Origin of the sequence: Methylobacillus draconifructus, from assembly GCF_045984355.1 — a bacterium.
In the GTDB taxonomy this organism is placed as follows: domain Bacteria; phylum Pseudomonadota; class Gammaproteobacteria; order Burkholderiales; family Methylophilaceae; genus Methylobacillus; species Methylobacillus flagellatus_A.
Genome location: NZ_JBJQII010000004.1, coordinates 113,571 through 169,559, shown reverse-complemented (window position 1 = coordinate 169,559; position 55,989 = coordinate 113,571). Strand labels below are relative to the sequence as shown.

At 59.9% G+C, this 55,989-nt stretch carries 58 protein-coding genes and 1 riboswitch (2 of these 59 running past the window's edge); of the genes, 22 read left to right on the top strand and 36 right to left on the bottom strand.

What is annotated here, in order from left to right; translation table 11 throughout:
• From ACJSDX_RS09685 to purM, 5 genes are all read right to left on the bottom strand, one after another.
• Positions 1–261, bottom strand: the start of a protein-coding gene (locus ACJSDX_RS09685) for a dicarboxylate/amino acid:cation symporter (protein ID WP_407994529.1). The gene continues 999 nt to the left of window position 1, outside the view; only the first 261 of its 1,260 coding nucleotides appear in the window; the start codon lies at positions 259–261; the stop codon falls past the left edge of the window.
• A gap of 9 nt (positions 262–270) precedes the next feature.
• Positions 271–1,521: an RsmB/NOP family class I SAM-dependent RNA methyltransferase gene (locus ACJSDX_RS09680; RefSeq protein ID WP_407994528.1), complete on the bottom strand. Its 1,251-nt coding sequence runs from the start codon at positions 1,519–1,521 to the stop codon at positions 271–273.
• Positions 1,522–1,525: 4 nt separating this feature from the next.
• The gene (locus tag ACJSDX_RS09675) at positions 1,526–2,641 is read right to left on the bottom strand and encodes a DUF3108 domain-containing protein (RefSeq protein WP_407994527.1); all 1,116 of its coding nucleotides are present in this window, start codon (positions 2,639–2,641) and stop codon (positions 1,526–1,528) included.
• Positions 2,631–3,326 (bottom strand): DUF3108 domain-containing protein, encoded by a 696-nt coding sequence (locus tag ACJSDX_RS09670; protein ID WP_407994526.1) that lies wholly within the window; start codon positions 3,324–3,326, stop codon positions 2,631–2,633. Before ACJSDX_RS09670 ends, ACJSDX_RS09675 begins: the two co-directional genes overlap by 11 nt.
• A gap of 119 nt (positions 3,327–3,445) precedes the next feature.
• Entirely contained in the window at positions 3,446–4,486 is a 1,041-nt protein-coding gene (gene purM, locus ACJSDX_RS09665) for a phosphoribosylformylglycinamidine cyclo-ligase (protein WP_309564125.1), read from the bottom strand.
• Positions 4,487–4,633: 147 nt separating this feature from the next.
• Between purM and ACJSDX_RS09660 the strand changes: the two genes are divergently transcribed.
• From ACJSDX_RS09660 to ACJSDX_RS09650, 3 genes are read left to right on the top strand one after another with little or no spacing between them, the layout of a single operon-like run.
• On the top strand, positions 4,634–5,257 hold the full coding sequence (locus ACJSDX_RS09660) for a DnaA regulatory inactivator Hda (RefSeq protein ID WP_407994525.1): 624 nt from the start codon (positions 4,634–4,636) through the stop codon (positions 5,255–5,257).
• 11 nt (positions 5,258–5,268) lie between these two features.
• A complete protein-coding gene (locus ACJSDX_RS09655) occupies positions 5,269–6,246 on the top strand; it encodes a PDDEXK family nuclease (RefSeq protein WP_407994524.1) in 978 nt (325 codons plus the stop codon).
• A 57-nt stretch (positions 6,247–6,303) separates the two neighbouring features.
• Positions 6,304–7,377, top strand: coding sequence for an NAD(P)-dependent alcohol dehydrogenase (locus ACJSDX_RS09650; protein ID WP_309564122.1), 1,074 nt, complete (start codon positions 6,304–6,306; stop codon positions 7,375–7,377).
• A gap of 78 nt (positions 7,378–7,455) precedes the next feature.
• Here ACJSDX_RS09650 and soxZ read toward each other — a convergent pair whose 3' ends face one another.
• The 3 genes from soxZ to ACJSDX_RS09635 are packed head-to-tail and all read right to left on the bottom strand — an operon-like array spanning position 7,456 to position 9,651.
• The gene (soxZ, locus tag ACJSDX_RS09645) at positions 7,456–7,776 is read right to left on the bottom strand and encodes a thiosulfate oxidation carrier complex protein SoxZ (RefSeq protein WP_407994523.1); all 321 of its coding nucleotides are present in this window, start codon (positions 7,774–7,776) and stop codon (positions 7,456–7,458) included.
• The gene (locus ACJSDX_RS09640) at positions 7,760–8,224 is read right to left on the bottom strand and encodes a thiosulfate oxidation carrier protein SoxY (protein WP_407994522.1); all 465 of its coding nucleotides are present in this window, start codon (positions 8,222–8,224) and stop codon (positions 7,760–7,762) included. The genes soxZ and ACJSDX_RS09640 overlap by 17 nt, the downstream gene beginning before the upstream one ends.
• Entirely contained in the window at positions 8,224–9,651 is a 1,428-nt protein-coding gene (locus ACJSDX_RS09635; RefSeq protein WP_407994521.1) for a M48 family metallopeptidase, read from the bottom strand. The genes ACJSDX_RS09640 and ACJSDX_RS09635 overlap by 1 nt, the downstream gene beginning before the upstream one ends.
• A 77-nt stretch (positions 9,652–9,728) precedes the next feature.
• Between ACJSDX_RS09635 and moaC the strand changes: the two genes are divergently transcribed.
• Positions 9,729–10,223, top strand: coding sequence for a cyclic pyranopterin monophosphate synthase MoaC (moaC, locus tag ACJSDX_RS09630; RefSeq protein WP_407994520.1), 495 nt, complete (start codon positions 9,729–9,731; stop codon positions 10,221–10,223).
• Here moaC and xerC read toward each other — a convergent pair.
• From xerC to ACJSDX_RS09610, 4 genes are all read right to left on the bottom strand, one after another.
• Complete coding sequence (xerC, locus tag ACJSDX_RS09625; protein ID WP_407994749.1) at positions 10,220–11,098, bottom strand: tyrosine recombinase XerC; 879 nt, start codon at positions 11,096–11,098, stop codon at positions 10,220–10,222. The two genes, moaC and xerC, sit on opposite strands and share 4 nt — an antisense overlap.
• Positions 11,099–11,114: 16 nt before the next feature.
• Positions 11,115–11,804, bottom strand: a complete 690-nt coding sequence (locus ACJSDX_RS09620) for a DUF484 family protein (protein WP_407994519.1) — start codon at positions 11,802–11,804, stop codon at positions 11,115–11,117.
• Positions 11,805–11,942: 138 nt separating this feature from the next.
• Positions 11,943–12,773 (bottom strand): diaminopimelate epimerase, encoded by an 831-nt coding sequence (gene dapF, locus ACJSDX_RS09615; RefSeq protein ID WP_407994518.1) that lies wholly within the window; start codon positions 12,771–12,773, stop codon positions 11,943–11,945.
• 78 nt (positions 12,774–12,851) lie between these two features.
• The gene (locus ACJSDX_RS09610) at positions 12,852–13,700 is read right to left on the bottom strand and encodes a lysophospholipid acyltransferase family protein (protein ID WP_407994517.1); all 849 of its coding nucleotides are present in this window, start codon (positions 13,698–13,700) and stop codon (positions 12,852–12,854) included.
• 71 nt (positions 13,701–13,771) lie between these two features.
• Between ACJSDX_RS09610 and metK the strand changes: the two genes are divergently transcribed.
• The 5 genes from metK (at position 13,772) to metF (ending at position 18,334) form a co-directional block, all read left to right on the top strand.
• On the top strand, positions 13,772–14,935 hold the full coding sequence (gene metK / locus ACJSDX_RS09605) for a methionine adenosyltransferase (protein WP_407994516.1): 1,164 nt from the start codon (positions 13,772–13,774) through the stop codon (positions 14,933–14,935).
• Between the two features lie 40 nt (positions 14,936–14,975).
• Positions 14,976–15,098, top strand: a complete 123-nt coding sequence (locus ACJSDX_RS09600) for a DUF3391 domain-containing protein (RefSeq protein WP_407994748.1) — start codon at positions 14,976–14,978, stop codon at positions 15,096–15,098.
• A 118-nt stretch (positions 15,099–15,216) separates the two neighbouring features.
• Positions 15,217–15,296, top strand: a riboswitch (S-adenosyl-L-homocysteine riboswitch).
• 113 nt (positions 15,297–15,409) lie between these two features.
• The gene (ahcY, locus tag ACJSDX_RS09595; protein ID WP_407994515.1) at positions 15,410–16,819 is read left to right on the top strand and encodes an adenosylhomocysteinase; all 1,410 of its coding nucleotides are present in this window, start codon (positions 15,410–15,412) and stop codon (positions 16,817–16,819) included.
• A gap of 182 nt (positions 16,820–17,001) precedes the next feature.
• Positions 17,002–17,349: a phage holin family protein gene (locus tag ACJSDX_RS09590; RefSeq protein WP_407994514.1), complete on the top strand. Its 348-nt coding sequence runs from the start codon at positions 17,002–17,004 to the stop codon at positions 17,347–17,349.
• A gap of 142 nt (positions 17,350–17,491) precedes the next feature.
• Positions 17,492–18,334, top strand: a complete 843-nt coding sequence (gene metF / locus ACJSDX_RS09585; protein WP_407994513.1) for a methylenetetrahydrofolate reductase [NAD(P)H] — start codon at positions 17,492–17,494, stop codon at positions 18,332–18,334.
• 55 nt (positions 18,335–18,389) lie between these two features.
• Here metF and ACJSDX_RS09580 read toward each other — a convergent pair whose 3' ends face one another.
• The 3 genes from ACJSDX_RS09580 to ACJSDX_RS09570 all read right to left on the bottom strand — a co-directional run bounded on the left by ACJSDX_RS09580 (position 18,390) and on the right by ACJSDX_RS09570 (position 21,093).
• Positions 18,390–18,842, bottom strand: coding sequence for a Smg family protein (locus ACJSDX_RS09580; RefSeq protein WP_407994512.1), 453 nt, complete (start codon positions 18,840–18,842; stop codon positions 18,390–18,392).
• A gap of 101 nt (positions 18,843–18,943) precedes the next feature.
• A complete protein-coding gene (gene dprA, locus ACJSDX_RS09575) occupies positions 18,944–19,987 on the bottom strand; it encodes a DNA-processing protein DprA (protein WP_407994511.1) in 1,044 nt (347 codons plus the stop codon).
• Positions 19,988–20,034: 47 nt separating this feature from the next.
• Positions 20,035–21,093, bottom strand: coding sequence for a LysM peptidoglycan-binding domain-containing protein (locus tag ACJSDX_RS09570; protein WP_407994510.1), 1,059 nt, complete (start codon positions 21,091–21,093; stop codon positions 20,035–20,037).
• A gap of 94 nt (positions 21,094–21,187) precedes the next feature.
• Here ACJSDX_RS09570 and def point away from each other — a divergent pair, with 94 nt between their 5' ends.
• The 7 genes from def (at position 21,188) to ACJSDX_RS09535 (ending at position 28,843) form a co-directional block, all read left to right on the top strand.
• Entirely contained in the window at positions 21,188–21,691 is a 504-nt protein-coding gene (gene def, locus ACJSDX_RS09565; RefSeq protein WP_407994509.1) for a peptide deformylase, read from the top strand.
• Positions 21,692–21,701: 10 nt separating this feature from the next.
• Positions 21,702–22,628 carry a methionyl-tRNA formyltransferase gene (gene fmt, locus ACJSDX_RS09560; protein ID WP_407994508.1) on the top strand — a complete coding sequence of 309 codons (927 nt, stop codon included), beginning with the start codon at positions 21,702–21,704 and terminating at the stop codon, positions 22,626–22,628.
• A 149-nt stretch (positions 22,629–22,777) separates the two neighbouring features.
• Positions 22,778–23,617 (top strand): zinc metalloprotease HtpX, encoded by an 840-nt coding sequence (gene htpX, locus ACJSDX_RS09555; protein ID WP_407994507.1) that lies wholly within the window; start codon positions 22,778–22,780, stop codon positions 23,615–23,617.
• A gap of 3 nt (positions 23,618–23,620) precedes the next feature.
• Positions 23,621–24,898 (top strand): 16S rRNA (cytosine(967)-C(5))-methyltransferase RsmB, encoded by a 1,278-nt coding sequence (gene rsmB, locus ACJSDX_RS09550; protein WP_407994506.1) that lies wholly within the window; start codon positions 23,621–23,623, stop codon positions 24,896–24,898.
• Positions 24,861–25,442 (top strand): DUF4390 domain-containing protein, encoded by a 582-nt coding sequence (locus ACJSDX_RS09545; RefSeq protein ID WP_309564103.1) that lies wholly within the window; start codon positions 24,861–24,863, stop codon positions 25,440–25,442. The genes rsmB and ACJSDX_RS09545 overlap by 38 nt, the downstream gene beginning before the upstream one ends.
• Positions 25,443–25,448: 6 nt before the next feature.
• Complete coding sequence (locus ACJSDX_RS09540) at positions 25,449–27,575, top strand: sensor histidine kinase (RefSeq protein ID WP_407994505.1); 2,127 nt, start codon at positions 25,449–25,451, stop codon at positions 27,573–27,575.
• Positions 27,572–28,843 carry a sigma-54-dependent transcriptional regulator gene (locus ACJSDX_RS09535; RefSeq protein ID WP_407994504.1) on the top strand — a complete coding sequence of 424 codons (1,272 nt, stop codon included), beginning with the start codon at positions 27,572–27,574 and terminating at the stop codon, positions 28,841–28,843. The genes ACJSDX_RS09540 and ACJSDX_RS09535 overlap by 4 nt, the downstream gene beginning before the upstream one ends.
• A gap of 1 nt (position 28,844) precedes the next feature.
• Here the strand turns inward: ACJSDX_RS09535 and ACJSDX_RS09530 are convergent, their stop codons facing one another.
• From ACJSDX_RS09530 to ACJSDX_RS09500, 7 genes are all read right to left on the bottom strand, one after another.
• A complete protein-coding gene (locus ACJSDX_RS09530; RefSeq protein WP_309564099.1) occupies positions 28,845–29,528 on the bottom strand; it encodes a YoaK family protein in 684 nt (227 codons plus the stop codon).
• Positions 29,529–29,613: 85 nt separating this feature from the next.
• Complete coding sequence (aqpZ, locus tag ACJSDX_RS09525; protein ID WP_407994503.1) at positions 29,614–30,303, bottom strand: aquaporin Z; 690 nt, start codon at positions 30,301–30,303, stop codon at positions 29,614–29,616.
• 136 nt (positions 30,304–30,439) lie between these two features.
• Positions 30,440–30,748, bottom strand: a complete 309-nt coding sequence (locus ACJSDX_RS09520) for an MliC family protein (protein WP_407994502.1) — start codon at positions 30,746–30,748, stop codon at positions 30,440–30,442.
• 130 nt (positions 30,749–30,878) lie between these two features.
• Positions 30,879–32,222, bottom strand: coding sequence for an anti-phage deoxyguanosine triphosphatase (locus ACJSDX_RS09515; RefSeq protein WP_407994501.1), 1,344 nt, complete (start codon positions 32,220–32,222; stop codon positions 30,879–30,881).
• A gap of 155 nt (positions 32,223–32,377) precedes the next feature.
• Positions 32,378–33,994 (bottom strand): AAA family ATPase, encoded by a 1,617-nt coding sequence (locus ACJSDX_RS09510; RefSeq protein ID WP_407994500.1) that lies wholly within the window; start codon positions 33,992–33,994, stop codon positions 32,378–32,380.
• 179 nt (positions 33,995–34,173) lie between these two features.
• On the bottom strand, positions 34,174–34,863 hold the full coding sequence (locus ACJSDX_RS09505; protein ID WP_407994499.1) for an MgtC/SapB family protein: 690 nt from the start codon (positions 34,861–34,863) through the stop codon (positions 34,174–34,176).
• A gap of 137 nt (positions 34,864–35,000) precedes the next feature.
• Positions 35,001–35,411, bottom strand: a complete 411-nt coding sequence (locus tag ACJSDX_RS09500) for a hypothetical protein (RefSeq protein ID WP_407994498.1) — start codon at positions 35,409–35,411, stop codon at positions 35,001–35,003.
• 178 nt (positions 35,412–35,589) lie between these two features.
• On the opposite strand from ACJSDX_RS09500, the gene ACJSDX_RS09495 reads away from it, so the two are divergent.
• Entirely contained in the window at positions 35,590–36,477 is an 888-nt protein-coding gene (locus ACJSDX_RS09495; RefSeq protein WP_407994497.1) for an SDR family oxidoreductase, read from the top strand.
• A 19-nt stretch (positions 36,478–36,496) separates the two neighbouring features.
• Here ACJSDX_RS09495 and ACJSDX_RS09490 read toward each other — a convergent pair whose 3' ends face one another.
• The 5 genes from ACJSDX_RS09490 to ACJSDX_RS09470 form a co-directional block, all read right to left on the bottom strand.
• The gene (locus tag ACJSDX_RS09490; RefSeq protein WP_407994496.1) at positions 36,497–37,072 is read right to left on the bottom strand and encodes a nitroreductase family protein; all 576 of its coding nucleotides are present in this window, start codon (positions 37,070–37,072) and stop codon (positions 36,497–36,499) included.
• A 189-nt stretch (positions 37,073–37,261) separates the two neighbouring features.
• Positions 37,262–38,029, bottom strand: coding sequence for an exodeoxyribonuclease III (gene xth, locus ACJSDX_RS09485; RefSeq protein WP_407994495.1), 768 nt, complete (start codon positions 38,027–38,029; stop codon positions 37,262–37,264).
• Positions 38,030–38,190: 161 nt separating this feature from the next.
• Positions 38,191–40,287: an esterase/lipase family protein gene (locus ACJSDX_RS09480; RefSeq protein ID WP_407994494.1), complete on the bottom strand. Its 2,097-nt coding sequence runs from the start codon at positions 40,285–40,287 to the stop codon at positions 38,191–38,193.
• A gap of 10 nt (positions 40,288–40,297) precedes the next feature.
• Positions 40,298–41,293 carry an Lnb N-terminal periplasmic domain-containing protein gene (locus tag ACJSDX_RS09475; protein WP_407994493.1) on the bottom strand — a complete coding sequence of 332 codons (996 nt, stop codon included), beginning with the start codon at positions 41,291–41,293 and terminating at the stop codon, positions 40,298–40,300.
• A 9-nt stretch (positions 41,294–41,302) separates the two neighbouring features.
• Complete coding sequence (locus ACJSDX_RS09470) at positions 41,303–41,965, bottom strand: TetR/AcrR family transcriptional regulator (RefSeq protein ID WP_407994492.1); 663 nt, start codon at positions 41,963–41,965, stop codon at positions 41,303–41,305.
• A 168-nt stretch (positions 41,966–42,133) separates the two neighbouring features.
• Between ACJSDX_RS09470 and ACJSDX_RS09465 the strand changes: the two genes are divergently transcribed.
• Genes ACJSDX_RS09465 through ACJSDX_RS09450 form a run of 4 tightly spaced genes read left to right on the top strand, consistent with a single transcriptional unit; the run spans position 42,134 to position 48,620 of the window.
• Positions 42,134–43,618: an efflux transporter outer membrane subunit gene (locus ACJSDX_RS09465; protein ID WP_407994491.1), complete on the top strand. Its 1,485-nt coding sequence runs from the start codon at positions 42,134–42,136 to the stop codon at positions 43,616–43,618.
• Between the two features lie 14 nt (positions 43,619–43,632).
• Positions 43,633–44,703 carry an HlyD family secretion protein gene (locus ACJSDX_RS09460; RefSeq protein WP_407994490.1) on the top strand — a complete coding sequence of 357 codons (1,071 nt, stop codon included), beginning with the start codon at positions 43,633–43,635 and terminating at the stop codon, positions 44,701–44,703.
• The gene (gene rbbA / locus ACJSDX_RS09455) at positions 44,700–47,456 is read left to right on the top strand and encodes a ribosome-associated ATPase/putative transporter RbbA (RefSeq protein WP_407994489.1); all 2,757 of its coding nucleotides are present in this window, start codon (positions 44,700–44,702) and stop codon (positions 47,454–47,456) included. Before ACJSDX_RS09460 ends, rbbA begins: the two co-directional genes overlap by 4 nt.
• Positions 47,457–47,495: 39 nt before the next feature.
• The gene (locus ACJSDX_RS09450; protein ID WP_407994488.1) at positions 47,496–48,620 is read left to right on the top strand and encodes an ABC transporter permease; all 1,125 of its coding nucleotides are present in this window, start codon (positions 47,496–47,498) and stop codon (positions 48,618–48,620) included.
• 133 nt (positions 48,621–48,753) lie between these two features.
• On the opposite strand, the gene rlmF is transcribed toward ACJSDX_RS09450, so the two are convergent.
• From rlmF to ACJSDX_RS09420, 6 genes are read right to left on the bottom strand one after another with little or no spacing between them, the layout of a single operon-like run.
• Positions 48,754–49,767, bottom strand: a complete 1,014-nt coding sequence (rlmF, locus tag ACJSDX_RS09445; protein ID WP_407994487.1) for a 23S rRNA (adenine(1618)-N(6))-methyltransferase RlmF — start codon at positions 49,765–49,767, stop codon at positions 48,754–48,756.
• A gap of 18 nt (positions 49,768–49,785) precedes the next feature.
• The gene (locus ACJSDX_RS09440) at positions 49,786–50,094 is read right to left on the bottom strand and encodes a putative quinol monooxygenase (RefSeq protein ID WP_407994486.1); all 309 of its coding nucleotides are present in this window, start codon (positions 50,092–50,094) and stop codon (positions 49,786–49,788) included.
• Positions 50,095–50,688, bottom strand: coding sequence for an SAM-dependent methyltransferase (locus ACJSDX_RS09435; protein ID WP_407994485.1), 594 nt, complete (start codon positions 50,686–50,688; stop codon positions 50,095–50,097).
• Positions 50,689–50,729: 41 nt separating this feature from the next.
• A complete protein-coding gene (locus ACJSDX_RS09430) occupies positions 50,730–51,668 on the bottom strand; it encodes an alpha/beta hydrolase (RefSeq protein WP_407994484.1) in 939 nt (312 codons plus the stop codon).
• Positions 51,665–51,970, bottom strand: a complete 306-nt coding sequence (locus tag ACJSDX_RS09425) for a type II toxin-antitoxin system RelE/ParE family toxin (protein ID WP_407994483.1) — start codon at positions 51,968–51,970, stop codon at positions 51,665–51,667. Before ACJSDX_RS09425 ends, ACJSDX_RS09430 begins: the two co-directional genes overlap by 4 nt.
• Positions 51,958–52,215 (bottom strand): type II toxin-antitoxin system Phd/YefM family antitoxin, encoded by a 258-nt coding sequence (locus ACJSDX_RS09420; RefSeq protein WP_407994482.1) that lies wholly within the window; start codon positions 52,213–52,215, stop codon positions 51,958–51,960. The genes ACJSDX_RS09425 and ACJSDX_RS09420 overlap by 13 nt, the downstream gene beginning before the upstream one ends.
• Positions 52,216–52,341: 126 nt before the next feature.
• Here ACJSDX_RS09420 and ACJSDX_RS09415 point away from each other — a divergent pair, with 126 nt between their 5' ends.
• A complete protein-coding gene (locus tag ACJSDX_RS09415) occupies positions 52,342–52,836 on the top strand; it encodes an aminoacyl-tRNA deacylase (protein ID WP_407994481.1) in 495 nt (164 codons plus the stop codon).
• A 61-nt stretch (positions 52,837–52,897) separates the two neighbouring features.
• On the opposite strand, the gene ACJSDX_RS09410 is transcribed toward ACJSDX_RS09415, so the two are convergent.
• The 3 genes from ACJSDX_RS09410 to ACJSDX_RS09400 all read right to left on the bottom strand — a co-directional run.
• On the bottom strand, positions 52,898–53,434 hold the full coding sequence (locus ACJSDX_RS09410; RefSeq protein WP_407994480.1) for a YaeQ family protein: 537 nt from the start codon (positions 53,432–53,434) through the stop codon (positions 52,898–52,900).
• An 84-nt stretch (positions 53,435–53,518) separates the two neighbouring features.
• Complete coding sequence (locus ACJSDX_RS09405; protein ID WP_407994479.1) at positions 53,519–54,589, bottom strand: response regulator transcription factor; 1,071 nt, start codon at positions 54,587–54,589, stop codon at positions 53,519–53,521.
• A gap of 366 nt (positions 54,590–54,955) precedes the next feature.
• Positions 54,956–55,989, bottom strand: the end of a protein-coding gene (locus tag ACJSDX_RS09400) for a N,N-dimethylformamidase beta subunit family domain-containing protein (protein WP_407994478.1). The gene runs 1,300 nt beyond the window's last position; the window shows 1,034 of its 2,334 coding nt (coding positions 1,301–2,334); the start codon falls outside the window, past its right edge — the gene reads right to left on this strand; its stop codon occupies positions 54,956–54,958.

The following is a 55,989-nucleotide window of genomic DNA, read 5'->3' as shown; positions in this document are numbered from 1 at the left end:
GAACACGAGGGTGGAAATCCACACGCGGTGCATCTGCTGATGCGCCTGCAGGCTGGCGACGCCCACGACAATCGAGGTGAACAGCAAGGGCACCAGCACCATCTTGAGCAGCCCGATGAAAACGCCGCCGGCCATGGTGCTGGCATACAACCCGGCTTCCTGTGCCGTCGAGCCCGGGTCCAGGCTGCCCAGCAATAATCCCAACCCTACGCCCAATACTGCGCCTAGCAATATCTGCGTGTTGAGGCTGGGTAACTTCATGCTGGCTCCTTAAGCAGTGAGTTCGAACACCGCAGCAAAGAAACCGTCGGTCTCATGTTGGTGCGGCAGCAATTTCAGATAGGCCCCAGTATCCAGTTCAACCTGTTGCTGCGCAAGGATTTCTGCCGCATTGACCAATGTAAACTGCGGATGCGCGGCCAGGAACGCTTCCGCTACCTGCTCGTTTTCTTCCGCCAGCAGGCTGCAGGTGGCATAAATCAGCCTGCCTCCCGCCTTCACGAGCTTGGCCGCTCTGGCCAGGATCGCCGTTTGCTTCGCGGTCAGTTCCGTGACGTCGTTGGGGGTCTGCTTCCATTTGAGGTCGGGGTTGCGGCGCAAGGTGCCCAGCCCGCTGCACGGCGCATCCACCAGCACGCGGTTAAACTTGCCGTTGAGGCGCTTGAGCTTGGGGTCGCTCTCGCTGCTGATGAGCTGGCTGTGCAGGTTGGACAGGCCGGAGCGCTTGAGGCGCTGGCCAAGGTTGTGCAAGCGCTTTTCCGATACGTCGAAAGCGTACAGCCTGCCGGTATTGCGCATCAATGCGCCCAGCGCCAGGGACTTGCCGCCGGCGCCGGCACAGAAGTCCGCGATCATCTCGCCGCGGCGCGGCGCCACCAGCAAAGCCAGGAGCTGGCTGCCTTCGTCCTGCACCTCGATCTTGCCGTCGGTGAAGAACGGATGGCGGTTGATGGACATACGCTGCGGCAGGCGGATGCCGGTCGGGGAAAATGGCGTAGGTTCCGCACCGGCCTTTTCGCTGTTGAATCGTGCCAGTACTTCATCACGATTGCTCTTGACCAGGTTGACGCGCAAATCGAGGCTGGCGGACTTGTGCATGCTGCGCGCGATCGCCAATGCCTCTTCCGCGCCATATTGCGACTCCAGCCGCTGCCACAGCCATTCGGGCAAATCGGCCTGGATCGCAGGGCTCAGGCCCTCCGTCGACTTGGCCTTGATCTCGTGCGCCCATTCCTTCTGCTGCTGGTTCAGCAGCTCGTCCAGTTCGCGCAGGCTGTTGCCCTGCACGCGCACCAGCCACGCCACCAGCAGGCGGCGCGGGTCTTCATTGCCGGCCAGATAGGCCAGAAACGACCTGCGGCGCAGGACGCCGTAGACCGCCTCGGCAATCCAGGCGCGCTCCTTGTTGCCAAGCTCGCGGTGATCGCGGAAAAACTTGCCCAGCTTGGCGTCCGCCGGGCCGGGGTTGCCCAATACATCCGCCAGGGCGATGGCGGCAAGCCTCAATATGTTCTGGTTCATACACTCACTTCAATAAATCTGTCGATATCCGGGTGGCAAGCTGTTCGATCACGCTGCCATCCTCTTCCGTCTTGCGCATTTTAACCGGCAAGTAGTGATAATCCACCGCCAACCACAATTCGGTCTTTTCGCTGCCATCCTCTCCGGTCCTGGCAATATGCCAGGCACGCACCGCGCCAAACTCGGTTTCCAGGGTTTCCTCGCCCTCGAAACCGTAACTGTACTCGCTGAGCTTCTTGCCGTTGCTGATATGCAGCGTCATCTGCTCCAGCGGCGGCAGGAAAATGAACTGGTACATAAAGCTGAGCAGGTCCTGCGACCCTTCCGGCAGATCAACGGTTTTTACGCCTTTGACCGTTTCCAGGGTGACTTTGCGTTGCTCCCAATCAAACCGCGACTGCTGTTTCTTGTTGTCCCCCTTGCCATACTGGTAAGAGAAATAGTCCGGTTGCAGGCCGTCCGCAGTGACCCGGCCCTCGCTCCGCTGCAGCAGTTTGCCCGACACCACCAAGGCTGCCAGGCCCTTGGCTTCGGTCGTGCTGGTCAGCTCATAGCGCCCGTCCTCGTGCATGCGGTAGCTGACCTTGGTCGCGCCGATCTTGTTGCCATTCTCGCCGCGCAACACGACGAACTCGGTATCCACATAGGTGAACGCTGGCAATTCGTGCGCCTCCGCCTCCACTGCATCGGCCATGCCGGCCTCTTCAACCGGCGGCTCCAATGCCTCAGGCCCGGCCGCATCTATCGCAGCGCCATCCTCCCGAGCGCCTTCCTCTGCCATGCCGACCGCTGGCAGCTCAGCCGGCGGCTCCTGCGACGATACCGGCTCTTCAGCGCTCGCTGCCGGTGCCGCCGGTTCAGGTTGAGCCTTTTTTCTCTCACGCCTTGCCTGGGGCTTGGGCGTTGGCGGCAACTCGGCAACCGGGGCGGCTTGCAGGTGCACCTGCTGTACCTGGTTGGTTGATTCGGCGTTATCCGGCTTGGCAAAATCCAGGCTGGGAAGCTGCCAGTATTCGCTTCTCAGGATCATTAAGTGGAAAAGCAGTGAAAGCAGCAATGCCAGCGCCAACCCGGCAGGCAGGCGCTTGATGAAAGTGTTGCTGAAAACGCTACTCCACATCAATGCCCGTAAGCACCTGCTCTATTTTGCTGCCTTTATCGTCCACCATCATGAGCTTCACGGGCAAGTAATGCTGCTCAACCGCGAGCCACAACTCCTTGCCGTCTTCGTCAGATACCGCTTCGCTCAAGTGCATGACCTTGAATTTGCCCGCGCCGACCTCCAGCGATTCATCCTTGGCGTCGATATGGTAATGGTAGGTGCGCAGCTTCTTGCCTGTCGTCACGGGCAGCTTAACCTCGCTGCCGGAGGGAGGCGCGAACATGAACTGGTAGATAAAGCTGCTGATATCCTGCGCCCCTGCTTCGAGGGGCACGGTATTGAGCTTGCCCTTGACCTTCATCTTGAGCTGGTTGCCCGCCCAATCGAAATCGGTATACAAGGAGCGCTTTTCGTTATCGCCCTGATGCAGCTCGAAATGCTCGGGCTTCAATCCTTGCGCCGTCACTTCGCCCTCGCTGGTCAACCTGCGCTCGCCGAACAGTGCATAGACGCCTATGCCCTTGGTCACGCTTTCGATACGGTAGCGGCTGCCTTCCTGGCGGTAGGTTTCGCTCACCGTCGCAAACGGCTGGCCGTTGCGCGTGGCTTCATAGGTGAGCTTCACCTGTTTGGGCGCGGCCACCGCCAGGTTGCTCACGCAAAGCAGCAACAGGCTCAGGGTAAGGATGCGGGATATGGACATAAGGCCTCCTGGAACATGAAGGGCGATGCATTGCATCGCCCTGGATCAGCACTTCGACCTGAAGGATCGTTCAAGTGCAGGCAAACATTCTGTTGGCAACAGAATATTGCTTTAGTTCTTTACACGACCACAGTCGGCGCTTCGCCCGGTGCCTGCGCACGGATGCGCCCGATCTCCCACACCTGCTCGCCCTCGGCCGACAACAGCGCCTTGGCGGCTGCGGCATCCTGCGCCGATACGATCACCACCATGCCGATGCCGCAGTTGAACGTCCGGTACATTTCCTGGTCCGTGACATTGCCTTGCTCCTGCAACCAGGAAAACAGCGGGGGAATCTCCCAGCTGCCCTGGCGCACCTCGGCGGTCAGCCCTTCGGGCAATACGCGCGGTACGTTCTCGGTAATGCCGCCGCCGGTGATATGCGCCATGCCCTTGACCTTGATTGCCTGCAGCAGCTTAAGGATAGGCTTCACATAGATGCGCGTGGGCGCCATGACCACGTCGCGGAACGGACGGCCGTAGAAATCGCTATCCAGATCGACGCCGGAAAGATCGAGCAGCTTGCGCACCAGCGAGTAGCCGTTGGAGTGCGCACCGTTGGACGCCAGTCCTAGCACCACGTCCCCCTCGGCGATAGTGGAGCCGTCGATCAGAGCATCCTTGTCTGCCGCCCCGACGACGAACCCCGCAAGGTCATACTCGCCAGCCGGGTACATGCCGGGCATTTCCGCTGTCTCGCCGCCGACCAACGCACAGCCGGATTGCTCGCAACCCGCGGCAATGCCTTGCACCACTTGCGCCGCCGTATCGACATCCAGCTTGCCGCAGGCGAAATAGTCGAGGAAGAACAAGGGCTCGGCACCCTGCACCAGGATGTCGTTGACGCTCATGGCGACCAGGTCTATCCCTACCGTATCGTGCTTGTTGAGCTGGAAAGCCAGCTTGAGCTTGGTGCCGACGCCGTCGGTGCCTGACACCAATACCGGATTCTTGAATTTCTTAGGCACTTCGAACAGGGAGCCGAAACCGCCGATGCCACCGAGCACTTCGGGACGCATGGTACGTTTTGCGAATGGCTTGATTCTCTCAACCAGGGCGTCCCCGGCCTCAATGTCCACACCGGCATCGCGATAGCTAATCGAGGTTTTTTCAGAATTCAAGTTGAGTTCTCGCTTTCCACAGGATAAATTTAGATAATCAACGCGTAATTTTACCTGATAATAGTGCGCAAACGATAATAAAGACCTCGGCAGAAACATGATGCGGCAATGCCGCCCTGCCAACATTAGTTCGTAAGTGAATCCATATTGAAACAACTACTGCTCGATATCCAGCCGCCCGCAGCGCCCAGCCTGGACAACTTCGTGACTGGCCGCAATGCCGAGGCGCTGTTCCAGTTAAGGCGCACGGTGCTTGAAAACGATGATGCGCGCTTCATCTACCTCTGGGGGGAAACCGGCTGCGGCAAAACCCACTTGATCCAGGCCTGCAACGCGCTCGCCAGCGCCTCCGGCCTCGACATGATCTGCGTCGACGACGTGCATGTGCTCTCCGATGACGACCAGGTGGCCTTGTTCGACCTCTACAACCAGTTGCGCGAGTCCGGCGGCAGGCTGGTGGTGAGCGGGATTGCGGCACCGGGGCAGATGGGGTTGCGCGACGACCTTGCCACCCGGCTGGCCTGGGGGCTGAGCTACCAGTTGCACCCCCTCAGCGACGAGGAAAAAACCCAGGCATTGAAGAACCACGCCGAAGCGCGCGGCATGAAGCTGCCCGACGAAGTGCTGGACTACTGCCTGCGCCACCTGCGCCGCGACATGCCCAGCCTGATCGCGACCATCGACGCCCTGGACGAGTGGTCGCTCACCGACAAGCGGGCCGTGACCCTGCCCCTGCTGAAGCAATTGCTGCAAGTCTCCACCACCCAATAGGAAATCTCCTCATGGCCATCTTCCGCTGCAGTCGTTGCAACTTTATCGAAGAGCTCGACGCCAGCCTGGTCGGACATGATGCGGCCTGCCCCAAGTGCCAGCACCGCAACAAGGTATGGGATACAGCCTTTTTCGTCGGCAAGCTCCTGGACAAATATTTCGCCCTGCACCAAACCGTAAAACGGTTGCAGGACGGGCAAACCGCAGAGACTGATGCGACAGAGGCTGGCGCACAAACGCCCCATGACTTCTCCAACACGGAAATGTTGTCCAGCCCCAGCCAGTCGCAACCCATCCTGGCATGGTTCGAGCGCAAGAAAATCTCGGTCGACATCAACCCCAAGGCCGTGGACACCACCGGCTTCTTTGATGAGGTCGCCAACGCCATTGCCGAGGACTACGCCACCTTGCGTCCCCTGATTGCGCAGATATGCCGTGCCTACAAGGAAAACTACAACGGCACCACCATCAAGCTGGAAAACCGCAAGCCCGACGAGATCAGCCGCATCACGCGTTTTTGCAAGCAGCTGCATGACTATTCCTTCCTCAGCCGCCTGGTACAGCAGAAAAGCGAGAAAAGCCTGCGCCTGATCCTGCAACCGTCCCCCGTCATCCGCCAATTCTTCAACGGCATCTGGCTGGAATGGTATGCCCTGATGCAGGCGCTGGAGTTTGCCGACAAGCGCGACGTGCCGTTCTCCTGCGCGCGCAACGCCAAGATCGCCCTGCCCAATGCCGATGTGCACGAACTGGACGTATTTTTGCTGCTGGAACAGAAAACGCCGATCTGCATCGAATGCAAGACCGGGGACTACAAGCCCTATATCGAGAAATACCGCCTGCTCAAGAAGAGCCTGGGACTGCAGAAATCGCAGTTCCTGCTCTGTATCGCCGACCTGCCGGACGAGCATGCGCAAGGCCTCACCAGCATGTACGACATCACATTCACCAACCAGAAGAACCTGCTGACCCACTTGATGCGGCTATAAGACGGGCTGGAAGTTTGCTACCATAGCAATAACCCTTATTGGAAAAGGAGTATTACCATGGCGACCATGAAAGCTGCTGTTTTCGTCTCCCCCGGCAAAATAGAATTACGCGACAAGCCCGTCCCTGAAATCGGCCCGCTGGACGCCTTGATCCGCATCACCACCACGACCATCTGCGGCACGGACGTGCACATCCTCAAGGGCGAATACCCGGTTGCGGCAGGCCTGACCGTCGGCCACGAGCCTGTCGGCATCATTGAAAAGCTGGGCTCGGAAGTACACGGCTTCAAGGCGGGCCAGCGCGTCATCGCAGGCGCGATCACGCCCAGCGGCTACTCCAATGCCTGCCTGTGCGGCATCGGCGCACAGGATGGTCCGGACAGCCCGCACGGCTTCAAAGTGGCGGGCGGATGGAAATTCGGCAACACCATAGACGGCAGCCAGGCGGAATATCTGCGCGTGCCGGACGCCATGGCCAACCTGAGCCCGATTCCCGACCATCTCAGCGACGAGCAAGTCCTGATGTGCCCCGACATCATGTCGACCGGCTTTTCTGGCGCGGAGCGCGGCAATATCAAGATTGGCGATACGGTGGTCGTGTTCGCGCTGGGCCCGATAGGCCTCTCCGCCGTCGCAGGCGCCAAACTGCTGGGCGCCACCAAGATCATCGGCGTGGATTCAATTCCCGAACGCCTCAACATCGCCCGCGCGCTGGGCGCGGACCATGTCGTCAACTTCAAGACCCACGACCCGGTGCAGGAAATCCTCAAGCTGACTGAGGGACGCGGCGTGGACGTCGCGATCGAGGCGCTGGGCGTGCAACAGACGTTCGAATCCTGCCTGCGCGTGTTGCGTCCGGGCGGCACCTTGTCCAGCCTGGGGGTCTATTCCTCCGACCTCAAGCTGCCGCTGGACGCGTTCGGCGCCGGCCTTGGTGACTTCACGATCGTGTCCACCCTCTGCCCTGGCGGCAAGGAGCGCATGCGTAGGCTGATGGATGCGGTCGGATCCGGCCGCGCGGACTTGAGCAAGCTGGTGACCCATCGCTTCAAGCTCAGCGAAATCGAGGACGCTTATGACCTGTTTGCCAACCAGCGTGACGGCGTGATGAAGGTGGCGATCACGCCCTAGTGCGCCGTCCCGCTAATAACTTGCGGCGTTGCAAATATTGACGGATAGCACACTAATCTCTCAGTTCTCAGGCTCGCGCTAGGCAAGCGTAATGGCATGATGGCCGCTATGTCCCTTGTTGTCATGCCACTCCACGCTCACGGTATCGCCCGCCTTCGCATCCGCCACGTAAAAAATCAATTGCGGATCGCTGGCAATACCTGTGCCCCATTGCGCTTCCAGCACCTGCTGCCCATTATGGCTGACCTGCACCAGTTGGATGAAATGCGCGGAAACCGCCTGGCCCGACCCATCCAGCCTATGCCCGTTCTCCATGGGATGGAACAGCGAAAGCGTGACTTCGGCCACACCATGCCTGAGCCGTGCCTGCATGCCGGTACTGTTAGCCGCGGACGTCACTCATCGCTCCCGCATTCGCCACAGCAATATAGCGGCTGGCCTTGTAATACATGCCATTGGCCTTGACCACCACTTCAATGGACTGGCTCTGCGCAAGCCGGATGCGCGTGACGACATAGGGCTGCGCCCCATGGCTGAAAGTGAAGTTGGCAAGCAAGGGCACAGCGTTCTTCTCGGCAAACAGTGCGATGGCTTCCGTGCCTGGCAACCGGCTCATGATTTCCACTTGTATGCTGGTGCCGTCTTCGGCCGAAGCCGGCGCCACGATCTCGATCTCATCCTGCCGGGTGCTGACCAACTGATCCGACGGTTGCGAACCAGGTCCAATGTGCCCAGCTTCCATGGCTGGACGGCCCCAGCTGGCGGCCACTGCCTGCCACGGCATCAGCATACATGCCGCCAGCCACTGCAACAGCGGACGCCGCCCGGCTTTAGTTAATGATTTCATCAATTCGGCCTCTTGTCGTCGAGCTGCAGCCGTAGCTGGTTGAGGCGCGCCTCGACAATGGATTTTTCGTAAAAGTCGCCGTCCGTCGCTTTCGCCGCCAAGTCCATCTGTTCCACGGCGCCGCGCAGGTTATAGCGCCGCGCGTAAGCCTCGCCCTGCGCCTGGTGCATGAGCAGCGATTTGCCCTGCATGCTGTAGACGCGCGCCTTCAATTCATAGAAATAAGGGTCGTCGGGAAACCGGCCCTGCTTGTCGGAAATCAACTGCAGCAGTTTTTCCGATTGCCTGGAGCCCAGCAAGTGCTCGGCATAGCCATAAATCAACGCACGGTGATCGGGGTAGCTGCCCAATGCCTCAAGATATCGCTGCTCCGTCACCACAGGTGTTTGCCCTGCCACGGCGACCTTGGTTGCCACGGTCTCTATCATGGCGTTCGGGACGGCATTCTTGCGCAGCCAGGCAACTTCCTCGCGCGCGCCGGCAAGGTCGTTCTTGCGCAGCATCGCCAGCGCGATGCCGTAATGTTCCGCAGCGTCGCTGGCATAGCGCTTTTCCTGCAGATTGATGCGGAAAATGTTGATGGCGCTGTCCGCAGTGCCGATGTTCGCAAGCAGCTTAGCCTTGACGAAATAGAACTCCGGGGTTTCCTGCACCGCACGGAAACTGCCTTGCTCCACGCGGTTGCGCACATCGGCAATCCGCTCCACCGTCAGCGGGTGGGTGCGCAAAAATGCCGGTGCGCTGCCTTCCGAGAACCGCGTGCCTTTTTGCAGCGTTTCAAAGAAAGACGGCATCGCGCGGGTATCGAAGCCCGCATCCGCCATGATCTGCAAGCCGACGCGGTCCGCCTCGCGCTCGTGTTCGCGCGTATAGTCGATCTGCTTCTGGATCGAACCTGCAGTCGCGGCGGTTAGCGCGCCCCCCGTCAATTGCGGGTTGCTGCGCGCGGCGAGCAGCGCCAACGCCATGGTCGCCATGCTGATGACGGAATCGTTCTTCTGCTTGGCCAGCATGCGCGCGAGGTGGCGCTGCACCACGTGCCCGATCTCGTGGCCGAGCACCCCGGCGACTTCCGATTCGTTCCTGGCGGCCAGCAATAAGCCGGTATGCACGCCGATCACGCCGCCGGGCATGGCGAACGCGTTGATGCTGTTGTCCTTGACCACGAAGAAATTGAAGCGCTGGTATTTGTCCGGGCCGCTGGCCGCGAGGCGGTGGCCGAGGGCATCAATGTAGTCGTTGACTTCCGGATCTTCCAGCACCTGGCTGCTGGCATAGACGTCGCGCATGATCTCATCGGCAATGCGCTGCTCGTCGAGCGGCGACATGACAGTGGCGGAATAGTCGCCAAGCTCGGGCAAGCCGTCTGCAAGCGCGATTGGCGCGAAGCCGGCAAGGAATACGATTGGATAAAGCGCTTTCATCATTGCTATGATAGCAACCTCAAGCACCAAGTTCACTAGCGCCGGACCATGAATCCGCCGGCCACAACGCAGGAAACCGCATGAGCAAGCTCACCCATTTTGATGCCAGCGGCCAGGCCCATATGGTCGACGTTGGAGAGAAAGCCGAAACCAGGCGTGTTGCCATTGCGCATGGCAGCATCCGCATGCAGGCCGATACCCTTTCCGCCATTACAGCAGGCGATACCAAGAAGGGAGACGTGCTGGGCATTGCCCGCATCGCCGCGATACAGGGTTCAAAGCGCACGGCTGAATTGATCCCGCTCTGCCACCCGATCCCGCTCACCCGGGTAGGCGTGGAGTTCAGCGTTGACAGCATCGAAAATGCCGTGCATTGCCAGGTGACGGCGGAAACCGTCGGTCGCACCGGCGTGGAAATGGAAGCGCTCACCGCCACCAGCATCGCCTTGCTGACGATTTACGACATGTGCAAGGCCATGGACAGGGGCATGGTCATCAGCGAAATACGCCTGCTGGAAAAACAGGGCGGCAAGTCGGGGCACTGGCAGGCTAGTAAACCAGCTAGCCTCCTTTAATCCTTTTTGCGCGCACGCGGGTGCGCCGCATCATATACCTTGGCAAGATGCTGGAAATCCAGGTGCGTATACACCTGCGTGGTGCTGATATTGGCATGCCCCAGCATTTCCTGCACCGCGCGCAGGTCGCCGCTGGACTGCAGCACATGGCTCGCAAAGCTGTGGCGCAGCATGTGCGGATGCACGTTGCTGCTGATGCCGCGCTTGATTGCCCATTGCTTGATGCGGTACTGAATGGCCCGGCCGCTGATGCGTTGCCCGTTGCGATTGAGAAAAACCGCCTGTTCGTTACTTGATGTTGCAGGCTGGCGTACCGCCAGCCAATCTTGCATGGCCTGGATGGCATGGCGGCCCATGGGCACGATGCGCGATTTGCTCCCCTTGCCCAGTACCTTCACCGTTCCTTCACGCAGGTTCAGGTCCTCGATATTCAATCCGGTCACTTCGGAAAGCCGCAAACCGGAGGAATAGAACAGCTCCAGGATGGCCTTGTCCCGTACCGAGAGTATGTCCTCACCTTCCATATCCACCAATTGCACCGCCTGGTCGATCGCCAATGCCTTGGGCAGGGACTTGGGGGATTTAGGCGCGCGCATGTCATGGCAAGGGTTGCAGCTTGCGCCATGACGCTTGACCAGGAAATCGAAAAAACCGCGCCAGCCCGAAAGGTGGCGCGCAATCGTTTTGCCGCTCAGGCCCCGTCCGTGCAGGGCGGCGATGAAGCGGCGGATATGCGATGGCTGCAGCGCATCCAGCGCCAGCCCGGACTTGAGGTCGAACAACAGCTCCAGGTCGCGCTGGTAATGCTTTACGGTGAGCGGGCTCAAGCCCCGCTCGAATCGCAGGTACTCCAGATAACGCTGCAGCTCATCCACGTTTTGCACGGCTGCTTTACACGGCGATATGCCGCAACAGGGCGGCACTGACCAGCTCGCCTATGCGCTTGAGGTAGAGCGTGCCCATATCGGGGTAGAAGCGTTTTTCGTCATCGCTTGCCAGGGCCAGCACGCCGAACACCTGTTCCGCCTTGAGCGCCATGACGGCAAAGGAAGCAGGCCTCGCCTCTGTGCCGAACCACCCCTGCAATGGCATGCCGGGCCGGTTGCCGCAATAAGGCGTCGCCAGTCCCTGTGCCCAGCGCTGCAGCTCCTGGTCGACGCTGGCGAAAGCAGGCAGGCTGCCGTTGCCGCCGTCGCGCGGCTGCGCCCACAGCCGCAAGCTCACGTACGGCACCTGGAAATCCTCGCGCAAGCTGTGCTCCAGCAGGCTGACCAGCACCTCCAGGCGCTCCGTCGCCAGCAGGCCCAAGCTCAGCCTGTGCACCTTTTCGCCGATCGCGTCGTTTTCCTCGCCATATTTCACCAGTTGCGCAAGCTTGGCGTCCAGCACACGGATGCGGTCGCGCTGCGCCAATTGCTGGCGCTCGGCGAGAGAAATCGTCCCCTGGCCGTGCGGGCTCGGCAGGTAGAGCTCGGCAAGCAAGCTGGTATGGTGCTCGAAGAACTGCGGATGGGCGCGCAGGTAGCTCGTTACCTGGTATTCCGTTGCCTGATGTTCGTTGTTCTGGTCTTGTGCTTCCATGCTGACTCCTTGAATCGCCATTACTGGCGGGTAAACGCGGCCAAACCGGTTCCGGCTCACGGCATTGTCCGGCATTACTCAATTGTAATGCCTGCAACAGGACGCTTGGCCAGGATTGCTTAGGCTTTGCCAGCCGCTCTAAATATCGATGCTGCCCTCGAATACGGTTTCGGCAGGGCCGGTCATCCAGACCGGCTGACGGCCTCCGTCCCAGGCGATGTTCAACTCGCCGCCCCGAGTGACGACCCTGACCGGAGACTGCAGCAAGCCGCGTCTGATCCCGCTCACCACGGCCGCACATGCGCCGGTCCCGCATGCAAGGGTCTCGCCGCTGCCGCGCTCGAACACACGCAGGCGGATGTGATGGCTGTCCAAGACCTGCATGAATCCTGCGTTGACCCGCTGGGGAAAGCGTTCATGACGCTCAACCAATGGCCCCAGGCTTTCCACCGGCGCCGTATCGACATCGCCGACCACGGCCACGGCATGCGGATTGCCCATGGAAACCGTGGAAATTTCCAAGGTCTGGCTTGCGACTTGCAGCGAGTAAGTCACCGCTTCCCGGTCGGCGATAAACGGCACTTCTTCCGGCTCGAAACGTGGTTCGCCCATGTTCACCGTAACCAGGCCGTTGTCTTCCAGCCTGGGCAGGATGATGCCGCGCGCCGTCTGCACCCGGATTTCACGCTTGCTGGTAAGGGCCTTGTCGTGCACAAAGCGCACGAAGCAACGCGCACCGTTGCCGCATTGCTCCACCTCGCCGCCATCGGCATTGAATATCCGGTAGCGAAAGTCGACGCCTTCCATGGTCGGCCGCTCCACCAGCAGCAGCTGGTCGAAACCCACGCCGAAATGGCGATCGGCAAGGCAGCGGATCGTTTCCGCATCCAGACTGACCGGCTGGCTATAGCCGTCGATGACGATGAAATCGTTGCCTATGCCCTGCATCTTGGTAAAACTAAGTTTCATATCCTGCCTTGCAATGAGGGCAATCCACCTATTCTAGGCAATTGCCGTACGTACGTGAAATCCGATTTCCCCTTGCCTCTATGCTTCGCGCGGCTTGCCGTGCGGCTTGGGCTGCTTGAACCTGCGGTAGCTCCAAAGATATTGCTCGGGGCACAGTCTGACCAACTGCTCTATGCTCTGGTTGATATTGTCGGGCGTAGGCTCCAGCTCAAGCGGGCGGATATGGATGACATAACCCTTCCCCCACGGTAAGCGCTCCCCGAACGCAAGCAACACCCTGGCACCCGAAGTGCTCGCCAGCTTGCCCACCAGCGTCATGGTATATGCCGGCGTGCCGAAGAAATCCGCCCAAACGCCCTCGCCAAATTCAGGCACCTGGTCGGGCAATATGCCGATGGCCTCGCCTTGCTTCAAGGCCTTGAGCAAGCTGCGCACCCCGCTCAGGCTGGTGGGCGCCTGCTTGATCTGGCTGCGGTTGCGTCCCTCGTCGATCAGGGGGGCCAGCCACTGCTGGCGCGCCGGCCGGTATAGCACGGTGATCGGGTGCCGCGCCGCATAATAGAGCGCGGTAATTTCATAACAACCCAGGTGGGGAGTGAGGAAAATGATGCCTTGCCCTTGCTCGCGCGCGGCTTCCACGTGCTCCCAGCCGCGGCACTCCCCGACCCAGGGCAACACCTTTTCCTGCGGGCGGAACCAGATGGCAAACGTCTCGACCAGGCCCTTGCCGGTTTCCAGGACGCTGCGCCTCACCAGCCTGCGATACTCCGCTGACGATGGCGCGATGCCCGCCACGTTAAGATTTTTGCGCGTGCGGCGCAGCACCTTCTGGGAAAAGAAATAGAGCCCCCATCCAGTCAGCACGCCGACCCCATTGATGATGGGCAAAGGCAGCATTGCCAGAATGCGTAATAATGCTTTAAGCATGTACTTCTTTTTGAAACACCATGATTTTGCTATTCTAACAACCTTTTGCATAATTGATTTGGCAGGAGCTCATGAGCGAATACCTATTTACATCCGAATCCGTTTCCGAAGGCCATCCCGACAAGGTCGCCGATCAGATTTCGGACAGCATTCTGGATGCGATTCTCGAGCAGGACCCTACTGCGCGCGTGGCAGCGGAAACTTTGACCAATACCGGCTTGGTCGTGCTGGCAGGCGAAATCACCACGACTGCCAACGTCGATTACATCAAGATCGCACGCGACACCATCAAGCGCATCGGCTACGACAACGCGGACTACGGCATCGACCACAAGAGTTGCGCCGTGCTGGTCGCCTATGACAAGCAGTCCCCGGACATTGCCCAGGGTGTCGATAACGCCAACGACGACCCGCTGGACCAGGGTGCTGGCGACCAGGGCCTGATGTTCGGCTATGCCTGCGACGAAACACCGCAATTGATGCCATTGCCTATCTGGCTCTCGCACCGCCTGGTGGAACGCCAGTCCCAATTGCGCAAGGACGGCCGCCTGCCCTGGCTGCGCCCTGACGCCAAGAGCCAGGTCACCATCCAGTATGTCGACGGCAAGCCGCACAAGATCGATACCGTGCTGATTTCCACCCAGCACGCGCCCGACATCGGCCTGGATCAAGTCCGCGAGAGCGTGATCGAGGAAATCATCAAGCCTACCCTGCCGCAGGAGCTGATCAAGGGCGACATCAGGTTCCTGGTCAACCCGACCGGGCGCTTCGTGATCGGCGGCCCGCAAGGCGATTGCGGACTGACTGGACGCAAGATCATCGTGGATACCTACGGCGGCGCCGCACCCCACGGCGGCGGCGCATTTTCGGGCAAGGACCCATCCAAGGTTGACCGTTCTGCCGCCTATGCCGGCCGCTACGTCGCCAAGAACATCGTCGCTGCAGGCCTGGCTTCGCGCTGCCTGGTGCAGGTTTCCTATGCCATCGGCGTCGCCAAGCCCACTAGCGTCATGGTGGAGACCTACGGCACGGGCAAGGTATCGAACGAGGTACTGACCCAGCTGGTGCTGGACCACTTCGACCTGCGCCCCAAAGGCATCGTCAAAGCGCTGGACTTGCTGCGTCCCATCTACTCCAAGACTGCAGCCTATGGCCACTTCGGACGCGACGAGCCCGAGTTCAGCTGGGAGGCAGCTGACAAGGCTGCAGAACTGCGTGCGGCAGCAGGCCTCTAATCAAGAGGCTGCTCAATAGCCAATGTAAGCTGGCCCAGGAATACTGAAAAAAATCCCTGTCAGCCAGCTTCGCATTGGCATGTTTATCCACAAGCTCGATATATCTGGATCAACCATCCCTTCTGGCGTGGCGCCTTTCATATCACCGAACAATCGGAGATAGACAAACTCATCAGTAGTGGCGCCCAGCCCGAGATCACACTCTGATCTGGACAAACGACATCTGCTATTCCTGACTCTCAGCAGTGACATAAGCCCGATAAAGCCACTATAATGGCGCCTCTACCGAGGAACGTTGCAAGGATATCCATCCCCAGGCTCGGTACCGCAGCGCAAGCTGCGCAAACGGCGTTCACCAGATTGACACGTACCGGTCATGAGATGGTGAAACGCACGAATTCCTGCCTCGCCTCTCCCACTGGTCACACATTCCATATGGACACGACAGTGTCGCGTTGTTTAACGTTTTGAAGGATGAATACTGTGGCTAATACCCAAGATTACGTTATTGCCGATATCAAGCTGGCTGAATGGGGCCGCAAGGAAATTGCGATTGCCGAGACCGAAATGCCGGGCCTGATGGCGATCCGCGAAGAATACGCGGCGACCAAGCCGTTGCGCGGCGCTCGCATCACCGGCTCCCTGCACATGACCATCCAGACCGCCGTGCTGATCGAGACCCTGCGCGACCTCGGCGCGGAAGTGCGCTGGGCTTCCTGCAACATCTACTCCACGCAGGATCACGCCGCCGCCGCCATTGCAGCGCAGGATATCCCGGTCTTCGCCGTCAAGGGCGAAACCCTGGACGAATACTGGGACTATACCCACCGTATTTTCGAGTGGGCGGATGGCGGCTACAGCAACATGATTCTGGACGACGGCGGCGATGCGACGTTGCTGCTGCATCTCGGCACGCGCGCCGAGGCGGATGCGACCATCCTCAACCATCCCGCCAGCGAGGAAGAAACCAGCCTGTTCAACGCCATCAAGGCCAAGCTCAAGCAGGACAAGACATGGTATTCCACACGTTTGTCCAAGATTCTCGGCGTCACAGAGGAAACCACTACCGGCGTGCACCGCCTCTACCAGATGCACAAGGAAGGCAAGCTGGCCTTCCCCGCCATCAACGTCAATGACTCCGTCACCAAGTCCAAGTTCGACAACCTGTACGGCTGCCGCGAATCCCTGGTCGACGGCATCAAGCGCGCCACCGACGTGATGGTGGCCGGCAAGATTGCCGTGGTCGCAGGCTATGGCGACGTAGGCAAGGGCTCCGCCCAGGCATTGCGCGCCTTGTCCGCCCAGGTATGGGTGACCGAGATCGACCCGATCTGCGCCCTGCAAGCGGCGATGGAAGGCTACCGCGTCGTCACCATGGATTACGCCGCCGAACACGGCGATATTTTCGTGACCGCCACCGGCAACTACCATGTCATCACACACGACCACATGCTCAAGATGAAGGACCAGGCGATCGTCTGCAACATCGGCCACTTCGACAACGAAATCGACGTTGCCTCGATCGAGAAATACCAGTGGGAGGAAATCAAGCCCCAGGTCGACCACGTCATCTTCCCTGACGGCAAGCGCATCATCCTGCTGGCACAGGGCCGGCTGGTCAACCTGGGTTGCGCGACCGGCCACCCCAGCTATGTGATGAGCTCCTCGTTCGCCAACCAGACCATTGCCCAGATTGAATTGTTTACCAATACTGCCAAGTATCCGGTAGGCGTTTATACTCTGCCCAAGCATCTGGACGAAAAAGTGGCGCTATTGCAATTGAGGAAGCTGAATGCCCAGTTGACCACCTTGACCGATGAGCAGGCGGCTTACATCGGCGTGGCCAAGCATGGTCCATTCAAGCCAGACCACTACCGCTACTAAGGGCGGCCAACCAACACTCGGTGAAACCGATCCTGGCCAGGCGCTCTGCCGCAAGCAGAGCAACAACGCCAAGAATGTTTTGTGAGGCGCTCCAAGCATAATGCCCGGCCCATTGCCGGGCACTGCATGTCTTTCACCCAACTCGCCCAGCAGCACCGGGCATACTCAAGGAGAATAGCAATATGAAACTCTTGATTGTGTGGTTGCTCAACGCCCTGGCCCTGCTTGCAGTGGCTTATGTCATTCCGTCCATCCACGTAGCCGGACTGGGCAGCGCCTTGATCGCCGCTGCGGTGATCGGTTTGGTCAATTTGCTGATCCGGCCGGTGCTGGTCGTCCTGACATTGCCGGTCACCGTACTGACGCTGGGCTTGTTCCTGCTCGTCATCAACGGCCTGCTGTTCCTCTTCGTCGGCCACATACTGAGCGGTTTCGAAGTGCAGACGTTGCTGGGCGGCATCCTGGGCGCCGTGCTCTACAGCCTGATTTCATGGGCGCTCATCTCCCTGATACTGGGCACCAAGGATTAAGAACGGCCAACAAGACTCTCCTGGCATTGCCCTGCCGTACTACTTGTACTGCCTGCGGCAGGGCGTCTAGCCAGGATTGCTTCACTGAGTTTTGCTAACCATCCAAGCCACACTATTAACAACGCATTCGCATGGTTTTTAAATGAAAACTGCCCCTACCATTAGTTTCGAGTTTTTCCCGCCCAAAACGGCAGAAGGCATGGCAAAGCTGCGCGCCGCGCGCGACCAGCTTGCCGTATTCAACCCCAAGTTCTTCTCGGTCACTTTCGGCGCAGGCGGCTCCACGCGCGACCGCACCCTGGAAACCGTGATCGATATCCAGCAGGCCGGATACGAAGGCGCGCCGCACCTATCCTGCATTTCGGCCGACAAGGCAGAAATCCGCGCCCTGCTCGAACAATACAAGCAGCAAGGCATCAAGCGCCTGGTGGCATTGCGCGGAGACATTCCCTCCGGCGAAGTCAGCGCCGGCGATTTCCGCTACGCCAGCGAACTGGTGGCCTTCATCCGCGCCGAAACCGGCGACTGGTTCCAGATCGAGGTGGCGGCCTACCCGGAATTTCACCCGGAATCCTCATCGCCCAGCGCGGACCTCAGGCATTTCAAGCAAAAAGTGGATGCGGGTGCCGATACCGCCATCACGCAATATTTCTACAATGCGGATGCCTATTTCCGCTTCGTCGACCAGTGCGAGAAATCGGGCGTCGCCATCCCGATCGTGCCGGGCATCATGCCGATCTACAACTTCACCCAGCTCGCGCGCTTTTCCAGCGTGTGCGGCGCGGAAATCCCGCGCTGGCTGAGGTTGAGGTTGCAGGACTACGGCGACGATCTCGCCTCATTGCGCGCTTTCGGCGCCGAAGTGGTCGAGGATTTATGCGAACAGCTGCTTGCCGGTGGCGCGCCGGGACTGCATTTCTACACGCTGAACCAGGCAGGCACCATCAGCTCCATTCTTGAGCAACTGGGCGCAGGGGAGGAATAACAGATTTGCCGGAGGCCGGACAGCCTCCGGATTGCAAGATGTGAAAAATATTGCCTCAGTGCAAGGTCGGACGGTGGTCGTTGAACATGGCATCCTCGACAAACAGGTAATCGCTTGCCTTGTCCTGGTTCCACAACGCCATCAATACGATCCAGCGCGTCTCCTCCAGGCCGATTTCGGGCTGCGACAATGCCATCGCCCGGTCGATCACCAATTCGCGCTGGGCTGGCGTCAATACCTTGGCCTGCTCGAGAAACATCATGAAGCTCAGGCTGTCGGCGCTTAGCTTCTTGGTCTCGGCTTCGCTATAGATACGGAGTCCAGCGGTGCCAAGCTGCGCCTCATCACCTTCGGACATCGACTCCAAGGCGCTGTACCAATCAAAAGCGCCATTGATGTCTTCCTGGTCAAAACCTGCTGCGAATAATTCTTTAGAAAGTGTTTCGTGGTCGGGATGGATATCTGACTCAAAGTAGTTTTCAAACATATACACCAGGACTTCGAACATACATTCCCCAATCAAAATGACCCGGGTGACCCTGCGATATATCCAAACACTTGGCAGATCTTGAGAATCGCCATGAGGTTGTGTTGATATTGTTCACAGAATTAGGCGATACGCTGGAAACGCCCTCCCGGTAGAGAGGTTACCTTACCTTCCAACTCCAGCACCAACAGCATGGCCGAAAGGCGCTCGGTCGTCAAGCCGCTTCTTGCGGCCAGCGTATCCAGGCTGGCCGGGTCGTATCCCAGCGCCTCAAGCAACGGGTCATGACCATTCTCTACGGGCGGCTCAATAACTGAGGAGACAGGGAGTAAAGATGGGGAAATTTTCATCTCGTCGAGAATATCCTGCATGCTTTCCACCAGTTTGGCGCCCTGCTTGATGAGCTGGTGGCACCCCTTGGCCTGCGGAGAATGGATGGAACCGGGAATCGCGAACACTTCGCGCCCCTGCTCCGCTGCAAGCCGCGCCGTGATCAGCGAGCCGCTTTGCAAGCTGGCCTCAACCACCAGGCAGCCTTGGCTCAGGCCGCTGATGATGCGGTTGCGGCGCGGGAAATTCTGCGCGCGGGAAGGCGTTCCCAATGCGAACTCGGAAATGATCAGGCCTTGCTCGGCAATCTGGTGCGCTAGCGCGCGATGCCTTGCGGGATAGACGATATCCAGGCCGGTGCCCACGACTGCGACCGTAGCGCCGCCGGCCTGCAAGGCGCCTTTGTGCGCGGCGCCATCGATGCCCAAGGCCATGCCGCTGACAATGCACAAGCCCTGCCTGCTCAAGGCAGCCGCAAATTCCTCGGCGTTCTTTTCCCCTTGCGGGCTGGCGTTGCGGCTGCCCACTACCGCGATCGACGGCATATTGAGCAGCTCCGGCCTGCCTTTTGCATAAAGCAGCGGCGGAGGATTGGGAATATCGAGCAGGGATTGCGGATAGCATGCGTCCGCGAGAGTCACCAGGTGGTTTCCCGGCTGCTGCAGCCAGGCAGAGATGACAGCCTGTTGCTCGGGATCGGGGCCGCTCGCGATAGCATTCGCCACGGCGTCCGGCACAATGTCGCGCAGGCGTTGCCTGCTGGCGCTGTAGATTTGTTCGGGGGAACCGAAGGCCGCCAGCAATTGGCACAACGCCTGGCTGCCGAGGCCAGGCACCAGGCTCAGGCTGACCCAGAGCCCGGCTTCTTCATAGCTGGTGCCGTCTATGGCTTCTCCACCACATCCAGCACATTAACTGGTTCGGTGGCCTGCATGATGAGGGCGTAGGAAATCTTGTCGAAAGTGCGGAATACCATGGCCAGCCCGATACGCTCGTTGGGCAGCTTGATGTTCTCAGGCTCTTTCGACTCCTTGTTCTTCTTGTCGTATTTAGGGTTCTTGATCACCCGGCCGTTGCGGTTGATGGCGAGCACATGCCCTTGCTCCAGCCCGTCGTCGCTCCCCTTGCTGATGGCAATGATGGTGTTTCGCCCGGCTTCGGCCACCCCGCCGTAGATGGAAAGGATGCGTCCCTTGACATCGGCTTCCGGCGCCTGTGGCACGAAATTGGTTTGCAGGCTCTCAGGCGCGGCCACCAATTTGTCGTTGGCAAAAATTTCTTCCTTGGCGCTGACGATGTCGCCGCTGGCAGGCTCGCCATACTTGGTGATCCTGGCGTCGCCCAGATAGATCGCCTCGGTGCCGAGCACGGCCTTGGTTTCGGGGTCGATGTAGGTCTTGCCTGCGCGGTAAATATTCCACAGCGTACCTTCACCTTCCGCAATCTTGTCGACATAGACGCGCGAACCGGGGCTCAGCACCACGCGATTCTCCGGCCCCGCGACTATGCTCGGCGCATCCTTGAGCCCGTCATTCTCGATAATCAGCGGCTGGCTGAGGAAAGGCGCGATGACGCTGGGCGAAATGGCGGGAATCGCCTCGGCTTCGAGCTTTTCGCTGCGGATGCCCGGCGACAGGCTGACTTCGGGATTGGCTACCGTCTCGCGCAACAGGCGCAATTCCGGCGAACCGCTGCTCACATCCAACACAACCACATCGCCGGGATAGATCAAATGCGGGTTCTTGATCTGCTCGCGGTTCATTTTCCATACCTGCGGCCACTGCCACGGGTCCTTGAGGAAACGCCCCGAAATGCCCCACAAGGTATCGCCTTTGACGACAACATAGCGATCAGGATGATTGGCTTGCAGCTTTACCTCGTCCGCCATGACAGGCAAAATCGGGCAACAAAGCATGAGCAGCGTTATAATGTGTTTATACATAATGTATATCTTAACGGCAGGCGTAAGGATTCATTTAATATTCTGTAACTTGCACTGGATTCTGCATTCAATCTATTAATCAAGCAAGCGTTCTATGGCAATTCTAGACATCCTGACCTACCCCGATCCGCGCCTGCACAAAGTGGCAGCCCCAGTGGAAGAAGTCAATGACGACATCAGGCAACTGGTGCGCGACATGGCCGAGACCATGTACGACGCGCCTGGCATCGGCCTGGCTGCAACCCAGGTCGACGTGCACAAGCAGGTGATCGTCATGGACCTGTCCGAGGACAAGTCCGCGCTGCAGGTGTTCATCAACCCCAAGATCCTCAGCAAGTGCGGCAGCCAGGATTACGAAGAGGGCTGCCTTTCCGTGCCCGGCTTCTACGAAACCGTGACGCGCGCGGCAGAAATCACGGTGGAAGCCCTGGACGAACATGGCAAACCGTTCACGCTGCAAGCGGACGGTTTGCTGGCAGTCTGCATCCAGCACGAGATAGACCACCTGCTTGGCAAGGTATTTGTCGAATACCTGTCCGGCCTCAAGCAGAACCGCATCAAGAACAAACTCAAGAAACGCCAGCGCGAGCGCGCCTGATCGACCCTCCATGAAAATCATCTATGCCGGGACTCCGGAATTCGCAGTGCCAGCACTGGCAGCCCTGATTCAGTCATCCCATGAAGTGAGCCTGGTGCTGACCCAGCCCGACCGTCCCGCAGGCCGGGGCATGAAACTGAAGCCCAGCCCGGTCAAAAGCCTCGCGCTGGAGCACGGCATTACGGTATTTCAACCGGAAACGCTCAAGGATGAAGCCGTACAGGCCAGGATAGCAGAAGAGAACGCTGACGCCCTCGTGGTGGCAGCCTACGGGCTCATCATCCCGACCGCCGTGCTCAATATGCCGCGCCACGGCTGCTACAACATCCACGCATCGTTATTGCCGCGCTGGCGCGGCGCCGCCCCCATCCAGCGCTCCCTGCTCGCCGGGGACAAGGAGACCGGCGTCACCATCATGGAGGTCGTGCCGGCGCTGGATGCAGGCGCGATGATCTTGCGCGGCTCGCTGCCCATCACTGAGCAGGATACTGCCCAAACCCTGCATGACGGACTCGCGCAAATAGGCGCTGAACTCATGCTGCAGGCCATGGACAGGCTCGAACAGGAAGGCAAGCTGGAAGCCGAGCCTCAGGACGAAGCGCTCGTCACTTATGCGGAAAAGCTGCAGAAGACGGAGGCAGCCATCGACTGGCGCAAAAGCGCAGAGGAATTGTCCCGACAAGTGCGCGCCTTCAACCCGTTTCCTGTCGCGCAAAGTACGTTGAAGGGCGAAACCTGCCGCATCTGGATGGCGCAGGCGGTGGCCGGCGCTGCGAAGCCGGGCGCCATCGTGTCGCTGGACGACGGCATCCTCGTGGGATGCGGCCAGGGCCTGCTAAGGATCGAGGAACTGCAACTGCCCGGCGGCAAGCGCCTGAAGGCAAGGGATTTCCTAGCAGGCAACCCGCTCGATTTGGGCGACAAGTTCGGCGGCTGACGCCATCAATCCTGCGCACTGCCTCATCGGCAAAAAAGCTGTCCGTCCGCTTGAATTTTTCCCATTGACCACTATCTAATTGGGGAAACAAGAGCGACAGATTGCGGCCGTATGCCGCACGTAATGAATTCAGAATGGAGTGTTAAACAATGGTAGGAAACTGGCTAAAGACTTCCATCCTCATGGCGGGGATAGTCGTCCTGTTCGGCTCGGTGGGCGCAGCGCTGGGCGGCGCGAGCGGCATGATGATCGCCCTGCTGCTGGCAGGCGCCATGAACGTCTATGCCTACTGGTTCTCCGACAAGGCCGTGCTCAAGATGTACAACGCGCGCGAGGTGGATGCCAATACGGCTCCCGAGTTCTACAACATGGTGCGCGAGCTGGCGCAAAATGCCGACCTGCCCATGCCCAAGGTCTACATCATCGACGAGAGCCAGCCCAACGCCTTCGCGACTGGGCGTAATCCCGAAAACGCCGCGGTAGCGGCGACCACCGGCATCATGCGCATCCTCACCCAGCGCGAGCTGCGCGGCGTCATGGCGCACGAGCTTGCCCACGTCAAGCACCGCGATACGCTCATATCGACCATTTCCGCCACCATTGCCGGCGCCATTTCCTCGATTGCGCAGTTCGGCATGCTGTTCGCACACGGCCGTGACCGCAATGTGCATCCGGCTGTCGCGCTGCTGATCATGATCGTGGCGCCGATCGCGGCCATGCTGATCCAGATGGCAATCTCGCGTGCGCGCGAGTTCGAGGCAGACCGTGCCGGCGCGGCCATCTGCAACGACCCTACCGCGCTCGCCGCCGCATTGCAGAAGATACACAACTACGCGCACAAGATTCCGCTGGAAACTGCCGAGCAGCATCCCGAGACTGCGCAAATGATGATCATCAACCCGCTTTCGGCAGACGGCATCAAGGGCTTGTTCAGCACCCATCCGCAAACCGAGGAACGCATCAAGCGCCTCATGGCGATGGCTGCCTGACCCGTGCAGGTCTCGCAGCAGCTTGCCGCGCAAGCCGTCGGGCAAGTGCTTGATGGACGCAACCTATCCGTCGTGCTGGAAACGCTGTTCCAGCACCATCGCGACATCACACCGCAGCAGCGTGCCGCCAGCCAGGACCTGGCCTACGGCACGTTGCGCTTCTACGCGCGGCTCGAGACCTTGCTGCAGCAATTGCTGCAGCACCCGTTGAGCGACGCCTTCATCCATCATTTGCTATTGGTCAGCCTGTACCAGCTTGCTTATGACAAGGCCGGCGCGCATACCGTGGTCAACCAGGCCGTGCTGGCCGCCGCAAAAACCAGGAAAACCTGGGCCAAGGGGCTGGTCAATGCCGTCCTGCGCAACTTCCTGCGCCAACGCGATACTCTGGAACAGCGGCTCGCCAACAACGAAGCCGCGCAATACTCCTACCCGCAATGGTGGATCAACAAGCTCCGGCAACAATACCCTGAACATTGGCAGTCCATGCTGGAAGCAGGCAACCAGCATCCGCCCATGACCTTGCGCGTGAACCGCCGCCATGGCGATACGGCAAGCTACCTGGAAAGTTTGCAGACATCGGGGCTGGATGCCCGTGCGCTGGATGAACAGGCCATTATGCTGGAGCACGCCGTGCCAGTCGGCCGCCTGCCGGGTTTCGACGCAGGCCGGGCGTCGGTACAGGACTGGGGCGCCCAGTTTGCCGCGCTGGAACTGGATGTAGCCGACGGCATGCGGGTGCTGGACGCCTGTTGCGCGCCTGGCGGCAAGACCGGCCATGTCCTGGAACTGGCCGATGTGCAGATGACTGCCATGGACAATGACGCCCAGCGCCTGCATCGCGTCCGGCAGAACCTGGACCGCCTGGACCTGCGGGCCAACTTGGTGCAAGGCGATGCCGGCAATCCGGAGGCCTGGTGGGACGGCGTGCCGTACGACCGCATCCTGGCCGATGTGCCCTGTACCGCCTCGGGCATCGTGCGCAGACATGTGGATATCAAATGGCTGCGGCGGGAGCAGGACATTGCGGCATTCGCCGAACAGCAGCGCGTGATATTGCAGGGCTTGTGGCGGCTGCTGGCAAAGGGTGGTAAATTGCTTTACGCCACGTGCTCGGTATTCCACGAGGAGAACCACCAACAGGTCTCGCGGTTTCTGCAAGTTCAGCCCGATGCGCGCCTGGTGCCCTGCAAGCACAGCACATTACAATTAAACCAAGGACAATTACTCCCCGGTACAGAACATGACGGCTTCTTTTACGCTTTACTGCAGAAAGTTTAGGCTGTTCCTTTTACTGCTGGCTTTTTTCAGCTATCAGGCCGTTGCCACCCAAAGCAGCCTGTCAATCGACTCCGCAGAGCTGGTCGCTTCCGAAGACGGCGCTTACCTCCTGGATGCGGATTTTGGCCTCGTCCTCAGCCCGGCGCTGGAAGAAGCCGTCAGCAAGGGCATGCCGTTGAACTTCCTTGTAGAGTTCCAGCTTGTTTCGCCCCGCCGCTACTGGTTCGACGATGAGATCGTCAGCCTGACCAGCAAGGTTTCCTTGAGTTACCATGCCTTGTCCCGCCAATATCTGGTCAACCGCGACGGCCACCAGCTCTCGTTCGCCAGCATCCAGGAAGCCAAGGAGGAAATTTCCCACCTGCGGAACTGGCAGGTGATTGACGGCGGCCTGCTGAAAAAGGGCGAGAATTACCAGGCCGGCCTGCGCATGCGCCTGGATCAATCCAAATTGCCGAAGGCGTTGCAGGTGGACACCCTTAGCTCGGAGGACTGGAACATGGCATCCGAGCGTTTCCGCTGGACGCCAGCGCTCAGCCAGTAAACCGACATGAAGTACATCGTCTTTATCAGCGCAGTCTTGGGGGCGGTACTGCTGTACCTGCTTTCCCACGCCAGTACCCGCAGCGCCTCCGCGGGCAATTACTACAACCTGCTGCTGGCCTTGAACCTGGCCCTGGCTGTCGCCTTGATCGTACTGATCGGCATCCAGCTCTGGCGGCTGTACCGCCAGATGCGCAGCAGCATCATGGGCAGCCGGCTGACCCTGCGCCTGCTCGGCAGCTTTGCCTTGATGGCGATTATTCCCGGCGTCATTGTGTACGCCGTATCGGTCAACTTCCTCACGCGGTCGATCGAATCATGGTTCAACGTCAAGGTGGAAGCGGCGCTCGAAGGCGGCCTTCGCCTGGGCCAGAGCGCGCTGGACATCATGCTCTCCGACCTCGAGGACAAGGCTGAGACCATGGCCTTGTCGCTGGCATTCCAGCCCAGCAACCTGCACCTGAGCGTGCTCAACGACCTGCGCGAGAAAAGCGGCGTCCGCGACGCCGTGCTCTTGACCGTGCAGGGACGCATCCTGGCCTTCTCCAGCGGCGATCCGTCCAGCTTCCTGCCCGACCTGCCCAGCGTCCCGCAACTGCGGCAAGGACGGCAGCATGTCTACGGCGTCATTGAACCCATTCTCGGCAAGGGACTGTACCTGAGGGTCCTGGCTCCAGTAACTATGAACGACATGGCGGGCGAGACCCGCATACTGCAGTTGCTGCAACCGGTGCCCAAATCTCTGTCGGAAACGGCTGAGGCCGTGCAGGATGTCTATGAGGACTACCAGGAGCTTTCCTTCAGCCGCGAGTCGCTCAAGGAAGTGTTCGCGCTGACGCTGACCCTGGTATTGATGCTCGCCATGTTGTCCTCTATCGCATTTGCATTCTTGCTGAGCCGCCGGCTTTCCGCCCCGCTGGGCATCCTCGCCGAAGGCACGCGCGCCATTGCCCGCGGCGATTACGGTACGGTATTGCCCGCGCACGGCAAGGACGAACTCGGCATCCTCGTGCAATCCTTCAACAGCATGACCCGCCAGCTCAACGACGCCACCCAGGCCGCCGACCGCAACCGCGCCCGCCTGGAGGCCGCGCGCGGTTATCTCGAAACCATTCTCGCCCACCTTTCCTCCGGCGTGCTGGTGCTCGGCGAGCATGGGCAGCTACGCACGTTCAATTATGCCGCTTCCCACATTCTCGGCGTCCGGCTGACCGAGGAAACCCTCAACCAGCCGCTGGACCTGCTCGCCCACCAGCAAGAAACCCTGGCGAGTTTCGTCAACCGCATCCAGGTCTACTTCAAGGCCGACTCCGCCTCGGAATGGCAGGAGCAAATGGATATCAGCACCAGCCAGGGCAAGCAAGTATTGCTGGTCCGCGGCACACGGCTGCCCGATGGCCCGGATGGAGGCTTTGTCGTCGTATTCGACGACATCACGCAGATGGCGCAGGCCCAGCGCGACGCCGCCTGGGCGGAAGTGGCGCGCCGGCTGGCGCATGAAATCAAGAACCCGCTCACGCCGATCCAGCTTTCCGCCGAGCGTATCGAGCACAAGCTGGCGGCCAAGCTGAGCGAGACGGATGCGGAAATGCTGAGCCGGGCGACTGCCACCATCGTCAGCCAGGTCAACGCCATGAAGACCATGGTCAACGAATTCAGCGAATACGCTCGCCTGCCGGCCCTCAGCCTTGACACGGTAGACCTCAGGCAATTGATCCAGGATGTGCTGGCATTGTACGAGGCCGGCTCCATCCAGATCAAAGTGGATATCCCGCCGGAGCTGCCCAAGGTGCACGGCGACGCGACCATGCTGCGCCAGGTCCTGCACAACTTGCTGCAGAACGCGCAGGACGCGTTGGAACACCATCCGCAGCCCGCAATCGTCATTTCATGCAGCCTGGCGGATGAGCGCGTCAAGCTATGCGTCAAGGACAACGGCGCAGGCTTCCCGCTGGAGATACTCTCCCATGCGTTCGAACCCTACATGACCACCAAGCGGCATGGAACCGGCCTGGGGCTGGCTATCGTCAAGAAGATTATCGAAGAACACAAAGGCAGTATCAAGGTGGAGAACCTGGAACCAGACGGTGCGATCGTCACCGTCGCCATACCAATAGCGGAGCGCAAGCAATGACGGCAAGGCAAGTGCTAGTCGTGGATGACGAGATCGGCATCCGCGAATTGTTAAGGGATATTTTGCAGGACGAAGGCTATCAGGTGCGCCTGGCCGAGAACGCGGCGGAAGCCCGCACCTGGCGCCAGCAGGCCCGGCCGGACCTGGTGCTTCTGGATATCTGGATGCCGGACTGCGACGGCATCACCCTGCTCAAGGAATGGGGCAACGGCGGCCTGCTGACCATGCCCGTCGTCATGATGTCCGGGCACGGCACCATCGACACCGCGGTCGAGGCCACCCGCATCGGCGCATTCGACTTCCTGGAAAAGCCCATCGCGCTGCAGAAGCTGCTCAAAACCGTCAATGCCGCGCTCAAGCATGGCGAGCAACTGCCGCGCTCCGACATGAACCTGCTCAACCTGGGCAAAAGCCCGGTCATCTCGGAGTTGCGCCAGCGCCTGGAGCAAGTCGCCAACCTGCGATCCGCCTTGCTGCTGATCGGTGCCAAAGGCAGCGGCCTGGAACTCTGTGCCCGCTTCCTGCACCAGCCGGGCTCACCGTGGCTGGAGCTCAACGAAACCGAACGCCTGGCCTCGGCGCCGCTGGAACTATTGGAACATGTCAGCGATGGCCTGATATTCATCCCGGAAGTCGCCGAGCTGAACAAGACCGAGCAGAAGGGCCTGCTGCTCCTACTCTCCAAGGCGGAAAAATATGACGTGCGCGTGGTCTGCGGCACGGCGCGCGCCTTGCCGCAACTGGTGCAGGAAGGCGCGTTCGACAGCACCCTGCTGCAAGCGCTTTCCATCGCCACGGTCAGCGTACCGGCGTTGGAGGACCATCGCGAGGACATCCCCGACCTGGCGCGCTCCATGGTCGCCCTGATGGTGGAAACCGGCGAGGCCGCCTACCGCGAGTTCGATATTGCGGCGCTCAACGCGCTGCGCAACGCGGACTGGCCGGGCAACCTCGCCCAACTGGACAGCGTGATCCGCAACCTGGTGCAAACCTCGCTGGGAGAGAAAATCACCCTGGCGGACGTCAACCGGGTGGTCGGGCAGTTTGCGCAGATGCACCAGGAGAACTCCGGCAACGCCGCTGCCACATCATTGGCCATCGACCTGGATCAACCGCTAAGGGAAGCACGCGACGCTTTCGAGCGCCTGTACTTCGAGCACCACATCGCCAAGGCAGGCGGCAACATGAGCAAGGTCGCGGAGAACGTGCAACTGGAACGCACCCACCTCTACCGCAAACTCAAGCAACTCGGGGTCAAAACCAAGTAGCTTACTGGCGTTGCGCTCGCGCATCGTAAAGACAGATGCCGAACGCCACAACCAGCATGAGTACCGGCAGCGTCAAGGCCAGGTTGTCCATGCTCAACGTGCAGATCCCGCCCAGCACGGCACCCAGCAGGAAGCAAAGGCACACCAGGCCAAATACGCGCGCCTCATGCAATGCAACCTGGTCCATCTTGTGCGTGATGCCCTTGAACAGGCTTTCTATGCTGCGCCGCAGGTTGCCCGTCGTCATTACCGAGTTATAAGGCGAGCTGCCGATATGGGTAAAGCTGGAATTCTGCATGGCCGCCACCAGGGCGATCCCCGGCACTAGCCAGGCGTCAGGGAAGTCTGCAGGCAACTGGCTGCCTATTCCAAGCATCACGATCTCCAGGGCCAGGCATACCAAGGCCGGACTGACGATTATTTCCCTCACCCTGGGCAAGCGCAGGCAATTCGCCAGAAACACCCCGGCGATGAATGCCAGCAACGGCGGCACATGGCGCAAAGCCTGAGCCCAGTCCTGGGCGGCCACCGCGATTCCCATGAGGACGATATTGCCGGTCATGGCATTGGCGAACACCTGGCCGTGGCCGACAAAGGTAAAGGCGTCGAGGAAACCGCCGGACAGCGTGAGCAAGGCGGCAACGCGCAGGGAATTGTCGGCAGGCAGGGATGCAGGAAGCGGCATTCCGCAAGGAAAACATAAAACCTGCACGATCTGCAATGGCTGAGTATGGTTACCTCAGCCATTGCAGGTCAAGGAATAGCTGAAATCAGGCTTTTCCGCCTGCGACTGCGCGATACATCAAGGCGCCGATCACGCCGCCGACGATGGGCGCTACCCAGAACAGCCAGAGCTGGTCGATAGCCCAGCCGCCTGCATATACTGCCACGCCAGTGCTGCGGGCCGGATTCACGGAAGTATTGGTCACGGGGATGCTGACCAGGTGGATCAGGGTCAAGGTCAGGCCGATCGCAACCGGTGCCAGGAATGTTGGCGCACGCTGGTCGGTCGCCCCCATGATGATGAACAGGAAGAACGCCGTCAGTACCACCTCGGCCACCAGTGCGGCCGTGAGTGCATACCCGCCCGGGGAATGCTCGCCGTAGCCGTTGGAGGCGAACCCTGCAGTGACATCGAACCCGGCCTTCCCGCTGGCAATGAGATACAGCACCCCGCCTGCGGCAATCGCGCCCAAGACCTGCGCAATGATGTAAGGCAGCAACTGGCTGCCTTCAAAACGGCCGCCCGCCCACAGGCCAATCGATACTGCAGGGTTGAGATGGCACCCGGAAATATGGCCGATGGCAAAGGCCATGGTGAGCACGGTCAAGCCGAACGCGAGAGATACGCCATGCAGGCCGATGCCGACCTCGGGAAATGCCGCGGCCAATACGGCGCTGCCGCATCCTCCCAATACCAGCCAGAATGTTCCCAGGAATTCCGCACTATATCGATTCATTATTTGATCCTCCTTAAATATGCTGTCATGGCCGCCCTCTCGATAAAAGAGTCCACCAGCGCCAGTATAGGAGGTTTATTGCCGTGAAAATGGCATCGAAACGTCAACAATTGTCAGCAATTGCGCAGTGTCAGCTCTAGGAATTGTGCTTGCACCGATCAAGGATATCGCCCGCGCTACCGTGGTCATCGGCAAACAAGGTGGCTTCATCGCCCTTGCTCCACCATTCGAGCGCGGCATTGCGGTAACGTGCCCCGCTCGCGGAGATAGCCTGCTCCAGCGTGTGGGTTTCACCCTGGTATTGCAGCACGGCCTTGTCCTGCTCATAAGTCACCTGCGCCACACCGCCGCTCTCGCATTGGTAAAGCCACACTTGGGGCTTGCCGCCGGAATGGCAGGCTGCCAGCAGCAAACAGCACCACAGCATCAGGGAAGCACGCATCATATTGAACCCTCCTTTACACGTCTTATCAGATTTTGCCTTCAGTCGAAAAACCAAACAGGTCGCCGAAGACGGTGCCGATCCACGGCAAGTGCGACCCAACGCCGTTATACGTTTGTAGCCAACGGGGCCATTACAACCGGTCGAACACCGAGCCTATATCCGGGCTGAACAAGCGGTTGTACAAGCGGGTGGCATAGACATCGGTCATACTGGCGATATAGTCGCAGATCACCCGCCGGGGTTCCGCGTCATGGCGCAGCTGCGCCAGATGGGCAGCCGGCAACAGGCGCTCGGGGTTTTCCAGCAACGTGGAAAACAGGCGCACGATCATCTGCTGCCCCTTGAACTCCAAGGCCTGGATTTGCGGCCGGCGGATGACTTCATCGAAGACGAATTTCTTGAGGATATCGAGCAATGCGCGGGCCTCCGGCTGCATTTCCGCCTGCAGCCGCAGCAACGGGGAAACAAAGCCTGTTTGCTCGCTGATCGTAATGTTGCCGATAAAATAGCCAACCAGCTTGCTGACCGCATGCTTGCGGTCGCGGTCGCTGCCGGAGAACAGCTTGCTGTTGTAGAAATCGGCTTGTTCATACAAAGGGCAGCCGGGCAAGGCTTGCGCCTGCGTCATCACCAGCGCCTTCCATTGCCTTTCGGTGACCAGTTCCAGCGCCAGCGCGTCTTCCAGGTCGTGCACGCCATAGGCGATGTCGTCCGCAAGCTCCATGATCGAAGTATCGAAACCCTTGTACAACGACTTGGCATGCTTGCCCGCCACCGGCCGGGTTTCGCGGAACCGGGCGCGGTCCGCCTCGGGCAGCGGCGCGAGTATCCAGTCCAGGATATCCGCCTCTTCATCGTGGATGCACTTGGGCGGCCTGGCGTACTCGATGTTGGAAGAAGCGCCCTGCGCCGCCGAGCCATAATTCGCCGCCTCGCTGTGCAGCACCGGATATTTCAGCAAGCCGAGCATGGTGCGGCGCGTCAGGTCCAGTCCATGCTCGGGCGAGTACTCGCCCAGCCTGCCGATAATGCGCAGGGTCTGCCCGTTGCCCTCGAAGCCGCCGTACCCATGCATGAAAGCGTTCAAGGCGACCTCGCCGCCATGCCCGAACGGCGGATGCCCAAGATCGTGGCCCAGGCAAATGGCCTCGATCAGGCTCAGGGAAGGGATCCAGGTGCTGTATTCCGCATTGCCTTTGTATTGCTGGCGCAATTGCTCGCATATGCCCGAGCCGATCTGCGCGACCTCGAGGGAATGCGTCAGCCGCGTGCGGTAGAAGTCGCTGTCGCCTATGCTGAAAATCTGCGTCTTGGACTGCAGCCTGCGGAACGAGGCCGAATGGATGATGCGCGCGCGGTCGCGCTGGTATTCCCCGTCGACCTCATCCGAGTTGAAAGGCTGCCCGGTATAGCCCGCGGCATAACGCCTCCGGTCCACCCAGTCCTCCATGGTCTTGTCTTGGTTATTCTGCATGGCGTGATATTGCCATGAAAGCGCTACGGAACGACACCCAGCCGGCAAGTTTTATACGGTTTTGCCTGCAAACGTGGCGCAAGACGGGTTGCCGCAGACAGTGTTGATGCATGGCACGGGGGCGCACGCAGTGATACCTTGAAGGCAAAACCGTATCAATGGCTGGCAGCTCGCACCGCGCGGAACATCGCACATTGGCGGAAGATTTCCATACTCAGGGGCACATCGCGCTTTTTCGCCAGCCGCAGCGCGAGGCGCAGCAGCATCTTGATGTCGCGCGGCGCGATGCCGGGAAAACTGGCCACCAGCTCCGCAATCAGAGCTTCGTCCATATCCGCCTGATACTGCGCTGCCATCACGCGCCAGATGGCAGCGCTATCCTCGGGGCCGGGCACGGCATAGTCGATGATCGCGGCGCAGCGTGAAATGATGGCATCGTCGATGTCGTCCGGCCGGTTGGTGGTCATGAACAGCAGGCCGTCGAAATATTCCAGCGTGCGCAAAAACTCGGCCACGATGGCGTTCTGCTCGATATTGGAAGCGCGCTGCATGACGAAGATGTCGGCCTCGTCCAGCAACAGCACGCAATGCCAGCGCCTGGCCTGCATGAATATCTTCTGCAGGTTCTTGTTGATCTGCTCCGGCACCGTGCCCAGGTTGCCGGAATGGATGGCATACAGCGGCCGCTCGATCAATTCGGCATACACTTCAGCCGTGAGGGTCTTGCCCACCCCCGCCCGCCCCTTGCACAGGATGACGTTGCCAGCGCTCTTGCCCTCGATCAGGTCGTCCACCAATACGTCGACATCCGTGGTAAGCACGTCCAGCAGTTCGCGGTGGCTTTGCGGCAGCACCAGCTTGTGCCGCAGGCTCTTGTCATAGGCATAAGGCTGCAGATTGTCGCTGTGCGCCCAGAGGAACTCATGGGTCTTGAGGTCGAACACGCGCGTCAGCGGGTGCTCGGGCATGACGGCATGGCCATGCGCGCTACCCAGTACGTCGGTGATCTCGGATTCGGCATGGTGGGTGAACGCGGCGTAGTCGCCGGCTTCCAGGTCGTGGATCACCCGGTGCCCGTCGAGCAGCTGGCCGCGGCGGCGGTAATTGTTCTCCTCGTAGCAATAGGCTGCGCCACTCAGGCGGAACTGCCGCGCGAACGCATGCTGGACGACCTCGCGGTGCCGGGTCACGGAAGCCGTATGCGCGGCCTTCATTTCCGGCGTTTCGTGGTACAGGCCGCGCGCAGCGAGCACATCGCCGATCCGGTGCCCGAGGACATCCTGGGGCAGGAAGGCATGCGCCATCACCTGCGGGCCGTACTTGGCCCTGTAGCTGTCCTCGTTGGAATAGCCGTAGGCCTGCGTATGCAGCATCACCGAAGGGCTGGAGCGGCCGGGAATGCCCGGCGTGGCGCTGATACGGGTCAGCAGCTCGGGATAAAGACGGCCATCGTCCCCGGCGGCATATAGCCAGCCGTCGACCAGGCCCTGACGGAAGAACGCAAGCAACTGGGCAGGAAAAGCCTCGAAACCCTCGACCGCTCCTGCGGCCTGTCCGTCCATCGCCGCAAGCAGGGAACCCGCAACCAGCGCGGTAGCGGTTTCGCCCAGCGCGCGGGCAGCGTCCACGATATCCTGCAAGGCCTGCCGGTCGAGCATGGCGGTATTGATGCTGTAAAAGCGGGGGCTGTCAGCAGCAGCCTGGGCGCGGTATTCGCGCAGCAATTCGCTTTTCGTGGCATGTAACAGCTGGGCGCTTATGGTCAATGGCATTGCTTGATTCTTGTACCGTCGGTATACAGGGCAAACCGCATATTGCCATGAAATCGCAAGACGCCACAGACTGCACAGCTAAGAGCCGCTAACAAACCCTGTCATTGTTCCTCCGCCTTGCCGTATTGCCTGCGGCAGAGCGCCTAGTCAGCACCGTTCGCTGAGTTCCGCTAGCGGCTCTAATCCCGCGTCGGGGCGATGCGGAAAGTGCGGACGATGTCCATTTCTTGCAGCGCATGCGCCAGCACGGAAATATTGTCCTGGTCGGAAGTGCGCAGGATCATGCTGTATTCCAGCAGTTTGCCGTCATGCGAGATGGCGTAGCTCATATTGGCGATGGTGAAGCCCTTGTCCGTGATGAACTGCCTCAGTTCCCTTTCCGGCATCGGGTTATAACGGTCGAACGATATCTGGTAATGCGCATAATAGTGGGACGGCAGGCGCACCTCTATCCAGCGGAACAGGGAAAGCGTGCCCAGCGTCATCAAGGTGGCCAGAACGGCGGGGAAGTAAAAGCCGATGCCGAACATGATGCCGATCGCCGCCGTGATCCAGATCGAGGCCGCCGTGGTCAGGCCGCGCACGGTGAAGCCCTCCTTGAAGATGACCCCGGCGCCGAGGAAACCGATGCCGGTCATGATGCCTTGCGCCATGCGGGAAGGATCCGCCTTGATCGTATCCTCCGGCACTCCGGGCAGCAGTTTCCATTGATACAGCGTCAGCAGCATGAGCAGACTGGAGGACAAACAAACCAGCGTATGCGTGCGGAAACCGGCGGGACGGCCATGAAAACTGCGCTCCAGTCCGATGATGCCGCCGGCCGCGATGGCGCTCACAAGATGGATGGTAATCAGGAAATAATCATGCATGCGCAACCTCGCCAGATGTGCCCGCTGTCATCAGGATAAAGCGGCCATGATAAAGGAAAGACCGCACTGATGTACCGTGCGCGGCTTTTTAAGGATAACAGCCGGAACGGGCTTGCGCGCGACCAGGACTCGGGACGCTAGAACGGAGGCTGTTCCAAACGCCAACCATGGCGGGAATAGACATCCATCAATGCCTGCCCGTTATCGTTGTAATGAATCTCGGTGCCCGCTGGCACGGCGAGCGTTTCCAGCAATGTACGCAATATGGGGCGCACCATGCCAATATCATGCGTCGTGATATCGACACGCTGGTGCAACACGTGCTGTGAACCGTCCTGCTCCGCATCGCTGAACGACTGCCCCCAGCCTATCACGGTGCCTGCCTCGGCTTCCAGCAGCAGCCGGGCAAGCTCGTTTTCCCGCTGGTGGAAAGGGTCCTGCCGCGCATGGGGCTTGACCGGGATCTTGACGTAGACAAACAAGCTCTGCGGACTCTGGTTGAATAAGGTTTCCCGTTTTGCCTCGCCTTGGTGGCTTGTGATGCTCATATCAGTCGCCTTTTTTGTCATGTGGGTTTTTAACGGTTATCCCATTAACCACGTTGACATCATGGCGTCACAGGGCTGTGCTCGAAACGGACTCCTACACGCGATTGCGGCTTGCACCGATACGCATGACTGCTCAGCGGCGTAGCATGGAGCGATCTATCCGGATAGGAGCACCATCATGTCCAAACACAAGCCATTGCAAGAACAAGTCATTGTCGTCACGGGCGCTTCCAGCGGCATCGGCCTGTGCACAACCATCATGGCCTCGGCGCTCGGTGCGACCGTGGTATTGGTCGCACGCAGCGAGGAGACCTTGACGCAGCTCACCCAGGAAATCAATGCCAGCGGCGGCGAGGCGCTCTATGTCGCGGCCGACGTTTCGGAGCGGTCCGAAGTCAACAGGGTGGTCGACCAGGTGCTGGCCCGCTACAGCCGCATCGACACCTGGGTCAACGATGCAGGCGTCTCCATTTACGGCCGGCTGGACGAAGTAGACGAGGAAGACAGCCGGCGCCTTTTCGACATCAACTTTTGGGGTGTGGTGAACGGCTCGCTCGCGGCATTGCCGCACTTGCGCCATAGCGGCGGCGTGCTAATCAATGTCGGCAGCGAAGTGTCCGAGAGCATGATACCGCTGCAAGGCATGTATACCGCCTCCAAGCATGCGGTCAAAGGGTTCACCGACGCTTTGCGCGTGGAAATCGAGGATGTGGACGAAAGCCCGGTCTCCATCACATTGATCGAGCCTACCGCGGTAGACACGCCCTATCCGGAACACGCGAAAAACTACATGTCGCGCGAGCCCAAGCTGCCGGATCCCATGATAGACCCGCAACTGGTCGCAGAAGCCATCCTGCATGCGGCTCAGGAAGGCGGGCGCAATATCAGGGTGGGGCTGATGGCGAGCCTCAATATCTCGTTAAGCAAACTCATGCCGGCATTGGCGGAAAAGCTTTCCGCGCGCCTGGTAGATAAGCAGCAGCATGTCCGTCCGCCGCAAAATCCGCAGGGCACCTTGTATAAAGCAGGCGGAAGCGGCCATATCCACGGCACCACAAGGCATTAGACGAGGTGGCTTGAAAGCTTCAGGCACGCCAGCGCTGGGCGTATTCCTGCCATGGCGTACGGGCTGCATTGGGCTTCGTTACACTGGCAGGGGTGCCCAGGTTCAACAGGCCGATGATCCGGTCTTGCGCCCCGAACCCCATGACCTTGTGCAGCAATGCCGCCAGCGGCTCAGGCGTGCTGCTCCAGAAGCCGCTGTAGCCCAGCAGATGGGCGGCATTGAGCATGCTCATGACTGCGGCCCCGGCCGCCAGCAATTGTTCAAACTCCGGTGCCTTGGGATGCGGCGTGATGCGCGCGGCCAGCACGATCACCACCGGCGCCGTCGTCAGCTTCAGGGCGTATTTTCCCTGCAACGCCTGCACCTGACCGGTTTGCGCATCCGGGTGTTGTAATACCCGATGCAGCAGCGCCTGCCTGTCTTCTCCTTGCACCACCTTGAAATGCCAGGGACGCAAGCCGGCATGGTCAGGCGCGACGGCTGCCGCCTGCAGGATGGCCTCCAGTTCTGCCGGCGCAGGCGCCGGTTCGCTCAACGGCCAGGCAGAACGGCGGGACAGGAGGGTTGCTATAGTTTGGTCATGTATGGAATTCATGCTTTCCTCAAAATGCACAATATCTGGATCAGGCCAGTAAATTAAGCTCGCTACATACTGCAGTACGGCCTGTTTACCGAGCCCTCAGATAATTGAATATCGAAATTCTCCTTTTTCAGCCACGCCCGGATATGCTGTCCAAATTCCGTCTGCAGCGACTCTCCCTTTTTCTACCTTGCCTGCATGCCTTCAGCATGCAAGCTGCAGCACCACCGGCGTATGGTCGGACGGGCGCTCCAGCTTGCGCGGCCCCTTGTCTATCCAGCAACGCAGGCACTCGCTTTTGAGCGCATTGCTGACCAGGATATGGTCGATGCGCAGCCCGAGGTTGCGGCGAAAGCCCGCCATGCGGTAATCCCACCAGCTGAAGCTGGCCGGCTCCTGCTCGAACAGGCGGAAACCGTCATGCAGGCCCAGTGCTGCTATGGCGCGGAACGCCGCGCGCTCGGGCTCGCTCACCAGCACCTGGCCCTCCCATGCTGCCGGGTCATGCACGTCGAGGTCTTCCGGGGCAATGTTGTAGTCGCCCAGCAAGGCCAGTTTCGGGTGGGCGGCGAGTTCGGCCTGGAGATAGGCCGTGAGCGCTTCCAGCCATCCCAGCTTGTATTGGTATTTGTCGGAATCCAGGCTCTGTCCGTTTGGGATGTAAGCGCATACTATCCTGATGCCGTTGATGGTAGCGGTCAACAGCCGTTTCTGCTCGTCATTCAGCCCCGGGATGCCGAACGTCACGTCCTCGATCGCGTGCGGGCTGAGGATCGCCACGCCGTTATAGGTTTTCTGGCCGCTATGCACGGCGTTGTAGCCTGCTTCCTTCAATGCGTCATAGGGAAATTTGCTGTCCTCCTGCTTGGTTTCCTGCAGGCAGAGCACGTCCGGTTTTTCAGCGGCAATCCAGTCCAGCACGTGCGGCAGACGGACATTGAGGGAATTCACATTCCAGGTGGCGAGTTTCATAAAGCAATGTGTCGGAGCAATTGGTCAATCCTTGAGTGTATCACTGCTGGCGGATTATCTTGCGACGTAGGCCTGGTATTCTTAGAGCCTGTTCAATGTCTTTTCATCAGGCACGTTGCCCCGTCAGGGTAGTCGAAGCAAGGCGCAAACCGCAACCGTGCTCATTGCCCGGCGAGGATTTGCAACGCAGCAGCGGCTGCGCTGCCGGGGCAACCCGAAGGGCATGACTCCAAAACGCGCCCGCTCCGCGTTGCAGTCCTTGGCAAAGCATCAGCATTACCTGCGGACTGCGCCTTGACCGGACACGTTTTGGACCCATGCGTGCCCGATGAAAAGACATTGAACAGGCTCTGTGAAGCGCTGTCGATATCCAGGCGCAGGATACGGCGGATTTCCAGAATGGCCTGCGGCGTCTCCTGCACGCTATGCCAGGAGGGGATCACCAGTTCGGATTGCGCGCCTGCCAGGTGGGCGCTGACATAAGGCACCACGCCGTCGTCGGAATCATCCAATGCAAGCTTGGGCGTGTAGTTACCGATGATGGAATGGTAAGGGACGGCCGGCGCCACCGGCATGTTGGATGCCAGCCGGACGAAAGTGTCGCGGTCGCTCAGGTTATTGATGCTGTTGGGAATGCGCACGGTCTTGCCGCCATCTGCAGTGCCGCTGTCATTTGACGGATTCACGATCAATACGTCGCTGAAGCGCCGCGCCATATTGACCGGCAGAGATATCAGGTTGGAAAGCCAGCGGGAAAGGTTGTTTTCCGCAAACGGGGTTCCCCGGTGCGGGGCGGCCACGAAGATGGCGCGCTTGATCTGCGGTACCGGCTCGAACCTGAGATAAGGCCCCAGCCTCTCCTGTGCCCGTTCCAGCTTCTGCCCTTGCAACGGATAATTGGCAAGAAAGGAATCCCACAGTTCCTCACCGGAAGACGAGATCATGAGGCGCGAAAGCACGCCGCCCATGGAGTGCCCGACGACCACAATATGGTTGGATGCAAGAGAGGTCCCGCCCGGATCCAGCGTTTCCAGCGCCGTCTGCAGCGCGGCGCGGATATGGAAATTGTTGTAGGCCAGCGGGGCATTGGTGGGATAGTAAACCTGCCATATCTGGTAATGCTGGCGCAGCTCCTCGTCGCCCAATACTTCATTGGCCACATTGATCCACGCTTCCGGGCTGCTCGCGAGACCGTGCAGCATCAGGATGATACGGCGGTTGGGATCGAACGGCTGCATCAGGTAGATGTGCGCGTCGTCAAGGCCAGTAGCACGGCCGAACAAGGTGTTGATCGCCTGCGCAGCGAAGCCGGAACGCGCCAGCCACAATCCGTACCCGGAAGTGAAGTTGGCCGCCAGCGGCACCTGGGTATTGCCCACTTGGATGCTGGCTTGGCGGTATGGGTCGTAGCCGACGATCTCCACTTGCTGCGTATCGAGGATTTCATTGATGGATTCTCCCTTGAATAGGAGAACGACGGAAATAGCCGGATAGGCCGTTTCGCTGAATGGCGCGCTATCCTCCTTGCCCACGACGGGAGGCCTAGTCACCGCGACCAGCTCGGCCCCGAGGCCGTCGCGCCGATACATATTGCGCAGGCCGGTAAAAGTAAGCGAGGAAGCGGGAATGATTTCTTCCGGTACCGGCTGCCCCTCCGGCAAGCGGATATTTTCCAGGCGGGTCTGCAACTGCCAGTTCCCCACGGACTGCAATGGCTGCCGGTCCTGGCCGCCATGCTTGTGCATCCTGAACAACAGGGTCAACACCTGCTGGGCGGCAAAGTTATAGTAGTCCCGCACCTGGGTCTGCCTGTCTTCAAAAGCCCGCTCGCTAGGCTGGCGGCTGGTATGGAACAGGTAGGCATAGGCATAACGCGCGCTTTGCAGATAGGCATCTAGCGTGGCGTGCCCGTTGTGCAATGATTGATCGGCTTTTTCGCCATCCAGCGCGGTCTTCAGCCAGAGTTCCGACAATGTCGCCAGGCGCCGTTCGTCGCGCAAGCCTTGCGAGCTGGCAATCGCCTGCTTGCACTCCGTGGCGCTGGCCAGGCAGCTGGACGCATCCAGCCCGACCACGCGTAGACTCTCATCCGTCGCATGGCTCAAGTTGCCCGTGGTCAGGACATCGCCCCGGCGCTGGTTGAGATAATCCTTTACTTGCACCGAAGAAACCTTGACGCCTGCGCACCCTTGCAACACAAACGACGCGACCAGCAGGGCGAACAACAGCCTCAAGGAAAGAAAAGATGGCAAACGCATATTTGGCAACTCACTCATGCATATTGTCTCGGATCAAGCGCGAAAAATCAGGGTCCTGGTCTGCCGCCTTGGCCCTATCGGTGATCCTTCCGTTCCGGCGCAATGTATCGAGAGGAAAGCGGGTGTCCAGGCCGCCGATACTGTAAAGGTATTCGGGCAGGTAGCCGGACAGCAACAGGCGGTAATCCATGGGCAGCCCCGGGATGATCTTGCGCACCATTTCATAGACCACCGTGGTGCAGTTGGCGGTCACCGTGTGGTAAAAGCGCGGCTTTGCCACCAGTTGGTTCGCTTCGCCGGCGTACGCCAGGAATAGCTCGCGCATGGCTTCCTGCGGCATGCTGATGCGGTAGAGGTATACGTCCTCGCCGCGGATATTGGTGCGCACACGCACGATGTCGCGCTCGTCGGCCACGATCAGGCTGGTCTCGAACTGCTTGAAGAAGCCGCCGATTTCGGAAAAGGCTTCATGGCGCTCCTTGCGGATTTCTACCGAAAACACCAGGTAACGGCCATCGCTGAATCCGAAGGATACCAAGGTGTGGGCAATGGCGGGACCAGTCCAATAGGAAAGCAGCATATCCACGCTCCGGAGCTGGTCCAGGTCGTAGCGGCGTTGTTCCCAGCGCGGCTTATAATCGGTTTCGCTGCGCCAATCGAAGTTCCGCACGTGGCTGAATGTGACCACGCTTCCATCCCGAATTGCAGTCGTGGTCTCGGCAACATCGTCGGCCCACTCCCGCTCATTGGAAGGCGTGAAGCTCTGCCACCAGCCGAGCAAGCAGGCAAGAGCAGCAATATAGACCAAGCTCCCGCGCTTCGTGCCATGACGACGCACTGCGATCAGGCTGGCTCCGGCAATACCTAGCCACCCCGCAATCGCCAGGAGTTTTAACGACTGAGTGGCCGGGAACTGGTAATAGAGCGCAAAAGCACCCCAAACCACGCTCAATAAAAACACAAAGCCGAGCAGGAAACGGATGGCTAAATGAAAAAATTTGCCCATGAGCGCCAGTTACCGCGTGATAGTATGCGCGTCCAGCCCGGCCAGGATGAAACGCTTGATATGCCGGTGCAATGTAGCCGCCTCGCACGATGCGGAGGAAACGCAGTGCTCCAAGGCCTTGGCGTCTGCCATGTACGGAAACGAACACAAGGAAAACATGCTCAGGAGGCATTGGTCCACAATCGCGGAATCGGCGGGCGAACCCACGATCTCGCTCAATATCCGCTTGATGATAGTGACCTTTGGAGAGGCATCCTGGCTAAGATACTCCACGAATTCGGCCGAGGGAGAAGTCAGCTCCCTGAAAAACAGACGTATCTGCCAATCCTGCGAGGCCTGCGCCGCCAGGACCGTGTCCAGTATCCGCTCCAGCTTTTCCTTGGCCGGGCGCTGGCTTGCCGCAATTGCCTCCAGCATTTCCAGGCGCAGGATATACTGCGTCACGTCAGTCAGTATTTCATGATACAGGCCCGCCTTGCTGCCGAAATGGTAGTTCACCGAGCCCACGGTGGCATTGGCGCGCTCACAGATTTCCTTGCTCGTGGTGTCGCTGTAGCCGCGCTCGGCGAAAATCTCGCCAGCACGCTGCAAAAGCAGCTTGCGCGTGGCAAGTCCGTCGGAGCGGATTTCACGGCCCGCTAACGGTTGGCTTAATTGGGAAGAAGCATTCATGTTGTGCCCGATTAATGGTTGGCCGCTGCACTGAACCAACATGCAGTCCGGCAAAAACAGTTTCAATTGTAATTGAAACTAGAGTAAAGTAACCATTGTTGAGTTTAGAAATTACTTGTATCAGGGTAGGCAAAGCTTTCTTGCCCAGGCTAGCGAGATACGACAACAATGAAAACACCCACCCCTTTGCCGCAACCACGGAGCAGGCATCAGCACTGGCAGCTCGCAATTGCCGCCTTATGCCTCGCACTCGCGGGCTGCAAATCCATGGCGCCCGATTATGAACGGCCGGCCGCGCCGGTTGCGGAACATTTCCCCCAGGCCGGCGCAGACACGGGCACCGATGCAGCCAGCCTGGCCTGGCAGGACTATTTCGCCGATGCCACCTTGCAAGGCCTGATCGGCGACGCGCTGGCGAACAACCGCGACCTGCGCAGCGCGATTCAGCGCGTTGAAGGCGCGCGGGCGCTGTATGGCGTGCAACGGGCGGACTTGTTCCCCGGCCTCAACGCCCAGGGCAGCTTCGCCCGCTCGCGCACGCCGGAAGACATGAGCCTGATCGGGCGGCCCATGGTCCTGAGCGAATACCGCGCGGGGTTCGGCATCAGCAACTGGGAGCTGGATTTCTGGGGCCGCATCCGCAGCCTCAGGGATGCCGCGCTCGAAACCTTCCTCGCCGCCGAGTCTTCGCAGCGAGCTTCCGCCATCTCACTGGTGGCGCAGGTGGCGAACAGCTACCTCAATTTGCGCGAGTTGGATCAGCGCATCCTGATTGCCGAGAAAACCATAGAAAGCCGCCAGGAATCGGTACGGATTTTCCAGCGCAGGTTCGATGTCGGCTCCACCTCCAAGCTCGACCTGAAGCAGGTGCAGGCGCTGCTCGCCCAGGCGCAGACCCTGCTCTACCAATTGCAGCAATCCCGCGCCACCGAGCTCAACGCGCTCACCTTGCTGGTGGGCAAGCCCGTCGAGCTCGCTCCGGCCGGCCATGCCTTCTCCGAAACGAAGATGCTGCACCAGCTCAAGCCGGGACTGCCTTCCGAAGTACTGACGCAACGCCCGGACATCATTGCCGCGGAACACCTTCTCAAGTCGGCCAACGCCAATATAGGCGCGGCGCGCGCGGCGTTTTTCCCGCGCGTCACGCTGACTACCTCGCTCGGCACCGCCAGCCGCGAACTGAATGGATTGTTCGATGCAGGCAGCCACGCCTGGAGCTTCGCCCCCAGCGTTTCACTGCCGATTTTCGATGGTTGGCGCAACCGCTCCAACCTCGAGTTCGCCGAGGTCAGGCGCGACCTGGCCGTGACCAGCTACGAGCAAACCATCCAGACCGCCTTCCGCGAGGTGGCGGACGCCCTGGCCGCCCAGCACGGCATACGGCAGCAACTGGTCAGCCAGCAGGAGATGCTGGATGCCCAGGCGGAACGCGCCCGCCTCGCCAAGCTGCGCTACGACCATGGCGCCACTTCGTATTTCGAGGTGCTGGACGCCGAGCGCAGCCTGCTGGACGTTGAACAGCAGCTGGTGCAAATGCAGCGCGCACTCTTCTCCAGCCAGGTCAGCCTGTATGCCGCGCTGGGCGGCGGATCGCAATCCATTGCCGTGTCCTCGCCCCCGATTACGCCTATTAACCGGCAGCCCGCCAATTGAACGGATCACGCCATATGAACCCAAAAATCAAAAAATTCGCCCCGCTCGTGATCATTGCCGCATTGGCCGCCGGCGGCTTTTATGCCTGGCAGGCCATGAACGGCAATAACAACACTGAAGGCCTCGCCAGCGGCAACGGACGGATAGAAGCCATAGAAATCGATGTCGCCACCAAGCTGGCAGGCCGCGTCGACGAGATCCTGGTCAACGAGGGCGATTTCGTCGAGAAGGGGCAACCGCTTGCCAACATGCAGGTGCAAGTGCTGGATGCGCAGCGCGATGAAGCGCGTGCACAGCATCAGCAGGCGCTCAACAGCGTGGTGGCCGCACAGGCGCAGGTCGCCTTGCGCGAAAGCGACAAACGCGCCACGCAAGCGCTGGTGACACAGCGCGAGAGCGAGCTCGACGCCGCCCAGCGCCGCCTGGCGCGTTCCGAGACGCTCTCGGCCGAAGGCGCTTCCTCCATCCAGGAACTGGACGACGACCGCGCCAGGGTGCGCAGCGCACAAGCCGCCGTCGAAGCCGCCAAGGCGCAAGTCGCCGCATCGCAGGCCGCCATCGATGCGGCCAAGGCGCAGGTGATAGGCGCCAGCTCGACCGTGGCGGCGGCGGAAGCCACCATCGCCCGCATCGAGGCCGACATCACCGACAGCCAGCTCACCTCGCCCCGCGCCGGCCGCGTGCAGTATCGCGTGGCGCAGCCGGGCGAAGTGCTTGCCGGCGGCGGCAAGGTGCTCAACCTGGTCGACCTCTCGGACGTCTACATGACCTTCTTCCTGCCCGAAGCCGCCGCAGGCAAGCTCGCGATGGGCGCGGAGGCGCGTATCATCCTTGATGCCGCGCCGCAGTACGTCATCCCCGCCACCATTTCCTTTGTCGCCAGCACTGCGCAATTCACGCCCAAGACGGTGGAAACCGAGAGCGAGCGGCAGAAGCTGATGTTCCGCGTCAAGGCGCAGATAGACCGCGAACTGTTGCAGAAACACCTGAAACTGGTCAAGACCGGCCTGCCCGGCGTGGCCTGGGTCAAAGTGGACAACCAGGCGGAATGGCCTGCTGAACTGGCGGTGAAAGTACCGGAGTGAGCGGTACCAGGCAACAGCCAACGCCTGTCGTCCGATTGCAGGACGTCAGCCTGCATTACGGCAAGATCACGGCGCTGGACGGCATCAGCCTCGATATCCCGGCCGGCTGCATGGTGGGCATGATAGGCCCGGACGGCGTCGGCAAGTCCAGCCTGCTGTCGCTGGTGGCGGGAGCAAGGGCGGTGCAGGCGGGCAAGGTGGAGGCGCTGGGCGGCGATATGTCCAGCAAGCAGCACCGCGACGACGTCTGCCCGCGCATCGCCTATATGCCGCAAGGCCTGGGCAAGAACCTCTACCCGACATTGTCGGTGGAAGAAAACCTGCAGTTCTTCGGCCGCCTGTTCGGCCATGACGCGCAGGAACGCAGGCGGCGCATCGACGACCTCACGCGCAGCACCGGCCTGCATAAATTCCTCGACCGCCCGGCGGGCAAGCTTTCCGGCGGCATGAAACAGAAGCTGGGCCTGTGCTGCGCATTGATCCACGATCCCGACCTGCTGATCCTCGACGAGCCCACCACCGGCGTCGACCCGCTCGCCCGCGCCCAGTTCTGGGACCTGATCGAACGCATCCGCCAGGAAAGAAACAGCATGAGCGTCATCGTCGCCACCGCCTACATGGACGAGGCGCAACGCTTCGACTGGCTGGTGGCGATGGATGACGGCCAGGTGTTGGCGACGGGCACGCCGCAGGAACTGCTTGAACGCACGGGTTCCAGCTCCCTCGAAACCGCGTTCATCGCGCTGCTGCCGGAAGAAAAGAAGCAGGGCCACGAGGAAGTCACGATTCCGCCACTGCCCGAGGGCGACGGCAGCGACGCGGACATCGCTATCGAGGCCAAGGACCTCACCATGCGCTTCGGCGATTTCGTCGCCGTCGACCACGTCAGCTTCCGCATCCGCCGCGGCGAGATTTTCGGCTTTCTCGGCTCCAACGGCTGCGGCAAATCCACTACCATGAAAATGCTTACCGGCCTGCTGCCGGCCAGCGAAGGGCAGGCCTGGCTGTTCGGGCACGAGATCGACCCCAGGGATATCGACACCCGCCGCCGCGTCGGCTACATGTCGCAGGCGTTTTCGCTCTACACCGAGCTGACCGTGCGGCAGAACCTGGTGCTGCATGCCCGCCTGTTCCACGTGCCGGAAGCGGACATTCCCGCCCGCGTGGATGAAATGGTGCAGCGCTTCGACTTGGAAGAAGCGCTAGACAGCCTGCCGGACGGTCTGCCGCTCGGCATCCGCCAGCGCCTGTCGCTGGCCGTCGCCATGGTGCACAAGCCCGAGCTGCTGATCCTCGACGAGCCGACCTCCGGCGTCGACCCGGTCGCCCGCGACAATTTCTGGCGCCTGTTGATCGAGCTGTCGCGCCGCGACCGGGTCACCATCTTCATCTCCACCCATTTCATGAACGAGGCCGAGCGCTGCGACCGCATGTCCTTGATGCATGCGGGCAAGGTGCTGGTCAGCGACACGCCCGCGAACATCGTCGCGCAGCGCAACGCCGATACGCTGGAGCAGGCCTTCATCGACTACCTGGTGGAAGCAGGCGGCGGCACCGATCACGCCGCTCAGCAAGCCAGCAATACAACGCCAGATATTACGCAAAGCAGCCACCAGGCTCCGCATCGCTTTTTCAGCCTCAACCGCATGTTCAGCTACCTCTGGCGCGAAATGCTGGAGCTGCAGCGCGACCCGGTACGCGGCGGCCTCGCCCTGGCGGGCTCGATGCTGCTCATGTTCGTCATGGGCTTCGGCATCAGCATGGATGTCGAGAACCTGACCTATGCCGTGCTGGACCGCGACCAGACCACGCTTAGCCAGAACTACGCGCTCAACCTTTCCGGCTCGCGCTACTTCATCGAGCAGCCGCCGATCCGCGACTACCAGGAACTGGACCAGCGCATGCGCAGCGGCGAACTTTCCCTCGCCATCGAGATACCGCCCGGGTTCGCCCGCGACGTGCAGCGCGGCAGCCGGGCCGAAATCGGCGCCTGGGTGAACGGCGCCATGCCGCAGCGCGCCGAGACGGTGCAGGGCTATGTGCAAGGCATGCACCAGCAATGGCTGCAGCAACAGGCGCAGGAGCGACTGGGCGTCAGCGTCGCGAGCGCAGCCACCATAGAGACGCGCTACCGCTACAACCCCGACGTGCGCAGCCTGCCTGCGATGGTGCCCGCGGTGATCCCGCTGCTGCTGCTCATGCTGCCCGCCATGCTGTCCGCCTTGTCCGTGGTGCGCGAGAAGGAGTTGGGCTCCATCATCAACCTCTACGTGACGCCGGTGACGCGCACCGAGTTTCTGCTCGGCAAGCAATTGCCCTATGTCGCGCTCGCCATGCTGAATTTCCTGCTGATGGTATTGCTCGCCGTGACCGTGTTCGACGTGCCGGTCAAGGGTAGCTTCGCCACGCTGGCGCTGGCCGCCTTCCTCTATTGCATCGTGGCCACCGGCATCGGCCTGCTCGCCTCTACCTTCACCCGCAGCCAGATTGCCGCGCTGTTTTTCACCATGATCGCCTCCATCGTCCCGGCGGTGCAGTTCGCCGGCATGCTCAACCCGCTCTCGTCGCTGGAAGGCGCGGGCCGCATCATCGGCGAAATATACCCGACCACCTATATGCTGATCATCACGCGCGGCGTGTTCAGCAAGGCGCTGGATTTCTCCGACCTGCACGCCTCGTTCTGGCCGCTGCTGGTCGCCATTCCCGTGGTGCTGGTGACGACCATCCTCCTGCTGAAGAAACAGGATAAATGACATGAAGCGCCGCCCGACTCCATTCGAGAACATCGCCCCATGCGCCATCTAGCCAACATCTACCGGCTGGGCGTCAAGGAGCTCTGGAGCCTGATCCGCGACCCGATCATGCTGGTGCTGATCGGCTACACCTTCACGCTCATGATCTACAGCTCGGCCACCGCGGTGCCGGAAACCCTGCACAAAGCCCCGATCGCTATCGTCGACGAGGACGCCTCGCCCTTGTCCGCGCGCATCATCTCCGCGTTCTACCCGCCGCACTTTTCCACGCCGCCGCTGATCACGCAAAGCCAGATCGACCCGGGCATGGATGCCGGCGACTACACGTTCGCCCTGCATATCCCGCCCGATTTCCAGCGCGACGTGCTGGCCGGCAAATCGCCCGCGCTGCAGCTCAACGTCGACGCCACCCGCATGTCGCAGGCCTTTTCCGGCAACCGCTATATCCAGGAAATCGTGCTCACCGAGGTCAACGAATTCGTGCAACGCTACCGCAGTGCAACCGAACTCCCGGTCGAGCTGGCGCTGCGCATGCGCTTCAACCCCAGCCTGATCCAGGCATGGTTCGGCGCCATGAACGAAATCATCAACAACATCACCATGCTCTCCATCATCCTCACCGGCGCGGCGCTGATCCGCGAGCGCGAGCATGGCACCATCGAACACTTATTGGTCATGCCGGTCACGCCGACCGAGATCATGCTGGCCAAGGTCTGGTCCATGGCGCTGGTGGTGCTGGTGGCCTCGACCTGCTCACTGGTGTTCGTCGTCGAAGGCTTGCTGCAGGTGCCCATCCAGGGCTCGATCGGCCTGTTCCTGCTGGGCGCCACCCTGCACCTGTTCGCCACCACCTCGATGGGCATTTTCATGGCGACGCTGGCGCGCAACATGCCGCAGTTCGGCATGCTGATGATCCTGACCCTGCTGCCATTGCAAATGCTGTCCGGCGGCCTCACGCCGCGCGAAAGCATGCCGGAATTCGTGCAGAACATCATGCTGCTGGCGCCGACCACCCACTTCGTGGAACTGGGTCAGGCGATATTGTTCCGCGGCGCCGGGCTGGATGTGGTTTGGGGTTCCTTCCTGGCGTTGCTGCTGATCGGCACCGTGCTGTTCATCGTCTCGCTGACGCGTTTCCGCAATACGATCAGCCGCATGGCTTAGAACGGCTAACAAAACTCAGCGAAGCGTTCCTGGCTAGGCGCTCTGCCGCAGGCAGTACAATGAGTACGACAAGGCAGGGCAACAACGCCAGGAGAGTTTTATTAGCCGTTCTAGTAAATTATGGTGACACCGTCTACCAATGCTCGCGGTTCCATGCGCGCTGGCCGGCTTTGTCGTGAAACGTCCAGGCGACGAAACGGCTTTTCTTCTGCCCCTGTGCCATGTCGATTGTCTTCACCTTGTACGCACCCGCCGCCCTCAGGCTGCGGTATACCGCCGGCAACGTCGCGGCCTTGGATACCAGCGTGGTAAACCAGAGGCATTGCGCGCCAACCGCCGCGCTTTCCTTGACCATGCGGCCGATGAACGCCTCTTCGCCGCCTTCGCAATACAGCTCGGCGGCCTGCCCGCCAAAATTGAGCCGGATGCCAGGCTGATTGCCTGGCGTACGGCCTGGTCTGGCGGGTTGCATGCCTTTGCCCGCAGGCTTGCCGCGGCTGCGCTCCAGGTTATGCCACTTGCGCTGCGTCCCCGCCATGGCCGCCGCCTGGGATGCATGGAAAGGCGGGTTGCACATGGTCAGGTCGAAACGCTCGTTTTCTTGCACCACCCCTGAGAACACCGCCCCTGCGTTGCGCTGCAAGCGCAATTCGACCGCAGCGGCAAGGCCAGGATTGGCTGTCACGATCCTTTGCGCATTCTCCAGCGCCTCGGCATTGATGTCGGTACCGACGAAATGCCAGCCGTATTCCCTTTGCCCGACGATGGGATACACCAGGTTGGCGCCTGTGCCGATATCCAGCACCCTGACGTTGCCGCCGTATGGAATATCTCCGTCATTGCCTGCGTCCAGCAGATCTGCCAAGCAATGCACGTAATCCGCCCGGCCAGGAATCGGCGGACAGAGGAATTGCGGCGGGATGTCCCATTCCGCAATGCCGTAATAATGCTTGAGCAAGGCCTGGTTCAGGGTCTTGACCGCCTGCGCGTCGGCAAAGTCGATGCTGGCATCCTGATATTGATTAAGCCTGACAAATGCTGCCAGGGCAGGATGGGCTTCGACCAGCAACGCAAAATCGTAGCGCTGGCGGTGCCGGTTACGCGGATGCAGGCCGGATTTCTCGTCCGGGACGGAACGCTGGCTCATAGGCTGGTTATGGATGCGCTATCTTGCGAACGCATCCATGAGCAGGAATATCCCTTCCTGCCGCCGGTATTGATTGATAGCCGGCACCAGCCGGCGGAAATGTTCGGTCTGGCAATGGATGTCCAGCGCCGCCCGGTCAGGCCATTCCTCGACAAAGATGAAATGCCCAGGGTCTTTCTGGTCGGTGAACAGGTCGTACGCAATGCATAACGGTTCCTGCCGGGTCTTCTCGACCAGCTCCGCATACAGCGGCGCTACCAGGTCAATGTATTCCGGCTTGATAAAATCCTCGGCGATCACCTTCAACATGGCAACTTGTTCTTTCATCTATATGGTTGGCTTGACTGCTATCGCCTGCACCACCGAGGCCAGTCCGGTATGGTAAGCGCCCTCCACCACCTCGCGTTCCACTTCTTGCAGCCAATCGAAGCTGAATCCATGCAATGCGTGGCTCAGTATAGCTTGCGTCATCATGGCGTCCGCGTCCTTGCCGCCGCCGGTGCCGTACTCCAACTGCTCCGGCGTGTAGGCTTCCAGCAGGAATACCCCGCCGGGCTTCAGCCCCTTGACGATCTTGGGGAAGACGACGGCCTTCAAGCCCGACGGCATGGGACAGAAAATCGAGACGATGCCGTCCCATTGCTGCTCGCCGAAATCGAAACTGGCGAGGTCGGCATGGATGCATTCAATCGCGACGCCATGCTCCCTGGCGAGCTTCCCGGCCTTTTCCAGCCCGACGGCGGAACCATCCATCGCCGTCACGGCGTATCCGTGCCTGGCCAGGAATACCGCATTGCGCCCCTCCCCCTCGGCAATGCTCAGCACCCTGCCCTGGGGAATGGCGCGGAAATGCTTCGCAAGGAAAGTATTCGCGGCCTTGCCGTAGGCATAAGCCTCGGTGCCGTATCGTTCGTCCCACATGGTGATGTGCTCCAGCGCTATTGCTAATTCAACTTGCCGTCCTAGCGGATGAACCGCGCCAGCACCGCAGCCAGCTCCGGCATGATAGGCAGCTCGGGCTGGGTATAGGTATTCCAGTTCTGCGCGTGGTCCGGCACCGATTTCTTGAAAATATGGTTCATGCCGTCGATCGAGATGACCGTCGCCCTTTGATTAGCCGCCCCCAATAACCATGCATCCTCTTCATCCACCTGAATATCCGCCGTCCCTTGCACCACCAGCACCGGCATCTTCAACTTGGCGACCTCCTTGGCGGGATCGTACTTGAACCACGAAATCAGGTACGGCTGCACGCTGGGCCGGAACAATGCCTGCAGGGCGGGATTTACCAGGTCTACCGTCTTGCCCCGCTTCAGCCTCTCGATCACAGGCAACGCCATGGACTGTATCTCGGCAGGCTGGGTAGCCAATTGCATCTGCAGCAATTGGTCGGCGGACCTGCCCGGCCCGGCAATGGAAACGAAGTTTGCCACCTTGGCCTGCCGCGCAGCCAGCATGCCGAGCAGCGACCCCTCGCTGTGGCCGATCACGGTCACATTGCCGAAGCGCTTGTCCCGCGCAAGCCATTTCACCCAATCGCGCGCGTCGGCGGCATATTGCTCGAAACGCAAATCCTCCTCCCTGGGCGCGGCGCTCATGCTTCGGCCCACGCCGCGCTTGTCGTAGCGCAAGCTCGCAATCCCGTATTGCGCCAACGCGCCGGATAGCTGCAATAAGGCGTTGTGATGCAGGCCGGGCTGGTTGCCGTTCCTGTCTGTCGGGCCAGACCCTGCCACCAGGAGAACCACCGGCATGCCGCGTTTCGCCTCGGGCACCAGCAATGTTCCCTCGAGAACGCCGTTGGCGGTTTGCAATTGCACGACAGCCTCTTCCACGGCTGCATGTGCAACGCCCTGCATGAAAACCATCAGCCACGCCGCCATCAACAAGCGCCAATTCATTCCTGATGCTCCAGCCAATATTGGCGCAATTGCCTTTCTTCGCGCATGACGTGCAAAATCAAGACCGTACCACGCTCTTGGCGGTAAAAAACCCGGCAAGGCGGGCATACGACTTCACGATAGACCGAATCGGGCAATTCAGGCGGTACCCGGCCAGACTGGGAAAACTGCGCCAGCTTCTCTACGCTGTCGAATACATTCCCTACCAGCTTGCGTGCCGCGTCAGGTTTATCCAGCGCAATATATTCGGCAATTTCATCCAGTTGATCCAATGCCGGAGACGTCCAGATTATTTCAGCCATTTTTGCATACGGTCCCTGGCTTGCTCGTGCGTCAAAGTGCGTTGCTCAAGCACGGCCCGCTCACCCTTGACCAGCGCCTCCAGCAATGCCAGCCTGCGTTGCATGAACTCGTAATCCTGCACATCCACCAGATACGCAGACGGCTGCCCATGCTCCGTGATCAGCACCGCTTCCTTCGACGCATGCAAATCTGCGAGAATCTTGGTAGCCTGGCGTTTCAGGTTGGTCACCAATTCGACTTTCATTCCAAGATCTCCAACATTAAAAGTATCACTATAGTATCACTTGTTAAGCAGCAAGAAGCGATTCAATTCACGTGGCATCAACAGTATGATCTAAGCTGGATATTCATTTTATTGCCAAGGCACCCAATGACTACAACATTTACCTCTCCCGTCACCAACCTCCTGAACGCCCAGTCCGTCCCGTTCACTGTCATTGAAATCCCGCTAAGTGAAGACAAGAAACCGGTGCGCAACCTGGAAGAACTATTGGAAGGCCAGGGGCTGGACCCTAAATCGGTGGTGCGCAGCGTGCTGTTCCGCACCGGCTCGGACCAGTTCATCCTGCTCGCCGTTGCTGGCGGTGGCCGTGCCGACTGGGCCATCCTGCGCAACCACCTCAACGAGCGCAAACTGCGCATGGCGGAATATGACGAAGTGCCCGAAGCTACAGGCTACGTCGTCGGCGCCTTGCCGCCGGTCGCCCTGCCAGAGGGACTCAAGGTGTTGGTGGACAACAGTGTGAAGGATTATGAAACCGTGGTGATCGGCAGCGGCGTGCTGGGTTACGCCCTGGCGCTGAAAGGGACAGATTTGCTGAAACTGTTCGGCGATGCGGAACAGGGTAGCTTTGCCAAGGTTTGAGTCAACTGATCCGTCATCCTGCGGATTGCCATGTTGTAAAAGCGGCTGCCACCCCTGCGGGTCACTTCACCCTGTCGCATGACACCTCGACGCTGCACGCGCCGTCGCTCAACCAGGTCTGGCCGTCCTGGATCGTGCATTGCAGGGTCATCGTGCGCTGTGCCAGCGCTGCCAAAGCCTTGGTCTGCGCCTGCGGCAGGTTGAACACGCCCAGATTCCTGAGCCGCGCAAACGCATTGCGGTTCTGCTCGAACCACATCTCCGCCGTACGGCCGCCATAGGCATAGACCAACACTTCATCCGCCCGTCCACAGGCCTTGCGGACCAGTTTTTCATCCGGCAGCCCCACATCGATCCATTGCTCGATCTTGCCTGTGAGGTCCTTGCGCCAGAGATCCGCCTCCTCGTCTTCCGTCATGCCCTGGCCGAATGCCAGCAGCTCATGCGCCTGCAATGCGAACGCAAGCAAGCGCACCATCATGCGTTCATCCGTTTCGGACGGATGGCGCGCCAAGGTCAACGCATGGTCTTGATAATAATGCCGATCCATATCCGCCACCTGCAGGGTGACCTTGAATACGGTGGATTTGAGCGCCATGACATGCCTGGAGTGAGTGAAAGAAGGACGCAAGCTTACGCACATCTTGTGGCGATTGCCACCATTCCGGCTGCACGTCGCAGATCATTTGCCTGGTAGGCTGAATATCGGGCCACTGGCGCGCCCACTCACGCGTTGTATGACGCGGTAAGACTGCATCCAGGTTTTTTGCGACTCAGAAAGGGAGGTGTTTCTGAGTACGGTCACCATTTCGGCCTTGTTGTTGACATTGAGCTTATCGTAAATCACCCGCAGGTAGTAGCGTATGGTGGTAGGTGAAAGGTTGGCTGACTTGGCGATATCCTTATAACTGGCTCCGGTGGAAAAGGCTTGGGCCACCATCAGCTCTCGCTTGGTCAGTAAATCGATCCGCTGCCTTTGCCGGATGGCCAGGATACAGAAATCGCCAATGAACTCATAACGCGCAATAATCTTGGAAAACTTGATTTCAGCAATCCTCGTCTCACGGCTCATTTGGGCAATCATCGCCTGAGGCAGGGTCAGGCTGTTCAGCTTCGGCCACTCCTGCCGCAAAATATCGAAGAAGGTGTTATCGGCGTCAAATATCTGGAACTGCCTGTCGACGATGGCAAGGTAGATGGATTCGTCGTGCAGCCTGTCCTTGTATTGCTCGCTGTAGCGCATCCTGTTGCTTTCCCATAATGCGCACAAATGCGGCATGAGGAATTTGTTGACCAAGCCTTCCCTGAGGGTGAAGCGCGGCGACCCTTGCTTGCGATAAAGAGACAGGAAGACAAAGGCATTTTCAGAAGGCAGATAATGGGAAGTGCAGAAAGCCTGCTTCACGGCATGTTCGCCCATCAGGGTCGCCAGCCCGGGCGCCTCGTCAAATGCAGGTTGGTCAAAATACACCGTCTGCGCCGGTTTGACTTCCACCGCCTTTGCCAACGCATCATCGTATTTCAGCTCTTCCCACATCGGCACAAAGGAGTTCGGCAAGTTATGCAGATGCGAGCCATGCAAGCTGAAACTGATCTCATTGGGAGACATGATCCCCCACCACGCGGTATCAAAAGGCAGGATTTCCTGCACTGTATCCAATGCAAGTTCCTGATATCGATCAATAGGCGCATATTCGGCAATATCATGCAGTTTAAGCAATACGTTGCTGAATGCCTCGACAGTACTGGTCATGACTTGACTCCCCTTGCAAATTCCCGGCAGTCGAGATGTCACCGAATTGGGCAGGCCTGCCCAATCTTGGGTCATGAGCACTCCCCTGTCAGTCACCCTGCGCGAAAATTTACAAAAACAATAATATAAACAACGGATTACTTATCCTATACAACGTCTTTCAGGCGATTGATCCGCTGCCGGGTACTTTCATGTACAACCAAGCAATAAAGATGCCAAAATCAATTCAAATCAATTAGATATGCATAGAAAATACGAAGCTGGAATATATAAACGTAAAAAAGCGCCAGCCATGCGGTGTGCAATAGCTGGCGAAGGGGAGGAGCCGGGAAGTTAAGACGTCAATTCATGCCATGTCAGCCATGATCATCGCCACTGCTTTTCTTGCGAAATCCACAACCCACCAGGAAGCGCGCCTGGCTTGATGAAGGCGTTGACTACATTGGAGAGCAGCTTGGAAATATTGTTGTCGAAATTGTATGCAGGCAGTGCCTGACCAAAGGCAATCGAGCCGGTCGAGAAGACGCCGCCATGATTGGGAGCAGTGAAATAGACGATGTCCGCCCTGACCCTGTAATCCTGCGTACCACCAGTGCCAGGGTAGGCATACAGCAGCTCTTCCGTGGACAATACATAATTGTCGGTATGACCGCCAGACGATGCAATGATCTTGGCATGCGGCGGCGTGCCCAGGCTCAGGTCGTAACGGTCGACTTCCACCCCTGCTGCCCCCCCATGGGCCAGCCCGAAGTCTCCGAGGATTTCGCCTTCTATGCCTTCCGTGATCCAGGACACGGTGCGGTGATAGCTATCCGGCATACGGCGGAACGGCCGGCCACTTTCGAAGCCTTCGCCGATAAAGCCGACGCCCAATAATTTCTGTGGCGGACGCCCCAGGTTTTTCCAGATGCCACTCTTCTGTCCTGTGGTCTGCAGGTAATGCTCGCCCGGCCTGGCGGCCCATGCGCGCATGCCCGAATCCAGCTTCCTGACCTCCATGACCCACGGCTCATCGTCACGATAGGCCACATTCCAGTAATAGCCGTTACCTCCCATATAAATGAAGCGGCCCCCTTGCTGGATGAAATCCTCGTGGGCATCCAGAATGCGCTCCGAAATATATTCAGGGTGGGTGCCCGATATGATGCATCGATAGGGCGCCATGGCAGAGAGTCCTTCGCGATGCACATCCTCTTCGGTGATGACTTCATAGTCATACTGCATATGCTCAAGCCAGCCGACAATCGACAGGTCGGCAGGGAATTGCCAGGTAGACCCGAACCCGGACATGCGGAATTTGGGCCGCATATTGATGATGGGGCGATGATAGGAGCTGAAGCATACCCCTGCACCATCCATGTAACTGTCGTACGTCGAAAAACCGAACTCGGGATTCTGGT

Coding starts and splice junctions, on each gene's coding strand:
- ACJSDX_RS09680 (WP_407994528.1), bottom strand. CDS start 1,521: ATGAACCAGAACATATTGAGGCTTGCCGCCATCGCCCTGGCGGATGTA.
- ACJSDX_RS09675 (WP_407994527.1), bottom strand. CDS start 2,641: ATGTGGAGTAGCGTTTTCAGCAACACTTTCATCAAGCGCCTGCCTGCC.
- ACJSDX_RS09670 (WP_407994526.1), bottom strand. CDS start 3,326: ATGTCCATATCCCGCATCCTTACCCTGAGCCTGTTGCTGCTTTGCGTG.
- ACJSDX_RS09655 (WP_407994524.1), top strand. CDS start 5,269: ATGGCCATCTTCCGCTGCAGTCGTTGCAACTTTATCGAAGAGCTCGAC.
- ACJSDX_RS09650 (WP_309564122.1), top strand. CDS start 6,304: ATGGCGACCATGAAAGCTGCTGTTTTCGTCTCCCCCGGCAAAATAGAA.
- ACJSDX_RS09640 (WP_407994522.1), bottom strand. CDS start 8,224: ATGAAATCATTAACTAAAGCCGGGCGGCGTCCGCTGTTGCAGTGGCTG.
- ACJSDX_RS09635 (WP_407994521.1), bottom strand. CDS start 9,651: ATGATGAAAGCGCTTTATCCAATCGTATTCCTTGCCGGCTTCGCGCCA.
- moaC (WP_407994520.1), top strand. CDS start 9,729: ATGAGCAAGCTCACCCATTTTGATGCCAGCGGCCAGGCCCATATGGTC.
- ACJSDX_RS09620 (WP_407994519.1), bottom strand. CDS start 11,804: ATGGAAGCACAAGACCAGAACAACGAACATCAGGCAACGGAATACCAG.
- dapF (WP_407994518.1), bottom strand. CDS start 12,773: ATGAAACTTAGTTTTACCAAGATGCAGGGCATAGGCAACGATTTCATC.
- ACJSDX_RS09610 (WP_407994517.1), bottom strand. CDS start 13,700: ATGCTTAAAGCATTATTACGCATTCTGGCAATGCTGCCTTTGCCCATC.
- metK (WP_407994516.1), top strand. CDS start 13,772: ATGAGCGAATACCTATTTACATCCGAATCCGTTTCCGAAGGCCATCCC.
- ahcY (WP_407994515.1), top strand. CDS start 15,410: ATGAATACTGTGGCTAATACCCAAGATTACGTTATTGCCGATATCAAG.
- ACJSDX_RS09590 (WP_407994514.1), top strand. CDS start 17,002: ATGAAACTCTTGATTGTGTGGTTGCTCAACGCCCTGGCCCTGCTTGCA.
- metF (WP_407994513.1), top strand. CDS start 17,492: ATGAAAACTGCCCCTACCATTAGTTTCGAGTTTTTCCCGCCCAAAACG.
- ACJSDX_RS09580 (WP_407994512.1), bottom strand. CDS start 18,842: ATGTTCGAAGTCCTGGTGTATATGTTTGAAAACTACTTTGAGTCAGAT.
- ACJSDX_RS09570 (WP_407994510.1), bottom strand. CDS start 21,093: ATGTATAAACACATTATAACGCTGCTCATGCTTTGTTGCCCGATTTTG.
- def (WP_407994509.1), top strand. CDS start 21,188: ATGGCAATTCTAGACATCCTGACCTACCCCGATCCGCGCCTGCACAAA.
- fmt (WP_407994508.1), top strand. CDS start 21,702: ATGAAAATCATCTATGCCGGGACTCCGGAATTCGCAGTGCCAGCACTG.
- htpX (WP_407994507.1), top strand. CDS start 22,778: ATGGTAGGAAACTGGCTAAAGACTTCCATCCTCATGGCGGGGATAGTC.
- ACJSDX_RS09545 (WP_309564103.1), top strand. CDS start 24,861: ATGACGGCTTCTTTTACGCTTTACTGCAGAAAGTTTAGGCTGTTCCTT.
- ACJSDX_RS09540 (WP_407994505.1), top strand. CDS start 25,449: ATGAAGTACATCGTCTTTATCAGCGCAGTCTTGGGGGCGGTACTGCTG.
- ACJSDX_RS09535 (WP_407994504.1), top strand. CDS start 27,572: ATGACGGCAAGGCAAGTGCTAGTCGTGGATGACGAGATCGGCATCCGC.
- ACJSDX_RS09530 (WP_309564099.1), bottom strand. CDS start 29,528: ATGCCGCTTCCTGCATCCCTGCCTGCCGACAATTCCCTGCGCGTTGCC.
- aqpZ (WP_407994503.1), bottom strand. CDS start 30,303: ATGAATCGATATAGTGCGGAATTCCTGGGAACATTCTGGCTGGTATTG.
- ACJSDX_RS09520 (WP_407994502.1), bottom strand. CDS start 30,748: ATGATGCGTGCTTCCCTGATGCTGTGGTGCTGTTTGCTGCTGGCAGCC.
- ACJSDX_RS09515 (WP_407994501.1), bottom strand. CDS start 32,222: ATGCAGAATAACCAAGACAAGACCATGGAGGACTGGGTGGACCGGAGG.
- ACJSDX_RS09510 (WP_407994500.1), bottom strand. CDS start 33,994: ATGCCATTGACCATAAGCGCCCAGCTGTTACATGCCACGAAAAGCGAA.
- ACJSDX_RS09505 (WP_407994499.1), bottom strand. CDS start 34,863: ATGCATGATTATTTCCTGATTACCATCCATCTTGTGAGCGCCATCGCG.
- ACJSDX_RS09500 (WP_407994498.1), bottom strand. CDS start 35,411: ATGAGCATCACAAGCCACCAAGGCGAGGCAAAACGGGAAACCTTATTC.
- ACJSDX_RS09495 (WP_407994497.1), top strand. CDS start 35,590: ATGTCCAAACACAAGCCATTGCAAGAACAAGTCATTGTCGTCACGGGC.
- ACJSDX_RS09490 (WP_407994496.1), bottom strand. CDS start 37,072: ATGAATTCCATACATGACCAAACTATAGCAACCCTCCTGTCCCGCCGT.
- xth (WP_407994495.1), bottom strand. CDS start 38,029: ATGAAACTCGCCACCTGGAATGTGAATTCCCTCAATGTCCGTCTGCCG.
- ACJSDX_RS09480 (WP_407994494.1), bottom strand. CDS start 40,287: ATGCGTTTGCCATCTTTTCTTTCCTTGAGGCTGTTGTTCGCCCTGCTG.
- ACJSDX_RS09475 (WP_407994493.1), bottom strand. CDS start 41,293: ATGGGCAAATTTTTTCATTTAGCCATCCGTTTCCTGCTCGGCTTTGTG.
- ACJSDX_RS09470 (WP_407994492.1), bottom strand. CDS start 41,965: ATGAATGCTTCTTCCCAATTAAGCCAACCGTTAGCGGGCCGTGAAATC.
- ACJSDX_RS09465 (WP_407994491.1), top strand. CDS start 42,134: ATGAAAACACCCACCCCTTTGCCGCAACCACGGAGCAGGCATCAGCAC.
- ACJSDX_RS09460 (WP_407994490.1), top strand. CDS start 43,633: ATGAACCCAAAAATCAAAAAATTCGCCCCGCTCGTGATCATTGCCGCA.
- ACJSDX_RS09450 (WP_407994488.1), top strand. CDS start 47,496: ATGCGCCATCTAGCCAACATCTACCGGCTGGGCGTCAAGGAGCTCTGG.
- rlmF (WP_407994487.1), bottom strand. CDS start 49,767: ATGAGCCAGCGTTCCGTCCCGGACGAGAAATCCGGCCTGCATCCGCGT.
- ACJSDX_RS09440 (WP_407994486.1), bottom strand. CDS start 50,094: ATGAAAGAACAAGTTGCCATGTTGAAGGTGATCGCCGAGGATTTTATC.
- ACJSDX_RS09435 (WP_407994485.1), bottom strand. CDS start 50,688: ATGTGGGACGAACGATACGGCACCGAGGCTTATGCCTACGGCAAGGCC.
- ACJSDX_RS09430 (WP_407994484.1), bottom strand. CDS start 51,668: ATGAATTGGCGCTTGTTGATGGCGGCGTGGCTGATGGTTTTCATGCAG.
- ACJSDX_RS09425 (WP_407994483.1), bottom strand. CDS start 51,970: ATGGCTGAAATAATCTGGACGTCTCCGGCATTGGATCAACTGGATGAA.
- ACJSDX_RS09420 (WP_407994482.1), bottom strand. CDS start 52,215: ATGAAAGTCGAATTGGTGACCAACCTGAAACGCCAGGCTACCAAGATT.
- ACJSDX_RS09415 (WP_407994481.1), top strand. CDS start 52,342: ATGACTACAACATTTACCTCTCCCGTCACCAACCTCCTGAACGCCCAG.
- ACJSDX_RS09410 (WP_407994480.1), bottom strand. CDS start 53,434: ATGGCGCTCAAATCCACCGTATTCAAGGTCACCCTGCAGGTGGCGGAT.
- ACJSDX_RS09405 (WP_407994479.1), bottom strand. CDS start 54,589: ATGACCAGTACTGTCGAGGCATTCAGCAACGTATTGCTTAAACTGCAT.